61 protein-coding genes, 1 other RNA gene and 1 riboswitch (1 of these 63 only partly in view) are annotated in these 57,671 nt (G+C 35.5%); of the genes, 38 read left to right on the top strand and 24 right to left on the bottom strand.

Features of this window, described 5'->3' with window-relative positions:
* The 6 genes from LD272_RS07605 to eno form a co-directional block, all read left to right on the top strand.
* Positions 1-53 carry the 3' end of a sugar-binding transcriptional regulator gene (locus tag LD272_RS07605; RefSeq protein ID WP_226036005.1) on the top strand. The gene continues 976 nt to the left of window position 1, outside the view, so only the last 53 of its 1,029 coding nucleotides appear in the window; its start codon lies beyond the left edge, outside the window; it ends in the stop codon at positions 51-53.
* Between the two features lie 34 nt (positions 54-87).
* Complete coding sequence (gene gap / locus LD272_RS07600; RefSeq protein ID WP_226036004.1) at positions 88-1,095, top strand: type I glyceraldehyde-3-phosphate dehydrogenase; 1,008 nt, start codon at positions 88-90, stop codon at positions 1,093-1,095.
* 187 nt (positions 1,096-1,282) lie between these two features.
* Positions 1,283-2,464 carry a phosphoglycerate kinase gene (locus LD272_RS07595; protein ID WP_226036003.1) on the top strand — a complete coding sequence of 394 codons (1,182 nt, stop codon included), beginning with the start codon at positions 1,283-1,285 and terminating at the stop codon, positions 2,462-2,464.
* 18 nt (positions 2,465-2,482) lie between these two features.
* Complete coding sequence (gene tpiA, locus LD272_RS07590; RefSeq protein WP_226036002.1) at positions 2,483-3,241, top strand: triose-phosphate isomerase; 759 nt, start codon at positions 2,483-2,485, stop codon at positions 3,239-3,241.
* Entirely contained in the window at positions 3,238-4,800 is a 1,563-nt protein-coding gene (gene gpmI / locus LD272_RS07585; protein WP_226036001.1) for a 2,3-bisphosphoglycerate-independent phosphoglycerate mutase, read from the top strand. Before tpiA ends, gpmI begins: the two co-directional genes overlap by 4 nt.
* Positions 4,801-4,802: 2 nt before the next feature.
* Positions 4,803-6,089, top strand: coding sequence for a phosphopyruvate hydratase (eno, locus tag LD272_RS07580; protein ID WP_226036000.1), 1,287 nt, complete (start codon positions 4,803-4,805; stop codon positions 6,087-6,089).
* 78 nt (positions 6,090-6,167) lie between these two features.
* Here the strand turns inward: eno and LD272_RS07575 are convergent, their stop codons facing one another.
* The 4 genes from LD272_RS07575 to LD272_RS07560 all read right to left on the bottom strand — a co-directional run bounded on the left by LD272_RS07575 (position 6,168) and on the right by LD272_RS07560 (position 10,277).
* On the bottom strand, positions 6,168-6,446 hold the full coding sequence (locus LD272_RS07575) for a hypothetical protein (protein ID WP_226035999.1): 279 nt from the start codon (positions 6,444-6,446) through the stop codon (positions 6,168-6,170).
* Between the two features lie 392 nt (positions 6,447-6,838).
* A complete protein-coding gene (gene ptsP, locus LD272_RS07570) occupies positions 6,839-8,557 on the bottom strand; it encodes a phosphoenolpyruvate--protein phosphotransferase (protein ID WP_226035998.1) in 1,719 nt (572 codons plus the stop codon).
* 6 nt (positions 8,558-8,563) lie between these two features.
* The gene (locus LD272_RS07565; protein WP_226035997.1) at positions 8,564-8,833 is read right to left on the bottom strand and encodes a phosphocarrier protein HPr; all 270 of its coding nucleotides are present in this window, start codon (positions 8,831-8,833) and stop codon (positions 8,564-8,566) included.
* A gap of 517 nt (positions 8,834-9,350) precedes the next feature.
* Positions 9,351-10,277: an alpha/beta hydrolase gene (locus LD272_RS07560; protein ID WP_226035996.1), complete on the bottom strand. Its 927-nt coding sequence runs from the start codon at positions 10,275-10,277 to the stop codon at positions 9,351-9,353.
* A 199-nt stretch (positions 10,278-10,476) separates the two neighbouring features.
* Between LD272_RS07560 and secG the strand changes: the two genes are divergently transcribed.
* The 3 genes from secG (at position 10,477) to rnr (ending at position 14,019) form a co-directional block, all read left to right on the top strand.
* Positions 10,477-10,707: a preprotein translocase subunit SecG gene (gene secG / locus LD272_RS07555; protein ID WP_226035995.1), complete on the top strand. Its 231-nt coding sequence runs from the start codon at positions 10,477-10,479 to the stop codon at positions 10,705-10,707.
* Between the two features lie 181 nt (positions 10,708-10,888).
* Positions 10,889-11,632: an alpha/beta hydrolase gene (locus tag LD272_RS07550; protein ID WP_226035994.1), complete on the top strand. Its 744-nt coding sequence runs from the start codon at positions 10,889-10,891 to the stop codon at positions 11,630-11,632.
* A 104-nt stretch (positions 11,633-11,736) separates the two neighbouring features.
* Positions 11,737-14,019 carry a ribonuclease R gene (rnr, locus tag LD272_RS07545; RefSeq protein WP_226036043.1) on the top strand — a complete coding sequence of 761 codons (2,283 nt, stop codon included), beginning with the start codon at positions 11,737-11,739 and terminating at the stop codon, positions 14,017-14,019.
* Between the two features lie 27 nt (positions 14,020-14,046).
* Here the strand turns inward: rnr and LD272_RS07540 are convergent, their stop codons facing one another.
* Positions 14,047-14,907, bottom strand: a complete 861-nt coding sequence (locus tag LD272_RS07540) for a GNAT family N-acetyltransferase (protein WP_226035993.1) — start codon at positions 14,905-14,907, stop codon at positions 14,047-14,049.
* Between the two features lie 152 nt (positions 14,908-15,059).
* Between LD272_RS07540 and smpB the strand changes: the two genes are divergently transcribed.
* From smpB to LD272_RS07525, 3 genes are all read left to right on the top strand, one after another.
* Positions 15,060-15,524: an SsrA-binding protein SmpB gene (smpB, locus tag LD272_RS07535; protein WP_226035992.1), complete on the top strand. Its 465-nt coding sequence runs from the start codon at positions 15,060-15,062 to the stop codon at positions 15,522-15,524.
* 128 nt (positions 15,525-15,652) lie between these two features.
* Positions 15,653-16,015, top strand: a transfer-messenger RNA (tmRNA) gene (gene ssrA, locus LD272_RS07530).
* A gap of 398 nt (positions 16,016-16,413) precedes the next feature.
* Positions 16,414-17,673 (top strand): C40 family peptidase, encoded by a 1,260-nt coding sequence (locus LD272_RS07525; protein ID WP_226035991.1) that lies wholly within the window; start codon positions 16,414-16,416, stop codon positions 17,671-17,673.
* A 102-nt stretch (positions 17,674-17,775) separates the two neighbouring features.
* Here the strand turns inward: LD272_RS07525 and LD272_RS07520 are convergent, their stop codons facing one another.
* Positions 17,776-19,179, bottom strand: coding sequence for a Na+/H+ antiporter NhaC family protein (locus LD272_RS07520; RefSeq protein ID WP_226035990.1), 1,404 nt, complete (start codon positions 19,177-19,179; stop codon positions 17,776-17,778).
* Positions 19,180-19,378: 199 nt separating this feature from the next.
* Here LD272_RS07520 and LD272_RS07515 point away from each other — a divergent pair, with 199 nt between their 5' ends.
* From LD272_RS07515 to LD272_RS07500, 4 genes are all read left to right on the top strand, one after another.
* A complete protein-coding gene (locus LD272_RS07515; protein ID WP_226035989.1) occupies positions 19,379-20,314 on the top strand; it encodes an alpha/beta hydrolase in 936 nt (311 codons plus the stop codon).
* A gap of 124 nt (positions 20,315-20,438) precedes the next feature.
* Positions 20,439-20,702: a hypothetical protein gene (locus LD272_RS07510; RefSeq protein WP_226035988.1), complete on the top strand. Its 264-nt coding sequence runs from the start codon at positions 20,439-20,441 to the stop codon at positions 20,700-20,702.
* Positions 20,703-20,769: 67 nt separating this feature from the next.
* Positions 20,770-21,006: a YozQ family protein gene (locus LD272_RS07505; RefSeq protein ID WP_226035987.1), complete on the top strand. Its 237-nt coding sequence runs from the start codon at positions 20,770-20,772 to the stop codon at positions 21,004-21,006.
* Between the two features lie 38 nt (positions 21,007-21,044).
* Complete coding sequence (locus LD272_RS07500; protein ID WP_226035986.1) at positions 21,045-21,302, top strand: alpha/beta-type small acid-soluble spore protein; 258 nt, start codon at positions 21,045-21,047, stop codon at positions 21,300-21,302.
* A 46-nt stretch (positions 21,303-21,348) separates the two neighbouring features.
* Here the strand turns inward: LD272_RS07500 and LD272_RS07495 are convergent, their stop codons facing one another.
* The 5 genes from LD272_RS07495 to LD272_RS07475 all read right to left on the bottom strand — a co-directional run bounded on the left by LD272_RS07495 (position 21,349) and on the right by LD272_RS07475 (position 26,954).
* Positions 21,349-21,777 (bottom strand): BrxA/BrxB family bacilliredoxin, encoded by a 429-nt coding sequence (locus tag LD272_RS07495; protein WP_226035985.1) that lies wholly within the window; start codon positions 21,775-21,777, stop codon positions 21,349-21,351.
* A gap of 77 nt (positions 21,778-21,854) precedes the next feature.
* Positions 21,855-23,006 carry a conserved virulence factor C family protein gene (locus LD272_RS07490; protein ID WP_226035984.1) on the bottom strand — a complete coding sequence of 384 codons (1,152 nt, stop codon included), beginning with the start codon at positions 23,004-23,006 and terminating at the stop codon, positions 21,855-21,857.
* 183 nt (positions 23,007-23,189) lie between these two features.
* On the bottom strand, positions 23,190-24,938 hold the full coding sequence (gene pabB / locus LD272_RS07485; RefSeq protein WP_226035983.1) for an aminodeoxychorismate synthase component I: 1,749 nt from the start codon (positions 24,936-24,938) through the stop codon (positions 23,190-23,192).
* 68 nt (positions 24,939-25,006) lie between these two features.
* A complete protein-coding gene (locus LD272_RS07480) occupies positions 25,007-25,621 on the bottom strand; it encodes an anthranilate synthase component II (protein ID WP_226035982.1) in 615 nt (204 codons plus the stop codon).
* Between the two features lie 106 nt (positions 25,622-25,727).
* Positions 25,728-26,954 (bottom strand): molybdopterin-dependent oxidoreductase, encoded by a 1,227-nt coding sequence (locus LD272_RS07475; protein WP_226035981.1) that lies wholly within the window; start codon positions 26,952-26,954, stop codon positions 25,728-25,730.
* Positions 26,955-27,207: 253 nt separating this feature from the next.
* On the opposite strand from LD272_RS07475, the gene LD272_RS07470 reads away from it, so the two are divergent.
* The 5 genes from LD272_RS07470 to LD272_RS07450 all read left to right on the top strand — a co-directional run bounded on the left by LD272_RS07470 (position 27,208) and on the right by LD272_RS07450 (position 31,849).
* The gene (locus tag LD272_RS07470) at positions 27,208-28,158 is read left to right on the top strand and encodes an ABC transporter permease (protein WP_226035980.1); all 951 of its coding nucleotides are present in this window, start codon (positions 27,208-27,210) and stop codon (positions 28,156-28,158) included.
* Complete coding sequence (locus LD272_RS07465; RefSeq protein WP_226035979.1) at positions 28,151-29,098, top strand: iron chelate uptake ABC transporter family permease subunit; 948 nt, start codon at positions 28,151-28,153, stop codon at positions 29,096-29,098. The genes LD272_RS07470 and LD272_RS07465 overlap by 8 nt, the downstream gene beginning before the upstream one ends.
* Entirely contained in the window at positions 29,092-29,850 is a 759-nt protein-coding gene (locus LD272_RS07460; RefSeq protein ID WP_226035978.1) for an iron ABC transporter ATP-binding protein, read from the top strand. Before LD272_RS07465 ends, LD272_RS07460 begins: the two co-directional genes overlap by 7 nt.
* Before the next feature lie 215 nt (positions 29,851-30,065).
* The gene (locus tag LD272_RS07455; protein WP_226035977.1) at positions 30,066-31,052 is read left to right on the top strand and encodes a siderophore ABC transporter substrate-binding protein; all 987 of its coding nucleotides are present in this window, start codon (positions 30,066-30,068) and stop codon (positions 31,050-31,052) included.
* A 311-nt stretch (positions 31,053-31,363) separates the two neighbouring features.
* Positions 31,364-31,849, top strand: coding sequence for a chemotaxis protein CheW (locus LD272_RS07450; protein WP_226035976.1), 486 nt, complete (start codon positions 31,364-31,366; stop codon positions 31,847-31,849).
* Between the two features lie 270 nt (positions 31,850-32,119).
* On the opposite strand, the gene LD272_RS07445 is transcribed toward LD272_RS07450, so the two are convergent.
* Positions 32,120-32,755 carry a YczE/YyaS/YitT family protein gene (locus tag LD272_RS07445; protein WP_226035975.1) on the bottom strand — a complete coding sequence of 212 codons (636 nt, stop codon included), beginning with the start codon at positions 32,753-32,755 and terminating at the stop codon, positions 32,120-32,122.
* A 286-nt stretch (positions 32,756-33,041) separates the two neighbouring features.
* Here LD272_RS07445 and LD272_RS07440 point away from each other — a divergent pair, with 286 nt between their 5' ends.
* Both LD272_RS07440 and LD272_RS07435 read left to right on the top strand, forming a co-directional pair.
* Positions 33,042-34,205, top strand: coding sequence for an acyl-CoA dehydrogenase family protein (locus LD272_RS07440; protein ID WP_226035974.1), 1,164 nt, complete (start codon positions 33,042-33,044; stop codon positions 34,203-34,205).
* A 160-nt stretch (positions 34,206-34,365) separates the two neighbouring features.
* Positions 34,366-35,289, top strand: coding sequence for a M14 family metallopeptidase (locus LD272_RS07435; RefSeq protein WP_226035973.1), 924 nt, complete (start codon positions 34,366-34,368; stop codon positions 35,287-35,289).
* 76 nt (positions 35,290-35,365) lie between these two features.
* Here LD272_RS07435 and LD272_RS07430 read toward each other — a convergent pair whose 3' ends face one another.
* Positions 35,366-35,833 carry a YndM family protein gene (locus LD272_RS07430; protein ID WP_226035972.1) on the bottom strand — a complete coding sequence of 156 codons (468 nt, stop codon included), beginning with the start codon at positions 35,831-35,833 and terminating at the stop codon, positions 35,366-35,368.
* Positions 35,834-36,124: 291 nt separating this feature from the next.
* On the opposite strand from LD272_RS07430, the gene LD272_RS07425 reads away from it, so the two are divergent.
* On the top strand, positions 36,125-37,600 hold the full coding sequence (locus LD272_RS07425) for a SulP family inorganic anion transporter (protein ID WP_226035971.1): 1,476 nt from the start codon (positions 36,125-36,127) through the stop codon (positions 37,598-37,600).
* Between the two features lie 143 nt (positions 37,601-37,743).
* Positions 37,744-38,163 (top strand): universal stress protein, encoded by a 420-nt coding sequence (locus LD272_RS07420; protein WP_226035970.1) that lies wholly within the window; start codon positions 37,744-37,746, stop codon positions 38,161-38,163.
* Between the two features lie 37 nt (positions 38,164-38,200).
* Here the strand turns inward: LD272_RS07420 and LD272_RS07415 are convergent, their stop codons facing one another.
* The 3 genes from LD272_RS07415 to LD272_RS07405 all read right to left on the bottom strand — a co-directional run bounded on the left by LD272_RS07415 (position 38,201) and on the right by LD272_RS07405 (position 39,741).
* Positions 38,201-38,407, bottom strand: a complete 207-nt coding sequence (locus LD272_RS07415) for a DUF1657 domain-containing protein (protein WP_226035969.1) — start codon at positions 38,405-38,407, stop codon at positions 38,201-38,203.
* Between the two features lie 18 nt (positions 38,408-38,425).
* Complete coding sequence (locus tag LD272_RS07410) at positions 38,426-39,145, bottom strand: DUF421 domain-containing protein (protein ID WP_226035968.1); 720 nt, start codon at positions 39,143-39,145, stop codon at positions 38,426-38,428.
* Positions 39,146-39,294: 149 nt separating this feature from the next.
* On the bottom strand, positions 39,295-39,741 hold the full coding sequence (locus tag LD272_RS07405) for a GtrA family protein (RefSeq protein WP_226035967.1): 447 nt from the start codon (positions 39,739-39,741) through the stop codon (positions 39,295-39,297).
* A 148-nt stretch (positions 39,742-39,889) separates the two neighbouring features.
* Between LD272_RS07405 and LD272_RS07400 the strand changes: the two genes are divergently transcribed.
* Complete coding sequence (locus LD272_RS07400; RefSeq protein WP_226035966.1) at positions 39,890-40,693, top strand: VLRF1 family aeRF1-type release factor; 804 nt, start codon at positions 39,890-39,892, stop codon at positions 40,691-40,693.
* A 21-nt stretch (positions 40,694-40,714) separates the two neighbouring features.
* On the opposite strand, the gene crcB is transcribed toward LD272_RS07400, so the two are convergent.
* The 7 genes from crcB to LD272_RS07365 all read right to left on the bottom strand — a co-directional run bounded on the left by crcB (position 40,715) and on the right by LD272_RS07365 (position 44,416).
* Positions 40,715-41,089 (bottom strand): fluoride efflux transporter CrcB, encoded by a 375-nt coding sequence (gene crcB / locus LD272_RS07395; protein WP_226035965.1) that lies wholly within the window; start codon positions 41,087-41,089, stop codon positions 40,715-40,717.
* A gap of 2 nt (positions 41,090-41,091) precedes the next feature.
* Complete coding sequence (locus LD272_RS07390; protein WP_226035964.1) at positions 41,092-41,484, bottom strand: fluoride efflux transporter FluC; 393 nt, start codon at positions 41,482-41,484, stop codon at positions 41,092-41,094.
* Positions 41,475-41,882: a Fur family transcriptional regulator gene (locus tag LD272_RS07385; RefSeq protein ID WP_226035963.1), complete on the bottom strand. Its 408-nt coding sequence runs from the start codon at positions 41,880-41,882 to the stop codon at positions 41,475-41,477. The genes LD272_RS07390 and LD272_RS07385 overlap by 10 nt, the downstream gene beginning before the upstream one ends.
* Complete coding sequence (locus tag LD272_RS07380) at positions 41,879-42,730, bottom strand: metal ABC transporter permease (protein WP_226035962.1); 852 nt, start codon at positions 42,728-42,730, stop codon at positions 41,879-41,881. The genes LD272_RS07385 and LD272_RS07380 overlap by 4 nt, the downstream gene beginning before the upstream one ends.
* Before the next feature lie 14 nt (positions 42,731-42,744).
* On the bottom strand, positions 42,745-43,500 hold the full coding sequence (locus tag LD272_RS07375) for a metal ABC transporter ATP-binding protein (RefSeq protein ID WP_226035961.1): 756 nt from the start codon (positions 43,498-43,500) through the stop codon (positions 42,745-42,747).
* Positions 43,501-43,793: 293 nt separating this feature from the next.
* Positions 43,794-44,123 carry a spore coat protein gene (locus tag LD272_RS07370; protein WP_226035960.1) on the bottom strand — a complete coding sequence of 110 codons (330 nt, stop codon included), beginning with the start codon at positions 44,121-44,123 and terminating at the stop codon, positions 43,794-43,796.
* A gap of 17 nt (positions 44,124-44,140) precedes the next feature.
* Complete coding sequence (locus tag LD272_RS07365; protein WP_439647385.1) at positions 44,141-44,416, bottom strand: hypothetical protein; 276 nt, start codon at positions 44,414-44,416, stop codon at positions 44,141-44,143.
* A 211-nt stretch (positions 44,417-44,627) separates the two neighbouring features.
* Between LD272_RS07365 and LD272_RS07360 the strand changes: the two genes are divergently transcribed.
* From LD272_RS07360 to LD272_RS07325, 8 genes are all read left to right on the top strand, one after another.
* Entirely contained in the window at positions 44,628-45,545 is a 918-nt protein-coding gene (locus LD272_RS07360; RefSeq protein WP_226035959.1) for a proline dehydrogenase family protein, read from the top strand.
* A gap of 173 nt (positions 45,546-45,718) precedes the next feature.
* Positions 45,719-48,118, top strand: coding sequence for a 3-hydroxyacyl-CoA dehydrogenase/enoyl-CoA hydratase family protein (locus LD272_RS07355; protein ID WP_226035958.1), 2,400 nt, complete (start codon positions 45,719-45,721; stop codon positions 48,116-48,118).
* A gap of 27 nt (positions 48,119-48,145) precedes the next feature.
* Positions 48,146-49,321: an acetyl-CoA C-acetyltransferase gene (locus LD272_RS07350; protein WP_226035957.1), complete on the top strand. Its 1,176-nt coding sequence runs from the start codon at positions 48,146-48,148 to the stop codon at positions 49,319-49,321.
* A gap of 21 nt (positions 49,322-49,342) precedes the next feature.
* Entirely contained in the window at positions 49,343-51,127 is a 1,785-nt protein-coding gene (locus LD272_RS07345) for an acyl-CoA dehydrogenase FadE (protein ID WP_226035956.1), read from the top strand.
* Positions 51,128-51,852: 725 nt separating this feature from the next.
* Positions 51,853-52,209 (top strand): arsenate reductase family protein, encoded by a 357-nt coding sequence (locus LD272_RS07340; protein ID WP_226035955.1) that lies wholly within the window; start codon positions 51,853-51,855, stop codon positions 52,207-52,209.
* Between the two features lie 76 nt (positions 52,210-52,285).
* Positions 52,286-52,672 carry a glycine cleavage system protein GcvH gene (gene gcvH, locus LD272_RS07335; RefSeq protein ID WP_226035954.1) on the top strand — a complete coding sequence of 129 codons (387 nt, stop codon included), beginning with the start codon at positions 52,286-52,288 and terminating at the stop codon, positions 52,670-52,672.
* Positions 52,673-52,847: 175 nt separating this feature from the next.
* Complete coding sequence (locus LD272_RS07330; protein WP_226035953.1) at positions 52,848-53,198, top strand: toprim domain-containing protein; 351 nt, start codon at positions 52,848-52,850, stop codon at positions 53,196-53,198.
* Between the two features lie 17 nt (positions 53,199-53,215).
* Positions 53,216-53,533 carry a thioredoxin family protein gene (locus LD272_RS07325; RefSeq protein ID WP_226035952.1) on the top strand — a complete coding sequence of 106 codons (318 nt, stop codon included), beginning with the start codon at positions 53,216-53,218 and terminating at the stop codon, positions 53,531-53,533.
* A gap of 23 nt (positions 53,534-53,556) precedes the next feature.
* Here the strand turns inward: LD272_RS07325 and LD272_RS07320 are convergent, their stop codons facing one another.
* Positions 53,557-53,988, bottom strand: a complete 432-nt coding sequence (locus tag LD272_RS07320) for a TlpA family protein disulfide reductase (RefSeq protein ID WP_226035951.1) — start codon at positions 53,986-53,988, stop codon at positions 53,557-53,559.
* 162 nt (positions 53,989-54,150) lie between these two features.
* Positions 54,151-54,264, top strand: a riboswitch (SAM riboswitch).
* 237 nt (positions 54,265-54,501) lie between these two features.
* Between LD272_RS07320 and LD272_RS07315 the strand changes: the two genes are divergently transcribed.
* The 4 genes from LD272_RS07315 to LD272_RS07300 all read left to right on the top strand — a co-directional run bounded on the left by LD272_RS07315 (position 54,502) and on the right by LD272_RS07300 (position 57,481).
* Positions 54,502-55,527: a methionine ABC transporter ATP-binding protein gene (locus LD272_RS07315; protein WP_226036041.1), complete on the top strand. Its 1,026-nt coding sequence runs from the start codon at positions 54,502-54,504 to the stop codon at positions 55,525-55,527.
* Complete coding sequence (locus LD272_RS07310) at positions 55,520-56,188, top strand: methionine ABC transporter permease (protein WP_226035950.1); 669 nt, start codon at positions 55,520-55,522, stop codon at positions 56,186-56,188. The genes LD272_RS07315 and LD272_RS07310 overlap by 8 nt, the downstream gene beginning before the upstream one ends.
* 26 nt (positions 56,189-56,214) lie before the next feature.
* Positions 56,215-57,102: a MetQ/NlpA family ABC transporter substrate-binding protein gene (locus LD272_RS07305; RefSeq protein ID WP_226035949.1), complete on the top strand. Its 888-nt coding sequence runs from the start codon at positions 56,215-56,217 to the stop codon at positions 57,100-57,102.
* 238 nt (positions 57,103-57,340) lie between these two features.
* Positions 57,341-57,481 carry a YuzK family famiily protein gene (locus tag LD272_RS07300; RefSeq protein WP_226035948.1) on the top strand — a complete coding sequence of 47 codons (141 nt, stop codon included), beginning with the start codon at positions 57,341-57,343 and terminating at the stop codon, positions 57,479-57,481.
* Positions 57,482-57,671: the final 190 nt, after the last annotated feature.

The raw sequence follows: 57,671 nt of genomic DNA, 5'->3' as shown, positions 1-57,671 counted from the left end.
TAATTACCGATGAGGGTGCCGCAAAAGAGTTTTTAAGGGAATTTTCCCTTTAAATATATATTTTAAAAATCAAGGAGGAAAATAATAATGACAGTAAAAGTTGGTATTAATGGTTTTGGTCGTATTGGACGTAACGTATTTCGTCAAGCTTTAAATAATAGTGAGGTAGAAGTGGTAGCAGTTAATGATTTAACTGATGCTAATATGCTTGCACATCTATTGAAATATGACTCCGTTCATGGAAAACTTGCAGAAGAAGTTTCTGTAAATGGATCTAATATTGTTGTAGCTGGAAAAGAAATTAAAGTACTATCAGAACGTGATCCTGCTAATCTTGGCTGGGGTGACCTTGGTGTCGAAGTTGTTATTGAGTCAACTGGTCGCTTTACAAAACGCGAAGATGCTAAAAAGCACATTGATGCTGGTGCAAAAAAAGTAGTTATTTCTGCTCCTGCTAACGATGAGGATCTTACTATTGTAATGGGTGTTAACGAAGATAAATACGATGCTTCAAGCCACCACGTACTTTCAAACGCATCATGTACTACAAACTGTCTTGCACCGTTTGCAAAAGTACTAAACGACACATTTGGTCTTAAGCGTGGAATGATGACGACTATTCACTCTTATACAAACGATCAACAAATTCTTGATCTACCACACAAGGACTACCGTCGTGCACGTGCAGCAGCAGAGAATATTATTCCAACATCTACTGGAGCTGCAAAAGCAGTATCACTAGTTCTTCCTGAACTTGAAGGTAAATTGAATGGTATGGCAATGCGTGTACCTACTCCAGACGGATCATTAGTTGACCTTGTTGCTGAGCTTGATAAAGACGTAACAGCTGAAGATGTAAATGCTGCATTCAAAGAAGCATCTGAAGGTAAAATGAAAGGTATCCTAGGATACAGTGAAGAGCCATTAGTATCTGCTGACTATGTAGGTAATCCTAATTCTTCTACTATCGATGCAATTTCTACAATGGTAATGGAAGGAAATATGGTTAAAGTAGTATCTTGGTATGATAACGAAATGGGTTACTCTGCACGTTGTGTAGACTTAGCTGTATTTCTTAAAAAGCAAGGACTTTAATTAAAACTTGAATAGAAAATAGTAATTTAAGGAAACTTTAAATGGGAGGGGGATCAATCCTCCTCCCATTTGAATTATCTACTCATTTATAAGTTATAATTTAAAATATGTGTAGTTTTCTGTTTAAGGGGACTTACATAGGTGAAAGTAAGTAATAGGGATAATTGCCTGAGGAGGGTTTCTGGAAATGAATAAAAAAACATTGCGTGATTTAGACGTATCAGGTAAAAAAGTATTTTGCCGTGTTGATTTTAATGTTCCAATGAAAAATGGTGAAGTTTCGGATGATACAAGAATTCGAGCGGCGCTACCAACGATTCAGTACCTGGTTGATCAAGGTGCTAAGATCATTCTATCTAGTCACTTAGGTCGTCCAGATGGTCAGGTAGTTGAAGACTTGCGTTTAGATGCTGTAGCCAAACGTCTCAGTGATTTGCTAGGAAAAACAGTAACAAAAACAGATGAGGTATACGGAGAAGAAGTTAATAAGGCTTTAGCCGGACTTGGTGATGGTGAAGTACTTCTTATTGAAAACGTTCGTTTCAACCCAGGCGAAACGAAGAATGATCCAAAACTCGCTAAAGAGTTTGCTAATATGGCTGATTTCTATGTAAACGATGCATTCGGTGCAGCCCACCGTGCACATGCTTCTACAGCAGGTATAGCAGAGTATCTACCGTCTGCTGCTGGACTTCTATTAGAAAAAGAATTAAACGTATTAGGAAAAGCACTTTCAGAGCCAGAACGACCATTTACTGCAATTATTGGTGGCGCGAAAGTAAAAGACAAAATTGGTGTTATCGACCATTTATTAGATAAAGTTGATAACTTAATTATTGGTGGTGGACTTGCCTATACGTTTATCAAAGCGCAAGGACATGAGATTGGAAAATCACTTCTTGAAGAAGACAAAATTGAGTTAGCAAAAGAATTCATGCAAAAAGCAAAAGATAAAGGTGTTAACATGGTACTACCAGTTGATGCTGTCGTTGCTGATGACTTTTCTAATGATGCTAACACGAAAGAAGTAGCAATCGATAATATTCCTGCTGATTGGGAAGCGCTAGATATTGGACCAAAAACCCGTGAAAAATATGCTGCAATTGTAAAAGATTCTAAGCTTGTTATTTGGAACGGACCTATGGGAGTATTTGAAATAGAAGCATTTGCTAATGGTACAAAGGCTGTTGCTGCGGCATTAGCGGAAACAGACGGTTACACAGTGATTGGTGGAGGAGACTCTGCTGCTGCTGTTGAGAAGTTTGATTATGCAGATAAAATGGATCACATTTCGACTGGTGGAGGAGCTTCCTTAGAATTCATGGAAGGTAAAGTGCTTCCAGGTTTGAATGTACTTAGTGATAAATAATAAGAGAGAGGTGTTAACATGCGTAAAAAGGTAATCGCAGGTAATTGGAAGATGAATAAGGTACTTGCAGAGGCGGAACGATTTATAGTAGAAACAAAAGGCAGTGTCCCTACTAGTGACAAAGTTGAGGCTGTTGTTTGTGCTCCGTTTCCATATCTATCTGCACTTGTTGCAAAAGCAGAAGGTTCAGACGTGAAAATTGCAGCTCAAACAATGCATTATGAGGATAATGGTGCTTTTACTGGCGAAGTAAGCCCAGTCATGCTAAAAGATATCGGTGTTACTTATGTAGTTATCGGGCATTCTGAACGTCGTGAATACTTTGCTGAAACAGATGAGACAGTTAATAAAAAAGTTCATGCAGCTTTTAATCATGCTTTAACACCTATCATATGTGTAGGTGAAACGCTTGAACAACGCGAAAAGAACGAAACAATGTCTGTTGTAGAATATCAAGTGAAGAAAGCATTAGAAGGTTTGAGTGAAGCACAAGTAAATGACACAATCATTGCTTACGAACCAATCTGGGCAATTGGAACTGGAAAAACTGCTACATCAGAACAAGCTAATGAAGTATGCACACACATTCGTGGTGTTGTTAACGGATTTGTATCATCTGATGCAGCTGAAGCTGTTCGAATCCAGTATGGTGGAAGTGTAAAACCTGCAAATGTTGATGAGTTACTTTCACAATCTGATATTGATGGTGCATTAGTTGGTGGTGCTAGTCTTGAAGCTGATTCTTTCTTAAAATTAGTGGAGGCTGGTGCAAAATGAGTCAGGATAAATTAGCCGCACTCATTATTTTAGATGGCTATGCCATTCGCGATGAAGTAATGGGAAATGCAGTTAAACAAGCTAATACTCCTAATTTTGATCGTTACTGGAATAAATTTGCTCATAACCAGCTTCAAGCAAGTGGTGAAGCAGTTGGACTTCCAGCAGGACAAATGGGCAACTCAGAAGTAGGACACCTAAACATTGGTGCTGGTAGAGTTGTCTATCAAAGTCTAACTAGAGTTAATCTATCTATTCGTGAAGGGGATTTCTATGAAAATAAGGCTTTACTTAAAGCTGTAAACTATGCCAAAGATAACAATCAAGCCTTGCACATTTTCGGCCTGTTATCTGACGGCGGGGTCCATAGTCATATTGAGCACCTTTATGCATTATTGAAATTAGCTTCAATAAAGAAACTTGATAAAGTTTATGTACACGGATTTCTAGATGGTAGAGATGTTGGCCAAAAGTCTGCTAAACAGTATATTCAAGCAGCTCTAGACGTAATGAAGGAGTATGGAGTAGGTGAGTTTGCTTCCATTTCTGGTCGCTACTACTCTATGGATAGAGACAAACGCTGGGATCGAGTCAAAAAAGCATACGATGCAATGGTTTATGGTGAAGGACCAAAGTACACGGATCCTCTCCAAATCGTTGATGATTCCTATGAAAATGGCATTTTTGATGAGTTTGTTCTTCCATCGGTAATTACTGATGAAAACGGCAAACCAAAGGCAACAATAGAAGATGAAGATTCACTTATTTTCTATAACTTCCGTCCGGACCGTGCCATCCAAATTTCACGTACATTTGCAAATGAAGATTTCCGCGACTTTGATCGTGGGGATAAAGCTCCGAAAAATCTTCATTTTGTTGGATTGACTAACTTTAGTGAAACAGTTGACGGTTTTGTTGCGTATGAACCGGTTAACTTGGATAATACAGTTGGTGAAGTGTTAGCACAAAATAACTTAAACCAATTACGTATTGCAGAAACTGAAAAATATCCGCACGTAACATTTTTCATGAGCGGTGGTAGAGAAAAAGAATTCCCAGGTGAAACGCGAATTTTAATTGATTCACCAAAAGTCGCAACCTATGATCTTCAGCCTGAAATGAGCGCTTATGAGGTTACTAACGCTTTACTGAGGGAATTAGATGAAGGAAATCAAAATGCGATTTTATTAAACTTTGCAAACCCTGATATGGTTGGTCATTCAGGAATGCTTGAGCCTACCATTAAAGCAATAGAGGTTGTCGATGAATGTCTAGGTAAAATTGTAGACAAGATAATTGAAAAAGGTGGGCATGCTATAATAACAGCTGACCATGGTAACTCTGATGAAGTAGTTTCAACTGATGGTAATCCGATGACCGCTCATACGACAAACCCAGTACCAGTAATTGTTACTAAAGAGGGAATTGAGTTGAGAGACGGCGGTATTTTAGGAGACTTATCACCAACGTTGTTAGACTTGTTGGGTGTGGAACTTCCTAAAGAAATGACAGGAAAAACATTAATTAAAAATAAAGTAAATGGTGAAGGAGAGAAATAAATATGCCTTATATTACAGATGTATATGCTCGCGAAGTATTAGATTCACGTGGTAACCCGACAGTAGAGGTAGAAATATTCACAGAAACAGGAGCATTCGGTTCAGCTTTAGTACCTAGTGGTGCTTCAACTGGTGAGCACGAAGCTGTTGAACTTCGTGATGGTGACAAGGAACGTTACCTTGGTAAAGGTGTACTTAAAGCAGTCGAAAATGTAAATGAAATTATTGCACCAGAGTTACTAGGACTTGATGTTACTCGCCAAGTTGTCATTGATGAATTACTGATTGAACTTGATGGAACAGATAACAAAGGTAAACTAGGGGCTAATGCTATCCTTGGTGTATCTATGGCTGTTGCACATGCTGCTGCAGACTTCCTAGGTGTACCACTATATACTTACCTTGGTGGATTCAATGCGAAGACATTACCTACACCAATGATGAATATTGTTAATGGTGGAGAGCACGCTGATAATAACGTAGATATTCAAGAATTTATGATCATGCCAATCGGTGCTCCAACTTTCCGTGAAGCACTTCGTATGGGAGCAGAAATCTTCCATTCCTTGAAGAAAGTATTAGCAGGTAAAGGCTTAAATACTGGTGTTGGTGATGAGGGTGGATTTGCTCCAAACTTAAGTTCAAACGAAGAAGCACTATCAACAATCATTGAGGCAATTGAGGCTGCTGGTTACAAGCCAGGAGAAGAAGTTAAGCTTGCAATGGACGTGGCTTCATCTGAATTTTACGAAGATGGAAAGTACAATCTTAAAGGTGAAGGCGTTGTTCGTAATTCCGAAGAAATGGTTAATTGGTATGAAGAAATGGTTAACAAGTATCCAATCATCTCGATTGAAGATGGCTTAGATGAAAACGACTGGGAAGGTCACAAACTTCTAACAGATCGTCTTGGCGACCGTATTCAACTTGTAGGTGACGATTTATTTGTTACTAACACGAAAAAACTTAAACAAGGTATTGAACAAGGAGTAGGAAACTCTATTCTTGTAAAAGTTAACCAAATTGGTACACTTACAGAAACATTTGATGCAATTGAAATGGCTAAACGTGCTGGTTATACCGCAGTTATCTCTCACCGTTCTGGTGAAACTGAGGATGCAACAATTGCTGATATCGCAGTTGCTACAAATGCTGGACAAATCAAAACTGGTGCACCGTCTCGTACAGACCGTGTAGCTAAGTACAACCAACTTCTTCGTATTGAAGATGAGTTAGTTGGCACTGGCATTTATGCTGGAGCGTCTGCTTTTTATAACTTAAACAAATAATTTAATGATAACAAAAGCTGCTAAGTGAGATGATTCTCACTTAGCAGCTTTTTCTATTTTAAAAATAGCTTATCTTCATTATTCAAATTTTGCAGATGAAACTTCTTGAAATAATTGTTTTTGTTGTTCAAATTCTTGTTTAGCTAAGTCTAAGGCCTGCTTATTATCCGTCACTTTTTCTGCTTGAGAGAGTGATTGCTCTGCCCGATCTAAGGAATGTTTTATTTGGTCAATGATTTGTTTGTTTGGATGACTTTGTGCCTGTGTAATTGAATTTTGTAAATGTAAAATCGATTGTTGAGCTTGAGCAAGCTGATTTTGATCTTGTAAACTGGATATATTATTACCTTTCACCATGTATTCCTCCTTTATTATTCATGTTAATAATGTGCTATTAAAACCGATGAAATATACATTGGTGAAAGTTTATATATTAAGAAAAGCGCAAGCGCCTTGGTCACCCCCGACAAGCTTAAGTCGAGCCTCTATGTGGTGCTTTTGCCACAAAGAGGATTGACTTAAGACCTCGAGGGGGTAGGCGCTGGAGCTAGACATCAAAGCGCAAGCGCCTTGGTCACCCCCGACAAGCTTAAGTCGAGCCTCTATGTGGTGCTTTTGCCACAAAGAGGATGGACATAAGACCTCGAGGGGTAGGCGCTGGAGCTAGACATCAAAGCGCAAAATTTTATACTTTCTTACCTATACAAAAAAACCGATGAATTATTAATAACTCATCGGTTTTACCAGGATTACTGGTTTGTTTTTTCTTTTATAAATTCTTCTACTTCATCAGCAGTACTCATAGATAATAGCTGATCTTTGTAAGAAGCTAATTCTTTTTTAGACAAATCTTTAATCTGAGTACGTGCTGGTAGGATTGATGTAGCACTCATGCTAAATTCATCTAATCCTAAACCAAGAAGGATTGGAATGGCAATCGAGTCGCCTGCCATTTCTCCACACATGCCTGCCCATTTTCCTTCAGCGTGAGCCGCTTCAATTACGTTATTAACTAGGTTTAAGATTGCTGGGTGATAAGGTTGGTAAAGGTAAGATACACGCTCATTCATTCGATCTGCTGCCATTGTATATTGAATCAGGTCATTTGTACCAATACTGAAGAAATCAACTTCTTTAGCAAATTGACGAGCAATTACTGCTGTTGAAGGAATTTCTACCATAATTCCGACTTCAATGTCATCAGAAACGTCTTTACCTTCACTCTTAAGATTTTCTTTTTCTTCTAAAAGAAGTGCCTTCGCTTGACGGAATTCGTCTAAGGTTGCAATCATTGGGAACATGATCTTTAAGTTTCCATAGATACTTGCGCGCAGTAAGGCACGTAACTGAACACGGAAAATGTCATCACGTTCTAAGCATAGACGGATAGCTCTGAAGCCTAAGAATGGGTTCATTTCTTCAGGAAGTTTAAGATAGCTTAATTCCTTGTCCCCACCAATGTCTAATGTTCGAACAACAACAGGCTTGTTATCATCCATTTGTTCCAAAACAGACTTATATGCTTCAAACTGTTCTTCCTCTGTTGGAAGCTCTGTTTTCCCCATATATAGGAATTCAGTGCGATAAAGACCAACACCTTCGCCACCATTATTTAGTACTCCGGTAACATCTTCAGGTGTTCCGATATTAGCTACTAATTCAACATGTTCATTATCTGCTGATATCGTAGGCTCGTCTTTAAGTTTTGCCCAAACTTGTTTTTGTTCTTCAAATTCTTCTTGTTTTTTCTTATAAGTAGCAATTTCCTGTTCAGATGGATTAATAATAATTTGCCCATCAATGCCATCAACAATAATAATATCGTCCTTGTTTGCATCAGAAGTAATTGTTTTTGTACCTACTACTGCTGGAATTTCTAATGAACGAGCCATAATTGCAGAGTGTGAAGTTCGGCCACCTATGTTAGTAGTAAAACCCTTAACAAATTGTTTGTTTAGTTGCGCTGTATCAGATGGTGTTAAATCTTCTGCAACAACGATAACTTCTTCATCAATTAAAGCTGGATTAGGGAATGTAACATTAAGTAAATGAGCCATGATACGTTTCGTTACATCCTGAATATCAGCTGCACGCTCTCTCATATACTCATTATCCATTGCTTTAAACATATCGATAAACATGTTTGCTGTTTCATCTAAAGCAACTTCAGCATTAATATTATCTGACTTTATTTTTTCTTGGATAGGGTTGATCATTTCTGGATCACTTAAAACTAATAAGTGAGCAGAGAAAATTTCAGCATGCTCGTCTCCAAGAGTTTTTCTAGCATTTTCTTTGATTTTTTCTAGTTCTTGCTTTGAAATTTCTAATGCCTGATTCAATCGTTCAACTTCTTTTTCAGGATTATCAATTTGCTTTTTTTCAAAAGATAGGTCAGGAACTGCCAACTTATAAACCTTAGCAATGGCAATTCCACTAGATGCTGCAATTCCTTGAATGTTACTCATTAATGTTTACTCCCCTAATCCTTCTTTTTTAATTGTATCAATAATAGTATCCAATGCTTCTTGCTCATCAGTACCTTCTGCAACGATTTTGATTTCAGAATCTTTAGGGATTCCAAGAGACATAACACCCATAATTGATTTTAAGTTAACAGATTTACCGTTATACTCCATTTTAATATCTGATGTAAACTGACCAGCTTTATTTACTAGTACTGTTGCCGGTCGAGCATGAACTCCTGTTTCATCTGTAATTGTTGCTGTTTTTTCAACTGCCATATTAAAAACCTCCAAATTTTTATTTATATCAGGCATTACCCTCTACACTATCATTTTACTCCTTTTCTAGGTCCTTTTTCAAGAATCCTAACAGAAAAGCACTGACAAGCGTACCTATTAATATTGTGAGCAAATATAGAAGTGGATTTTCTTCCACAAGTCCAGATACAACAATACCACCATGTGGGGTTCTAAGTCCAATGTCAAATACTTATTTCTACCACTGAATCCAATCTAAGTGAAGGAATCACTATAGGAGTTTGAAGCTGCAAATGGATTTGCTCATTCTATTTATTGTTTTGGTTCAAAAATCCTTTAGCAACTGGGACCTGAATTACATGTTTCCTTTAAGTCGTTCTGTTCAATTTTTGTGTATAGTTGGGATAAATCATTCCCAAACTATAGGGGGATAACAATTGCTCCATTAGGTAATTATGAAATTGATTCGGTATAAAATAAATCATACCCACAAGAAGGCTCTAGTATTAGGAAGTATTATTAGTAAATCAATTCGAAACTATTCTCTACGTCTAATCCACTTAACTATGTCTTGGTACACTTCTTCTTTGTTGATTTCATTTAACAATTCGTGTCTACCATCCTTATAGAACAGACTTTCTATTGAACCTATGCCGAGTTTATGATATTGATTAATAACTTTTTTCACACCTATTGTTTGATTTCCAACGGGATCTTTATCTCCGCTGATAAATAAAATGGGTAAATCTTTTCGAACGCCTTTTATTAATTTTTGATCATTAATCATTTTTAATCCATCAAATAAATCGTGAAAAAAGGCAGCAGATGGGGTAAAGCCAGTCAGAGGGTCATCCATATATAATTTTACTTGTTCCTTATCCCTAGTTAACCAATCAAATTTTGTTTCGGCATTTCTAATTTTTTTATTAAAAGCCCCAAAAGCGAGGGCGTTTAAAAGGCTGGAAGGTTCTGTACGACCTACCTTGCGAATTTCACGCTTCGCTATTAGCTTACCAAATTTTATTGTCATAGCCGGGTGGTAGCCTGTTCCAGACAAAATTAATCCATCTAGCGCTTTGCTGTATTTTTGAATATATCTTCTTGCCAAGAATGACCCCATACTATGACCAAATAAAATAACGGGAACATCAGGAAACTCTTGTTTTATTATACTTGTAACATCGTATAAGTCATCAACAGACTTCTCAAATCCTTGCTCATCTGCGAAGTATCCCATTAAACCACTAGTTTCACCGGTTTTTCCGTGACCACGATGGTCATTTCCATATACAAAGATGTCATTTTCAACTAAATAATCTGCAAATGGTTGATAACGTTTAATGTGTTCAACCATGCCATGAGCAATTTGGATTATTGCCTTTGGTTTCTTTGAATTGTTTGTCCACTTTTGTAGATATATTTGCTCTTTGTCAGGAGCTGTCAACCATTCAATCAGTGGTTCCATATTTGTACCCCATTTCAAACTTAGCCTTATAATTAATTAGATAATAATCTATTTCAAGTATAGCAAATTCCTCTTTATATGAAAGCGTATTGTTTTTTTCCTATTCAACCTGTTTGTATTTAAATATAACTTGCCAAAAGCCTAGCATTTATGCTACATTATCACTATGTATTAGTGCGTCTTAGGAGGTGTGCGCAACATGTATGAAGTTGCGATTACGTTATTAATTATTGATGCCATTGCTCTTATTACTTTAGTATTACTACAATCAGGAAAAAGTGCAGGACTTTCTGGCGCGATTTCTGGTGGTGCCGAGCAATTATTTGGTAAACAAAAGGCTCGCGGTTTAGATGCGGTGTTACACCGTGCAACAGTAGTCGCCGGAGTGCTCCTTTTTATTCTTACGTTTATCGTTGGTTACGTTTTATAAGGTAAATTGAATAAAAAAGAAAACAAATCCCTTACTACGCCTGTGGTAAGGGATTATTTGTATTAATGACTAGTAATGATTTGCTTCTAATAAGCCGACGTATGTGAAAGATATGGATAACTTTGATACTATTAATCCATCATAAATATGTACATAGAAAAAAGGGGATGACAAAATCATCATGAAGATAAAACAACCTGAAGCTTTTACGTTTGAAGGAGGAGATCGTGCGGTATTATTACTACATGGTTTTACTGGACATTCAGCAGATGTGCGAATGCTTGGAAGATTTCTAGAAAAGAAAGGATATACATGCCATGCGCCGATATACCGGGGACATGGTGCTCCACCAGAGGAATTAGTTAAGGCTACGCCTGAACAGTGGTGGGAAGATGTTCAAAAGGGAATAAAGCATCTTAAAGATCTAGGATATAAAGAGATAGCTGTCGCTGGATTATCTTTAGGAGGCGTTCTAGGTTTGAAAGTAGCTTACTCGGAACCAATTAAGGGTATTGTATCTATGTGTGCCCCGATGTACTTCGATAATGAGACGGAACTAACAAAGGGTTTTGAGCTATTTGCTCGAGAATACAAACAATTAGAACAAAAGGACGATGAAACGGTTAAAAAAGAGGTCGAACAGCTGCTAGATCATTCAGGTGGATTATTTGATCAACTAGGTGAGCTTATAGTTGACGTCAAGGAGCATATCGACCATATTTATGCACCTACTTTTGTTGTCCAAGCTAGAAATGATCAGATGATTAATCCAGATAGTGCCAATTACATTCATGACAATGTGGAATCTGAAAAAAAAGACATTAAATGGTATGAGAATTCAAGTCATCTTATTACTTTTGATAAAGAAAAAGATCAGTTACATGAGGATATTTATCAGTTTTTAGAATCTTTGGAATGGTCTTAGGTAATAATAAGGGTAAAACTATCTAACAATCTGGAGCTATCTATATTAAAGGAAACATTAACAAATCAATTTAGAAGGAAGGTGAGCGTTTGAATAAAAATGAAATGAAACAGACAATTTTAGAATATTTTAAAGAAAATGCAACAAAACCGTTAGCTGTAAATGAAATTAAAGAAGAGATTCTTGATTTAAATGACTCAGATCAGTATACAGTTTTAATGCAACTATTAAATGAATTAGAAGAAGTAGGAGAGTTAGTTAAAACTAGAAAAAACAGGTATGGAACACCAGAAAGAATGAATTTAATACGCGGGAAAATCCAAATGCATGCAAAGGGGTTTGCCTTTTTAATACCGGATATTGAAAGTCAAGATGATGTTTACATTAATCATGCTGATCTTAAGTCTGCGATGAATAACGATATAGTATTGGTTCGAATTGAAGGTCAAGACGAACAAGGGAAACGGCCAGAAGGGGTTGTTATCCGGATTCTAGAACGTGCAGCAACTGAACTCGTAGGTACTTACGATGATAATGGTAGTTTTGGATTCGTTATTGCTGATGATAAGAGGATACCAAATGATATTTTCATTCCTAAAAATGCATCCAAAGGTGCTGTGAACGGACATAAAGTAATCGTCAAAATTACTAAATACCCAGAAGCTCGAATGAGTGCAGAGGGTGAAGTGGTGCAAATACTTGGGCATAAAAACGATCCAGGTATGGATATTATTTCAATTATTTATAAGCATGGAATTGGCGTTGAATTTCCTGAAGAAGTGCTTAAACATGCAGAAGAGGCACCAGAAAAAATTACTGAAGATGAGATAAAAAATAGACGTGATCTTAGAAATGAAAAAATTGTAACAATTGATGGTGCAGATGCTAAAGATTTAGATGATGCAGTAACAGTTAAACGACTGGACAATGGCAATTATAAATTGGGTGTCTATATTGCGGATGTTACGTATTATGTAGAAGAGAATTCACCAATTGATAATGAAGCAATTGATCGTGCTACAAGTGTTTATTTAGTGGATCGTGTCATACCAATGATTCCACATCGATTATCAAATGGTATCTGCTCACTTAATCCACAAGTGGACCGATTGACATTAGGCTGTGAAATGGAAATTAATACAAATGGTGAAGTTGTTGGACATGAAATATTTCAAAGTGTGATTAAAACAGCAGAACGAATGACTTATAATGATGTCAATAAAATTCTAGTCGACAAAGATGAAAAGACAATCGAACGATATAATGAACTAGTGCCAATGTTTAAGGACATGGAAGATTTAGCTGCGGTATTACGTAAGAAACGCTTCGGTCGAGGTGCAATTGATTTTGATTTTAAAGAAGCGCAAGTGCTAGTTGATAATGAAGGGAAAGCAGTTGATATTGCTTTACGTGAACGTTCGATTGCAGAACGACTAATCGAGGAATTTATGCTTGCAGCCAACGAAACGGTAGCAGAACACTTTCACTGGATGGATGTTCCGTTTATTCACCGGGTTCATGAGGATCCAAGTGAAGATAAATTACAGAAATTCTTCGAGTTTATTGCATCGTTAGGATATGTTGTGAAAGGCACTGCTAATGAGATTCATCCACAAGCGTTGCAGAAGGTATTAGAAGAAGTGTCAGGTACACAAGAGGAAATGATTATTTCTAAACTTATGCTTCGGTCAATGAAGCAGGCAAAGTATGATCCTCAGAGTATTGGACACTTTGGCCTAGCAACAGAATTTTATACTCATTTTACTTCGCCAATAAGAAGGTACCCGGACTTAATTGTACATCGATTAATTCGTACGTATCTAATAAATAAGCAATTAGATGAAAAAACGCAAAGGCATTGGAAAGACAAAATGCCAGAGATTGCTAAACATTCATCTGAAAAAGAACGAGCAGCAGTCGATGCAGAACGTGAAACAGATGACTTGAAAAAAGCTGAATACATGCAAGATAAAATTGGTGATCAGTTCGATGGTGTAATCAGCTCTGTTACTAACTTTGGTTTATTTGTAGAATTGCCAAATACAGTAGAAGGACTTGTCCATGTTAGTTACCTAACAGATGACTATTATCATTTTGATGAACGGTCTTATGCAATGATTGGTGAACGAACTGGTAACATCTTTCGGATTGGTGATGAAATAACTATCAAGGTCACTAATGTTAATCTAGATGAACGTGCAGTAGATTTTGAAGTTGTTGGAATGAAACCGAGAAAAGATAGAGGGTCATCGGATCGTCCTAAAGTAATTAAGGCAAAGCGTCCTGGTTCTAAAGAAGGTAATGGCAAACCTAAAACAAAAGGAAAAGTTAAACCCCCAAAAGGCGCAGGAAAGAAAAATAAACCTAAGAAGAAGAAGAAGAAATAGACGTGGATAAGTCCACGTCTATTTTCTTTAGTTAACCCATTTCCCATATAAAATCCAAGCATCAGTAATTTCAAAAGCGTCTGTTGTTGGAATGTTGTCAAAGCCTTGTTGTGAAAAATCAATCCACGCCTTAATAGCTTCAGGTTCTTGTTCTGTATATGCGAAAACCGTGTTCCAAAATCCTGGTTGTTCAAAATGGTCATTCCAGAAGTATTTAACTTGAGCAAACCACTCGTGCTTTTGGTCATTTTTAATTACCATAAACCGGTCGTTGGAAGAGTTCCTGAAAAAATGTGATTGATTTAAATGCTCATCTGTTAGCAATTCCATAGTTAGTGGAAAGGGGTAGTAACACTCAAATGGATAAACACCTAATGCATTCGCTTCAATTGATCCAATTAGTTCTTTCTTTTCTGCTAGTGTCTCAATCCTTTTCCAAACTTGACCTGTTCGACCACCAATTATATTTTTATTAGTAACCGGTAAGGAATGAAGTTTGGTTACTTTTGTGAGACCAAGATTTTCGATTACACGTCGAGCTGCAATGTTAGCATCATTCGTGTTCGCTCCGATCCAATTTATTGAAGGGTCTCTTTCCAATTCTTTTTTTATATAAGATAATATTTCAGTACCATAACCTTTCAATCGATAGCGCTGATCACTTCTTAATCTTCCGAGCATGGCGTATCCACCTGGAAATATAGTATAACCACCAATAGCAACTAAGTTAGTTTGGTTAAATAACCCATATACTGCATTGGAGTGTGATTGAACAAGTTCCGGAAAGATTCTTAGGATATAATCATCTATTATATTCGTTTCCATCTGCTGGACTAATGCTATGTCATCAACAGTTAATTTTCTCATTTGTAGTATTCCTTGATTCACATGTCATACCCCTTTAACAATAAATTTGAACTAATACTCTCATAAATGAAGCCCGATTGTCTAACCCTTGAGTTCACAGGTACAAGTTAAATTGGAACTTAAGCTTTTTTTCTGTTAAAATATATCTCACGAGCAAGTAGGAGGTAACGGTTATGCCAAAAGGTCAGGGGAAGGTCATAGCACAAAACAGAAAAGCAAATCATGAATTTTTTATTGAAGAAACATTTGAAGCAGGTCTCGTATTAAAAGGGACTGAAATTAAATCGATTCGTGCAGGTCGAGTCAATATGAAGGATAGCTTTGCCCGTATTGAAAGGGGAGAAGCTCTACTTTATAATATGCACGTAGCGACTTATGAGCAAGGGAATCAATTTAACCATGAACCTACACGGACTAGAAAGTTGCTCCTTCATCGTAAAGAAATTGATAAGTTGATCGGGGAAACACAACAGGCAGGTTATGCGTTAGTTCCTTTAAAAATGTATATAAAAAATGGTGTAGCAAAGATTTTAATAGGATTAGGTAAAGGTAAGAAGAAATTCGACAAGCGTGAGGATTTGAAGCAAAAACAAGCAAAACGTGATATCGATCGGGCTATCAAGGACAATATGAGGTAGCTATTACCAGTTAGAAAGACTTGAAAAATACTGCTAGTCTGTTATAATAAATAGTGTCGTAAAGACAATAACAACTTAATATACAAGAATGCTTAATCCTTCTTGTTTCCCGTTGTACCCTTTTATATGGGGACGTTACGGATTCGACAGGGGTAGATTGAGCTCAGGTTGCGCGTCGAGGTTACGTCTCGTAAAACGTTACACGCCAATAATAACTGGCAAAGAACAAAATTACTCTTTAGCAGCTGCGTAAGTAGCACTAAAGGATCCTTCCTACCATCGCCCGTGTGAGTAGATGAAGGGTCTCAAATGAAGCGGGATACGCTATCGTCCACCGTCTGAGGATGGATAGAAGAGATTAATCAGACTAGCTCCTTGGAAGCCTGTTGGCAGGCCAAAAAGCGAGCGAATTACTAATATACCAACTACACTCGTAGATGCCTGAGTGGCGATATCTCTGGACGTGGGTTCGATTCCCACCGTCTCCACCAATACATAATTGGTGGTTTTTTTATTTCCTGTAACCATTGGCTCTGGTTTCTATTAATATAGCTATCATAATCTAGTAATTAGATTTTTTACATAGATCAAAAAGGCTTTTGAAAAGCTAGTAATAAAAAATTAAATAATAGAAATATTATATAAATGTGGAAATGAAGATTTACCAACATAGGTAGATCTTTTTCTTTGTTTAAATAACTAGACTTTCGTTAAAATCTTCTATTATTAATGATTGAAATATAATTGTAATACTTCTATTACATTCCTGTCATTTACAAGTGTTATAATTCGGACTGTGATAATCTTTTTTAAGTTAATAGAATAACAAACTTAATAATATAAAAACGTTTACATAATTGATTGATAAGTTGAAAGCGGGGGAAAGAGATTGCTAAATAAAAAGCTGATTGCTCTGTACACCATGACATTAGTTGTGTTAGGAAGTTTATTTTCAGCAACTGATGTTAAAGCTGAACCTGATTTAGAAAGTATCAAACAAGAAAGATCAGAAGTTCAAGAAGGTATTCAAAAAGCTGATAAGGATATTCAAGCAGTAGAGGCTGAACTTACCGATTTACAAGAAGAAATTGACCGATTTGAAGAATCGATAGAATACAATCAAAACATGTTAGAAGAAACTGAAGATGATATTTTACAATCGGAAGAAGATGTGGCAATTTTAGAAGATGAAATTGCAGTTGTAGAAGAAGAAATAGAGAAAAGATTCGAAGTAATTAAACAACGAGCTGCAGCCTTGCAAAAAAGTGGTGGAAGCTTTAGTTATTTAGAAGTAATCTTTGATTCGAAAAGCTTTGGTGAATTTATTGATCGGGTTGTATTAGTATCTAAAATTGTAGAAGCAGACTCTAATCTTCTATCAGAGCATCAACAAGATGAAGAGATTTTAGAAAAGAAACAAAGTAAAGTAGAAGAAAAACTTACTGAACTTACAGATATGAAAACTGAATTAGAGGGAATGCAGGTTTTAGTAGTAGAGCAAAAAGAGCAAAGTGATTTATTAAAGGAAGAGCTTCAAGATAAAAGGCAATCAAATATTGCTTTGAAATCAGATTTACAGCTAGAAGATAGCAATTTAGCTTCACAAGAATCAGCTATTTTAAATAGAATACAGCAAGCTGAAAGAAGTCAGTCGGAAATACAAACGTTAAGTCAAGAATCATCAAGAAATAATAACTCATCAAGTAATACTAGTAGTTCAGCTTCTAAGCCAACAAGTACTCAATCAGTTGCCACTAGTGGGAATTTAAGCGGAATAATATCCGCAAGCAGTAGATATTTCGGAAATTCTACCTATAGATTAGGAGCGGGTCGATCTTCTTCTGATATTGCCAATGGTTACTTTGATTGTTCTGGATTTGTTAGCTGGGCATTTTCTCAAATTGGCATTAACATAGGTGCTAGTACAAGTGCACTCAGCGGAACAGGACAAAAAGTATCAGTTAGCGAAATGAAACCTGGTGATCTTGTTTTCTTTAATACTTATAAGACAAATGGGCATGTAGGTATCTATGTAGGTGGAAACAAATTTTTAGGTTCACAAAGTTCTACTGGAGTAGCTTATGCAGACATGAATAATAGCTACTGGAAGCAGAGATTTACTGGCCATGTTCGTCGTATAATGAATTAAAAATAAAAATGAATCACGCACCCTAGTGCGTGATTTTTTAGTTGATTTGCTGAATTCGATTCCCTGCTATGCTAATCCGTGTTCGCACGGGATTCTTGGTTATCAAAAAATAAAGGAGACTCCAGTGTATAATACAGTTGTTATCCCAGCTGCGATGAGTGCAGGTTTTAATTTGAACCGGGCATAATCCATTACAGTCAAATCCAATATTTTAGCTAATGTATTCGTGTCATCGCTTAATGGTGATGCAAAGGCACCAAAAGAACCACTAGCAAACACTGCACCGATCATTAGTGGTAACGATATATCTGCGACACTAGCAAGAGACAATCCTAGTGGCATTAAAATACCCCAAGTTCCCCAAGCTGAACCGATAAAATACGATACAGTTGAGCCGAAAACAAATAACATAGGCGTGATAAACATGATTGGTATCCAGTCAGTATGGGCTGTTACAAATCCTGAAAAACCTAAATCATCAGTGACAGAAGAAAGTCCCCAAACAACGGATAATAAGACGATTACTGACATTAACTCATTTCCACCTATAATAAAACTAGAAATTAATTTATTTAGTTTAAATCGTTGAATAATGTAAAAGAATATCGAGATAACCAATGTAATTAGTAATGCGACTACCATAGCTTCTAATACATCTGCCTTAATAAAGGCTTGGAAAAATGAATAACCCTCCGTATGGCCGTCCCACCAGGTCAAAAAGAGTGTAAGCGAAATAACCAGAATTATCGGTACTAACAGGTTCAAAGGTTTTGTTGGAAGATCTTTTGAAACGGCTGGGTGACAGTCATGCCAATCATCATCTTCCTCCTCGTCATCCATTTGCGTTGGTGCATCTGTATGTGAGGGATGAAAGAAACTTAAATATATTCCGAGTAGTATGATCACAAAGGCGAAAAAATTAAATGGAATGCTCTGTATGAACAAAGAATATGGATCTGTTGTTACACCCATTGTTTGAGTCGAAACTTGGATAACTGAGACCATATAACCGACAAAGGCTGTTGCTACAGGTATTAATACAATAATTGGTGTTGCGGTTGTTTCAATGACAAAACCTAATTCCATTGTTGACATTTTGACCTTTTTTAATAGTGCTTTCATTATTGGAGCGATCGTTACAAACCGAAATGTGGGAGCGCTAAAGGTTCCAACTGTTGAAGCGTAAGTGAGTAGCAATGCTTGTCTCTTGGTAGTTATTCGTTCTGCTGCTTTCTCTACAAATCCTTTCACCCCTCCAGTCATCTTAATCATCCCGATGAGTCCAGAGAATACATATAGGAACACAATCACTTTAATATTATTTTCATCAATTAATGCTTGGACGACATAACCAAGCATTGTTTCCATCCCGCCAATTAGAGAAGGAGAAATTAGATAGGATCCAACTAATAAACCCAAAATTAATCCCGGTAAAACTTGTTTTGTAATCATTGCAATTGGTATAACAATTAGAAATGGAATGATAGAAAGCCAACTTTGCTCCATGATTCTCACCTATTTTCAGTTAATTGCTTCAGCTTATCCTGTGGTTGTTCTACTAAATTATGTATAACTAACACTGGATTTTCTGGAAAAATTCTAAATGAACCCCTTAAACTTGTGTATTTAGTCTATAATGTCTGTAGGATAATAGCCCGAGTGATTAGGATCCCCGAGGTGATATAAATTGAAGAGGCGGATTTATTTGATAATTAGTTTAGTTTTTATATTATTTACTTCTGGACTACTGATAGCTGGAAATTATTTTTATAGCCAAAGTGTTAAACGCGGTGAAGAAATAGAATTATATAGTGGTACAGAAGCGGTTGAAGTATTTTCAAATCAACAGAATCAGGTAATTATAGAAAAAGCGCAGGGTTGGTATGATAATCAGAAATTTGAAGTTATCGAACAAGTTTCCTATGATGGATTACTTTTAAAAGCAAAGTATCTAAGAAATAGTCAAAAGACTAAAAAAGCGGTTATCCTAGCACACGGTTATAGGGGATTTAATGATCAAATGGGTGATTTAGTTAAATTTTATTATGATCTAGGATTTGATATATTGATGCCTGATGCAAGAGGACATGGTGAAAGTCAGGGTGATTATATCGGATATGGCTGGCACGATCGTTTAGATTATCTATCCTGGATAGATGAATTAACTGATAAGAGACAAGCTGATACTATTTTCTTGCACGGGAACTCAATGGGAGCATCCCTAGTTTTAATGACAAGTGGGGAGGATTTACCAACTGAGGTTAAGGGGATTATTGCCGATAGTGGTTATACTTCTGTCAAAGATGAATTAGTTTATCAGTTAAAACACCTTTACAACTTACCACCTTTTCCACTTATGCAGATAACCAGCGTGATTACTGATATAAGAGCTGGCTACAATTTTAAAGAAGCTTCTGCAATTAAACAAGTAAAAAAGAATACACGACCATTATTCATCATTCATGGTGATAAAGATGAACTTGTACCAACTGAAATGGCACATGAAATTTTTGCTGCTGCTACCAGTGAGAAGGAATTTTGGATTGTTCCAGATGCAGGTCATACCAAGGCATATGAAGTAGCAACTTCAGAATATCAAAAACGATTAGAAGATTTTATTGACCGTACATTATCAAGGTGAAGATTAGCAAAGTCCATTCAATTATTGAATGGATTTTTCAGTTAGAAGATACTACTTTAGATTTACATAATTAACAAAAACAATGAAATACTACCATTACTATAAAAGAAAGAAGTGGTGCTATTTGGCCGGATTTGAGGGCAGTATTTTTAGTGGGAATTATTCAAATGATGATCATTCGTTCTATTTAAAGAAGGTTAAACAATTAGACACAGAATCAACCTTGTCAATCAAACAAATAGGTGTGTTAAAAGATTATTTATCAAGACAAAGTGAATTGGGGGATTCATGTACAATTACCGTAAATGACCAAATACCTTTACTCTTAAAGGAGGAAGAGGTAGATGTGTTATTAAAAGAACTTAATACTATTTCAGAAAATCTCTAGATAAACAAAGTAATAATTTCAAACGATTAAACAAAACATATATATGTAAGAAAAAGGAGGATTAATAATGGCAAAAAATAATAAAAAGGTAAGCCAACAAGATGCAAATAAAGTAGCTGAAAAGACGTATGATCCTTCTGATTACCAAAGTACTGATCAGTTGTCACAAGGTACCGCGATTACTCATGAGCAGGCTTCTGATGGTTATACAGAAGGTTCGATTGATGGCAAAATAGATTCTGTTGGTAAAGATGGCAAGTTAAATGGTAAGAAGGGCGAAGATATTCCTAGAGAAGGTTATTAATTGAAGTTTCACCTTAGCGAAGAGAAGAGGTTTGCCAGATGGCACGAAGAAATAAAATACTAGTACCTGGGGCACGACAGGCATTAGATGAATTAAAAGCGAGAGTTACTGATACAAATGATCCACAAGATGCTAAGTATGAGGCTGCGGGAGACCAAGGAATACAACTTAATAAGGGCTATAATGGAAACATTAAAGCAAAAGATGCTGGTAAGATTGGTGGAAATATAGGTGGGAATATGGTCAAAGAAATGGTGAGAATGGCTCAGGAGCAGATGAAGAAAAATAATCCTTAATAAAAGAAGGGATATTGCATTAAAGCAATATCCCTTCATCAAACCATTATAGATATTTATCATATGCATTTGTAAGGTTATCAACTATTTCTTCGATTTGATGATCTTCAATTTCTTCACGAGGGATAAAGTGAAGTACTTTTCCATTTTCCATCAAAGCCATTGATGGTGATGAAGGTTCAATCCCTTCAAGATATTCCCTCATTTTTGCAGTTGCTTCACGATCTTGTCCGGCAAATACAGTAAATAACTTCTCAGGTTTTTTTGAATGATTTAAGGAAGCTTTTGCTGCTGGTCTTGCAAGGCCTGCTGCACATCCACAAACTGAGTTTACAACAACAAGTGCTTTTCCTTCAGTAGTAGAAGCAAATTGATCAACATCTTCAGTAGTTGTTAGCTCTTGGAATCCTGCTTCGATTAATTCATCTCTCATTGGTTGTGATACTTCTTTCATATATTGTTCATATGGATTCATAAAAATCCTCCTAAATTAATTTGTTTCTTCTAATTTACCACGTTGGTAAACTGTCTGTAAAACTTTGGGAGCTTTGCTTATTTTTGTTTTGTAGCTTGAGTCATTTGGTGCCAGACGGAACCCTTGGCTTCTTCTCCACCTTCAATTCGTTCAAGTGCCATTTGTATTTGCATACGAACTTCAAATTCTGGCTCGTCTTTAGCATTTTTTAGAGCCGAAATGGCTGACTCGTCACCAACCTCATATAAAAACATAGCAGCTCTCCACCGTACTAATCGGTTTGAATCAGTAAGGGAAGCAATCATTTCTGGCATTGCTTCTTTAAAGCCTAAATCAGAGATACAATCGCCGGCTGTCCTGCGTACGGTTACTGTTTTATCCTTTAATGCTTGATAAAGATATGGCAATACTTCTGGTTCTTCTATCATCCCAAGGTATGCAGTAGCTAAACGTCTAATCGAAGCCTTTTCATCATTTAAAGCTTTTTCAAGCACGGGTAGATCTAAATATGTGGATTTAATTAATCGATCTAGTGCAGCATAGCGAACTTTCCAATCAGTATTATTAAACATATCGACTGTAACTTTTTCATTTTGTTTAAGTGGTACTGTTTTTTCTTCGTTTGAATTGTTGAGTGCTAGTTCAACTAAATGATTCAGGCGCTCTAGATCATAACTGGCAGACAGTTCCTCAGCAACTTCTTCACCAACCTGGTCCATAGTTCCATACCTGACGTTTTGTTCTACCCATTTTCGTTCCATGACAAAATTTGTTGATGCTTCGGATGCTTTCATTACTGCTTCTGTAAATATAGTGGGAAGACCATATCTTTTTTCTTCTGATCCATCCTCTAATTTTATTTGCATGGGTATATCTCTAAACATTTGGATGAGTACTTTTATCTCACCGAAGGAGTTGTCATTATTGCTGATATAACTCTGTACGTTATCTTCAGTAGAAGTTGGTTCAACGGTACCGAGTTTTTCTCGTACTTTTGGCAGAATGGATTCCCATGTATGTTTGGGATTTCGTTCTAATGCTATAAAATCCACTACATGGTAAATTCCTTTAACACCGTCAATAGAGAGCACTTGTTTTACATAGTCAGGGGCACCACTAAGGTCGTCTTGCAATTTAAAGTTTAACGTTTTCCCATCCGTTAATGTTTCATCTAAGTTGATTTTCATCGAATGTGGACTTGGTGTTGGTTCTATTGAGACGATTTTCACGTTATCCCTCCGTTCTCTTTCTTAACAGTGATTTTATCAGAGATTATGAGGATTATCCATTTTGTAGTTTTGCCGACTTAACTTTATGTAAAAGTAAATGTACATTAGCATTTATAGCTGTATGAAGGGGAGCAGCATGAGGGGGTAACATAAATAAAAAAGAAGAGTTATAGACCTTTAAGTCTACAACTCTTCTTTAGTAATCAAATTGACTTTCAGCCAACCTCGAACGCTGTTAATAAACCATATTTCGTCGAACTTGTTCATCTCTGACTTAAGTAATATTCTTTCTTCGACAATCCCTTTGTCTAATAACTTTTGGCGAAAGGTACCTGCAAGCAGTCCGGATGTAATAGGAGGTGTATAGTAGTTACCATTGATTTTAACTACAAGATTTCCAATAGTAAACTCAGTTAACTCATCATATTTATTCCAGAGTAATGTTGAAAATGTCGTGGAGTCTTGTTGCTGGAAACTGTTATATTGATTGCGAACTGTTGTCTTATGATATAAGAATGGGTCCAACTCATTAATCGGTGATTTTGCTAATTCACAACTAACCGGTTCGTTGATCGGGTTAGCACTATCTCCTTTTATAGTTATGCTTCCGGTCTTATCGATTAAAAGTCGCACCTTGTATGTACCCTCTGAGTTATTCTTAGCATAGTTTTGCAACCTCATTTTAACATTATCTACATCAATCAGAAATTGAAAATAATTAGCAGAGTCCTCTAATCGGTTTAAATGATAGGAGAGAAGTGGGAACACTCCGTTTTCTAATTTTAAAGATTCAAGTAATTGAAATTCTTGTCTACGCTCTGTTAATAACTTTGCCTTCGTTAATAATTCATTATATTCGCCTTCAACAGTGGAGTCCCAAGTAACCCCGCCACCAACACCATAAGTCGCTAGTTCATTTTCTGAGTCAATAATAACTGTTCGAATTGGCACATTGAAAATAGCCTTTCGTTCAGGTGTAATATAACCAATTGCTCCACAATAAACTTCTCTTGGAGATTGCTCTAGACTAGCGATATAATCCATCGTACTAATCTTTGGCGCGCCCGTTATCGAACCACATGGGAATAAGGCTTTAAACCAATCGAAGACAGTTGTACTTGGTTCTAACTCGGCTGTAATGGTAGAGGTCATCTGGTGAACAGTAGGATAAGTCTCCACATCGAACAATCTTGGCACACGAATAGTACCTGTTTTAGAGATTCTACCAATATCATTTCTTAGCAAATCAACGATCATTAGGTTCTCTGCTTGTTCTTTTTCAGATGCTTTTAAGTTAGAAATTAGAACTTCATCCTCACTAGTTGTCCGTCCGCGTTTCGCTGTTCCTTTCATTGGCTTTGTAGTTATTTCATTAGTATTCAAGCGAAAAAAAAGCTCAGGTGAAGCTGAAAGAATTCGGTACCTGCCAAGGTTTAAATATGCACTATAGGAGGCTTGTTGATTTCGTGTAAGTTGCTGATAAAAGGCTTGGTCATCTCCTCGGAAATTTGCATGTAATCTAGCTGTATAATTTACTTGATACGTGTGTCCGTTCAAAATAGCCTTTTTAATCGTGTTAATTCCTGCTTGATATTCACTATAATCGGACGTTAATTGCCAATTACCTACCTCGTAATTTTGTTCGGTGTGAGGTGGAATTTCATTTGTTGGTTTATCAAAAATAGCAAACCATACAAGCGGCAGAGTGGTTTTTTCGTGCGTTTTATATTTGTCATCAAAAGCAGGCGCAGCTTCGTATGATAGATAACCAGCAACGTAATATCCGTTATCAAGGGCATTTTCAATTTTCTTGAAAATGGTAGACACTTCACTTAAGTTATCTGTTTCTATTATTTCAATTGGACCTGTAAACAACGTAGGGTGTTTTGCTCCAGTTTCATCTGCAAATTCAAAGAGAAGAAAAGGATTCATTACAATCTCTCCTTTTTTTATAGTCAGGATATTATAAAATGGAATGCTGTGGATAATTAATTGCTAAGTTAGTCACGTCCAGCTCCAGCGCCGTTGTTATAGACGGGGTTCCAGGCTAAGGCTTGCTTATAACTATTTTCTATCATGGTAAAACCATAGTCAGTTAAAATTGATTCAGGATGAAACTGAATGCCTTCGACAGGATACTTGTGATGACGGACACCCATAATTACTCCATCCAAAGTATGAGATGTCACATCTAGGCTAGTAGGTATATGTTTGATATCAGCTATTAGGGAATGGTAGCGAGTTACCTTTAATGGAGAGGTGATCGACTCAAAAACGCCTTGATTCGTATGATGAATAAGGGATAGTTTACCGTGCATTGGTTGATTACTTTTAACAATTTGACCACCGAAGAAGTCTACAATTAGTTGATAACCAAGACAAACACCTAAAATAGGAGTATTTTTGTGAAACGTTGATAAAATATCTCGACAAACACCTGTGTCATCAGGTGTTCCTGGTCCAGGAGAAAAAACAATTAAATCTGGATTTAGTTGTTGTAGTTGTTGAGATGTTAGTTGATCATTTCGAAAGACATGGACGATGCTATCAAGTTCTTTATAGTACTGGACAAGGTTATATGTGAATGAATCATAGTTATCGATGATGACAATCATGTTTGCACCTCTTTTATTAGCTATTTCGACTTTTTTTATTATAACGTGACTAATGTAATATACAAATAAGAAAAGCACTGGTTCATGTTTTATTTATTCTAAGAATCTAGCTTTTTCCTTTTACCCATGCATTTTGGGGATATCCTCTTTTTTCCCAATAACCAATATGCTCTTCTTCGATAACCTCGATTCTCGTCAGCCATTTAACAGACTTGTAGGCATATAGTCTAGGTGCGATTAGTCGGACAGGTCCACCATTTTGTTGGGTGATTAATTCACCATCAATTAAGACGGCAACCATAACATCATCCATCATTGCTTCAGATAGTGTTAGTGTATCTGTGTAAACACCGTCACCAGAGTAGAACTTTACATAGCTTGCATTTTGATCAATGCCAGCCTTGTTTAGTAAACCTTTTAATGGAATACCTTCCCAAACAACATTATAAACACTCCAACCAGTAACACAATGGAAGTTAGATAGTTGTGCTTCGCGCTTTAGTTTAACGAAATCTTCCCATCTGAAAACAAGCTCCCTGTTAACTAGACCATCTACCGTAAAAGACCAATTTTGATTGGAAAATGAAGGCATTTCGGTAATTGTGTAATAACGGAATTCTCCTTTCCTTTTACTTGATGTGAGGGCGGACTGTGGCGTTGGTATAGGGTTCATAGTATTAGCACTTTTTTGTTTCACTTGACTGCTCCCAATAATGAAAGGTTTCAGCCAGCTTCCGAATAACGGAATTGTCACTAAAGCGATTGTAGCACCAACTAACATCTGCAAAAATGATCGCCGCCGCAGGAGTGGGTTATTTCTATCTATAATTGTAGGCTCTTCATTCTGTAATTGATGACTCGTTTTAGCGTGAGTATAATTTTTAACCCAGTTGCTTCTCGTTACACTATGGAAAATTACGTATGGTAAACCAATCCATGTGGCTATATCGTGTATAAAAAGTGCAAATGAGTTGATTTTAGGTGGGATTTGTTGCTGAAAGGTAAGTATTATTCCGGAAATAATTAAAGAGATAAGGATGGCTAAGATGAAGTAAACATTGATTCGGTGTGTTTTTCTTTTCCTCAGTGTTAATAAATGTTTTTGTATTTTAGGTAAATAAAAAACGATAGGCAGAATACTTAAGAATCCGGTCCAAATGTGGATATCTTTAATTAGGACTCGCGTGCTAGGGAAATAAGTTCTGAAGTAACCGGAAATTAGAATTAAACCTGATACACTTAATACATAAAATAACAAAGCATTGGAATGATGGAGTCTAATTAGTTTTTTTCCAAAATTCAAATTTTTCATAAAGAACAAGCACCATTTCACCCGAAATCCTCCTCATATTAAAATAGATTTAGTAATTATTATCTTAACAGGTTGTAAGGTTTTTGATAGATAAATGACTTTGAGGTCAGTAGTGTTTTTAAATTTAATTTCTAAAATAGCCGTTGACAGATTATTATAACATGATACTATTATAGTAATCTAATTGATAATGAATATCATTATTGGTTGTTTTGTTTATTATTAATCTACATAATAATTTTCGTTGTAGTTGGGAAGGCAAAGGAATTCGTTTATGAAATTGCGTAATTTAATTATCTTACTAGTCCTATTATCATTTGTTTCCCTTTTTATCGGTGTTATTGATCTAAACCCGAAAGATCTTTTAAACTTATCAGAAGATCAATTGCAAATCTTATTGATTAGTAGATTACCAAGACTGATTAGTATTTTAATTGCAGGTATGAGTATGAGTATCTGTGGTCTTATTATGCAGCAATTGAGCAGAAATAAGTTTGTTTCACCAACAACAGCAGGGACAATGGATTCAGCTAGGTTTGGTATTCTTGTGTCACTGATGCTTTTCGGATCAGCTAGTCCGATGCAGAAAATGCTAGTAGCATTTGCATTTGCTTTAATTGGGACATTTATCTTTATGAAAATTCTAGAAAAAGTTAAATTTAAGGACCCAATTTTTATACCGCTAGTTGGATTAATGTTTGGAAATATAATAAGTTCTGTCACAACTTTCTTTGCCTATCAAAATGATTTGATCCAAAACATGTCATCCTGGTTACAGGGGAACTTTGCGCTAATTCTTCAAGGTAGATATGAAATATTATATATTAGTGTGCCTTTAGTCATTATTGCTTATTTGTTTGCAAATCGATTTACAATTGCAGGAATGGGAGAAGATTTTTCAACTAATCTAGGAATGAATCACAAACGAGTCGTTAATATTGGTTTAGTTATCGTTGCACTCATGACTACAGTGGTGATTCTTACTGTTGGAATGATTCCGTTTTTAGGCTTAATAATTCCGAATATTGTAACTATATATAAAGGGGATAATCTGAAAAATAGTTTACCTCATACCGCAGTATTAGGTGCGGTATTTGTATTGGCATGTGACATCATTGGAAGAATTATCATTTATCCATATGAAATTGCAATTGGTGTGACTGTAGGGGTAATTGGAAGTGGTATTTTTCTTTACCTAGTTATGAGGAGAAAGTCATATGAATAATAAAGTCAAAATAAGTCTTCTTGCAGCTATCGCGGTCATTTTAGTATGTATTTATTTATTCCTAGGTATAAGTAGTAATTGGGATTATATTCTTCCAAGGAGAGCTAGCAGAGTACTAGCGATTGTTATTACAGGTGCGGTTATAGCTATTTCAACAATGATTTTTCAAACGATTACCAATAACAGAATTTTAACACCCAGTGTTATTGGTTTAGATTCTCTTTACTTGTTAGTCCAAACTTTTATTATTTTTGTATTTGGTTCTACCAGTATTACAGTATTAAATCAGAACTTTAATTTTATTATCTGTGTAAGTTTAATGGTTGTTTTTGCACTACTTCTTTTTAAAGTCTTATTTCGAAAGGGTCAGAACATCTACTTTCTTTTGTTGGTAGGCTTAATATTTGGTACTTTCTTTGGAAGTCTTTCATCCTTTATGCAGGTGTTAATTGATCCGAATGAATTTTTTGTCATCCAAAATAGTATGTTCGCCAGTTTTAATAATGTAAATACAGATATATTATATCTTTCAATAGGAATTATAGTTGTTGTGCTACTTTACTTTGTACGTTTTTATAAATATTTAGATGTACTTTCTTTAGGAAAGGAACAAGCAATTAATCTAGGTGTTGATTATGATTTTGTTGTAAAAAGATTATTAATCATTGTAGCTATTCTAGTTTCTGTAGCGACGGCACTAGTCGGTCCAATCTTGTTCTTAGGATTATTGGTTGCAAATGTTACACACGAATTTCTAAGGACATATAGGCATGGTCAACTAATCATAGGTTCTGTGTTCATAAGTATCATAGCTTTAGTAGGTGGTCAGTTAATTGTTGATCGTGTATTTACTTTTTCGACGACATTAAGCGTGATTATTAATTTTGTCGGTGGTGCGTACTTCCTATATCTAATTTTAAAGGAGAATAAATCATGGTAGAAGTAAAAGAAATATCCAAAAGTTATGGAAATCAGGCAGTTTTAGATAATGTTTCTTTAACGATACCAAAAGGAAAAATCACTTCATTCATTGGACCTAATGGCGCAGGCAAGAGTACATTGCTTTCGATTGTCAGCCGCCTAATAGCTAAAGATTATGGTGAGGTTATTATTGATGATCAGGAAATTACCAAAACCAGAAGTAGTGAACTTGCCAAAAAGATTTCTATTTTAAAACAAGCAAATCATATTAACGTGAGGTTGACAGTAAAGGAACTAGTCAATTTTGGTCGTTTCCCTTATTCACAAGGTAGATTAACAAAAGAAGACAAGAAATTTGTGGATGAGGCCATTGCTTATATGGAACTTGAAGACATACAAGATAAATTCATTGATCAATTAAGTGGTGGTCAACAACAGCGAGCTCACATTGCTATGGTTATCGCTCAAGATACCGATTATATCTTACTTGATGAGCCACTTAATAATTTAGATATGAAGCATTCTGTACAAATAATGAAGGTTTTACGTAGACTTGCTGATGAACTTGGAAAAACAGTGGTAATTGTTATCCATGATGTTAATTTCGCTTCCGTTTACTCTGATTATATCGTAGCACTAAAAAATGGAGAAATTGTGCAAAAAGGAACGACCAATGAAATTATTAATAAAAAAGTCTTAAAAGAAGTTTATGATATGGATATCAAAATTCAAGATATTGATCAATGTAGAATTTGCCTATACTTTTCATAGTTTTTTTAAACCTTGATTTAAACCTTGATTTAAAATTTGATAGTAAATAGATAACGAAAAAGTGTTCTATTTTAGCACTATATGATTGGTGGCTGGGCCCTAGAAATAAGCTACCCGAAAGTAGTGCTTCTTTATTGAAGTTCACTGAGAATTGTTATCAATCTGCTATCAGTTTAAATAATAAAATACCAAATAAAATTTAGGAGTGATTTCGTATGAAAAAGTTAGCATTGCTAATGTCTTTAATAGTGTTAATTGTTTTTGCAACAGCTTGTGGTACGAACGAAGAGCAAGCAGCGTCTGCTTCAGATAGCGACAAAGAAAATGAGGTAGAACAATCTACAGATTCAGAGGATGCAGAAGAACCAACGGAAATTGAAATTGAGCACGAATTAGGCAAGACTTCAGTACCTGTAAATCCAGAAAAAGTAGTAGTGTTTGATTATGGTACATTAGATTCCCTAGACAAGTTAGGTGTAGAGGTAACAGCAGTCCCGCAAGATAGCTTACCATCTTATTTAGAAAAGTATGAGGATTCAACCTACGAAAATGCTGGTGGAATAAAAGAACCAGATTTTGAAAAAATAGCAGAAATTGATCCTGATTTAATTATCATTTCAGGAAGACAGTCTGCAGTATATGAAGATTTAAACGAACTTGCGCCAACCATTTATATGGGGGTTGACACTTCAAGATATATTGATTCATTTACTGAAAATGTTGAGCTTCTAGGTCAAATTTTTGACAAAGAAAAAGAAGTAGAAAAAGAGCTTTCTTCAATAAATGATGCAATTTCACAGTTAAATGAAGAAGTTATAGCAAATGGTGACAACGGACTAATTATCTTGACTAATGATGGTAGTATCAGTGCCTATGGACCGGGTTCAAGATTTGGACTTATTCATGACATCTTTGGCTTTACTCCAGTAGATGATTCGCTAGAAGTTTCCACACATGGTCAAAATGTAAGCTTTGAATACATCGCGGAGAAAGACCCACAATACTTATTTGTTATTGATAGAAACAAAGTGGTTGGTGGGGAAGCATCTGCTGAGAAAACACTTGAAAATGAACTAGTCAAGAAAACTGAGGCATATAAAAATGAAAATATTGTGTACCTAAGTCCTGACTATTGGTACCTTTCTGGTGGTGGATTAGTTTCCGTTACTGAAATGATAAATGAAATTAGTGAAAAGTACTAATTAAAAATCAAAGCATCCAACATATAAATTCTATGTGTTGGGTGCTTTTTTATTAATTTTAGAAGTAAATACCAAATAAAGAAAATATTGTTGATTTGTGTCGAGTGTAATATTAAGATATAAATAATACAGTAGTCGTGATGTACTAAATTATTAGTTAGAAACAGATCATTCTAAGTAACGGAATCTATTGTTGGATGACTAAGATTGCCTAATACCCAAACAAGAATACCATCTATTGTGTAATAGAACTTGGTTATTCTAATCTAAATAAATTCGTTTCATTTAATTCCAAAAAAGGAGTAACTAATATGGCAGATTTCGCTAAAATCATCATTTTTCAATTAAATAATCAAGAATACGGTACGGAAATTAATCAAGTTCGATCGATTGAGCGATTTCAAAATCTTATCGAGCTACCACAGTCACCTGATTTTATAAAAGGAATAATCAACCTGCGCGGAGAAATTATACCAATCATTGATTTGAAAAAGAGATTAAATATAAAAAATACCGAGCCAACAGACCAAACAAGAGTGCTTATCACAGCTGTAAACGAAGTTCAAGTAGGTATAATAGTCGATGCTGCCACAGATGTAATAGATATAGACCCCAATGTCATAGAACCTACACCAAAATTTATTGGTGGAAGTGATCAAGCTAAATTTATTAAAGCTGTTGCGAAGTTAAATGATAGATTAATACTATTATCAGATTTTAATTATTCATTAGATTTAGAAACATTAAATGAAATCCTAGATGTAATAGATGATAATAGCATGGGAGTAAAAGAATAGTAGGGAATGTATCATGACATTGTTCATCAAGTTGGTAGATTGGATCTGGAAGTATTTTTTAAATAATCAACTAATCGTTAACCTACAATGTATTGGATCAGGTGATTTTGGTATGAACGTATCTTCTTTATAGCAAAAGTTACAAGGAAAGATTTTATAAATATAAAAGGTTTGCAGAAAACTGAAATAGATAAATATCTAACTTTAATTTAAATCAAAAAAGCAGTCAGTATATTATGCTGACTGCTTTTTATAATAGGTTGGCTTCAATTAACATGCTAATTTTTCTTTTCGTTTGATTGCTTTATTTCTAAAAGATACTATATATGGCATAAAGAAATTAATTAGTACACCTGTTATTAATGCGTTAATTAATGTACCCACACCAATAGCACCATCAAAAAAGAAGGCAATAATAACGAGCACTATACTTATTAACGCTCGAGAATAAGCCATTTTCAAACCTGTTAGATTAGATACTACAAGCATTGATCTATCTAATGGATTTGGTGCAAACTTCGATTGTAGATAAGTTGCCACACCTATACCCGTGAAAACTATCCCTAGACCAAGTGCAAATGATTGACCTAGCATTGTTAAAGGATTAATCCAATTACTTAATACAAACAACCAAAAGTCAATTCCGATACCTGTGATTAATGAGGTTAATAGTGCGTAGAATTCTGGTTTGCTTTTTTGGGCGAGGGCGTTACATAGTATCATCGTTAATCCAACTACAATTTCCCAGCTTCCAACTGTTAACCCAAAGGTTCTGTGTAGACCAACAAGAAGTGCATCAAACGGAGAAGCACCTAATTTAGACAGAATGGTAAGGGCTATTCCAAATGTTAAAATCAAAATTCCAGCAACATAGAAGTGAAATCCATCACGATTAAGTCGCTTCATACATAATCACTTCCTTAAAAACTAATATAGACATCTTAACACTATAACAAAGGGGTGAAAGAAATGATACCATATATACTATATGTGGAAAATTTTTTATGAAAAGTTAGTCATTTTCTTAATACTGATAATTCGCAATTTATTCGTGGTTAGAAGTTAATTCATAAAGATAATTATGAATTTGTTTCCGGTTAATCATTTTATTTAATTGGCTTAAGTATAAAAAATTCTGTAACATAATATATATGTAACTTTTGTCTGAAATTTGTAACTTAGGAGTGGAATTATGGCAGACTTATTTGAATCTTTTATAAAAAATGATCGACAAAGGGATCTAATCAGGATGGCGGAACGATTGGCAATCCGTGTTAAACAGAGGGTACCCGAAACGGAAGAAAATGCTTCTTTTTCATTAGAAAATTTAAACGATTTGAAGTCTGAAGGATATGTCACGTTGCCTCTTCCATTAGAATATGGAGGACAACAAATCAACCTTTATGAACTATTGCTTTTACAAGAAAGGTTAGCAGTCGGTGATGGTTCAGTTGCATTATCAATTGGATGGCACATGGGAATTATGATGGAATTAAGCGAACAAAAAATGTGGACACCGGAAAAATTTACTATGCTAGCTAGGGAAGTCGGAGAAAACAAAAAAGTTGTTAATCGTGCTGCTTCAGAACCTGCAACAGGGAGTCCGACTCGAGGAGGTATTCCCGAAACAAAAGCAGTATGGGACGGAACATACTATATTTTAAATGGAAGAAAAACCTTCACAACAATGGCTAGTGTTCTCGATTATTATCTGGTTACTGCTTATGTTGAGGATAAGCAATCGGTAGGAAGTTTTTTGATTGAAAAAGGACATCCAGGTATTAGCATTGAACATACTTGGGATACAGTAGGCATGAGAGGAACGGGTAGCGATGATCTTGTTCTTAAGAATGTAAAGCTTAATCAAGATTCATTAGTAGAGATAAATACAAAATCTGCTAAGCCAACTCCAAAAGGTTGGTTGTTGCATATCCCGGCTTGTTATTTGGGTATTGCAATAGCTGCTCGTAATGACGCGATTGAGTTCGCTAAAAGTTATCAGCCAAATAGTCTCAATACGACAATATCAGAGGTACCCCATATTAAACAAAAAATAGGTGAAATGGACTTGAAGCTTCTACAAGCAAGATATCTAATGTATGCTGTTGCAGAAAAATGGGATAACAATGTTGCAGATAGAGACAATCTAGGGCCAGAGCTTGCGGCTGTTAAAACCGTAGCTACTAATATTGCCAATGAAGTTGTCGATTTGTCTATGCGGATTGTAGGAGGAAGAGGTCTCTCGAAAAAATTGCAATTCGAGCAATACTATCGTGATGTAAGAGCAGGACTCCATAATCCACCGATGGATGATATGGTCATACAAATGCTAGGAAATCGTGCTCTAACTGAATAAGAATAAAGATATACGCTTATTTAAAAGCGTATATCTTTAGTGGGACATGTAACAATCTTCACCCTTCATCTAGTTAATTAATAATATAAATGTAAGCAAGACGAAGCCGTCTACTTTCCATTTTAAAATCCATTTTGGAAATGATGAAGGGGGTTCCTAGGTGTTAAGTATAGTTAATCCAAAGCAAATATATAGCTATCAACAAATGGAAGAAGACATAAAGAAACTAAAGTATGCTTATCCGAAATTAGTCAGATCAAAGGTAATTGGTAAATCAGTAGATGATAGAAAACTTTACGGTATTGCCATAGGATTTGGAGAAACAGAAATATTCATTAATGGTGCACATCATGCAAGGGAATGGTTAACGACAGCGTTATTAATGAATATGCTTGAAGCTTACTGCAAAGCTTATATAAATGAAAGTAAGATTGGAAGCTACTTCGTGAAAGATATCCTAAACAAAATTAGAATCTGGTTTGTACCTATGGTAAATCCTGATGGTGTTTCACTGGTTCAGCAAGGAGAAAAGAGTGCAAAAAATCCAGTGGAATTAGTAAATTTAAATAATGGAAGAAAAGATTTTTCTGCTTGGAAGGCTAATATTCGTGGGGTTGATTTGAATCGCCAATACCCAGCCGATTGGAACTCGATCCAAGATAATACTGGGAAACCGGCTCCTATGATGTATAAAGGCCCACATCCACTTAGTGAACCAGAAGCAGAAGCAATTTACAATTTTACATTAGACCATGAATTTAAAATAGCAGTAGCATATCATTCATCAGGGGAAGAAATATATTGGAAGTATAACTGTAAAGGTGAATTATTAGTAATTTCAAATAGAATCGCCCAGAGATTTAGTTCTATAACAGGTTACAAGTTGCTTGAATCCGGAGCGAGTCCTGGTGGAGGAGGTTTTACGGATTGGTTTATAAGCGATCTGAAAAAACCTGCTTTTACTCCTGAGATATCCCCACTCGTAGGTCCAAGACCAGTCCCATTAAATATGTATGATAAAATCTGGAATGATAATAAAGAAGTAGGCCTGTTGCTTGCTGAAGAAGCACTTGATTTACACTAACAAGCAAGCACTAAGATGAAAATAATAGATAAAATTAGCTTGGCTTGTCCGGTATCAATCGACAAGCCAAGCTTTTCTATTTGTTGTCATCCTTATCTTTTTCTGAATCAATAAAGTCATGATCGATGTACTCTTCTGAAAACTCAGTTTGTAACGTGCTATTTATATTTCGACGATTTACAATTATTTCTTCATCCTTATGGAACACTTGATAGTGCATGTACATATGGAAGACTGCTTCACTACAAGCTATTAACAATGCAGAAAAGAGTGAAGCATAAAATATTCCGTATTCTACTTGGAAGAAAAATGTTGCGAGTGCCCAAACGAAAAGAAAAACTAACCCGAAATCTGCTATAGAAGCAACTAAGTTACCATAACGACGTAAGATAAATAAATCTCCTAGTAAATAAGAAACACCGGTAACTAGTACGCTTATGATAAAAATAGTAGTTATGGAGGCGTTATTAAAAATCCCCAATATCGAATAAAGGACAATACTTATAATAATGAACTTTATCGCAAGTGCTTTGATATGATCCATATATGACCTCCTCTCAAGCGAGATATACTATATTATTTGTTAAAGTCGATAGAAATAAAGCTAATAACGAAAGGTAATTATTAGAAAGTAATTAGTGTTTTACTATCACTTTTTTGAAAATAAGATTATACAAGAGAAATCGAAAGATAAATGAAGAAAAAAAGATATGATTAACGCTTACATTGCATTTCTGAAATTATATTATGTATGTTAAAATTCATTTGTTCATAACGGTTCCAACATTATGAGAGTTGGTTAACGTCGTATAATAAAATAGGAAGAGGTGCTTAATTGGATATATCTACTATAAAACAAAATTGGTTTGGTAATGTCAAAGGTGATATCCTAGCCGGAACAGTAGTAGCACTTGCCTTAATACCTGAAGCAATTGCTTTCTCTATTATCGCTGGTGTTGATCCGATGGTTGGGTTGTATGCATCTTTTTGTATAGCAGTTGTTATTGCCTTTGTTGGTGGTAGACCGGGAATGATTTCAGCCGCAACAGGTGCAATGGCATTGTTGATGATTACCTTGGTAGCAGATCACGGGTTGCAATACTTACTCGCAGCAACAATTTTAACAGGTGTTATTCAAATTGTAATGGGTGTATTTAAGCTCGCTCGCTTTATGAAATTCATACCAAGATCGGTAATGATTGGTTTTGTTAACGCGCTAGCTATTCTAATTTTCACTTCACAATTACCTCACTTTGTGGGTGAATCATGGCCGATGTACGCAATGGTTATCGGTGCATTAGCAATTATATATATTTTACCTAGGTTCACAAAAGTAGTACCTGCACCATTAGTGGCTATTGTTGTTATTACGATAATTGCAATCTATGCTGGAAGTGGGGTTCGTACTGTAGGTGATATGGGCGAACTAACACAAGCTTTGCCAGTTTTCTTATTACCTAGTATTCCATTAAATTTTGAAACATTAGCAATTATTTTTCCATATGCATTAGCATTGTCTATTGTTGGTTTGTTGGAATCTTTCCTTACCGCACAAATTGTTGATGACATGACAGACACAGAAAGTAATAAAAATAAAGAAGCAAAAGGACAAGGAATAGCAAATATTGTTTCTGGTTTCTTTGGTGGAATGGCTGGCTGTGCAATGATAGGTCAGTCGGTAATTAATGTTAAGTCAGGTGGTAGTGGTCGATTATCAGCCTTGACTGCTGGGGTATTTTTAATGGTGCTTATTATGGTATTCAATGATTTACTTGTTCAGATTCCGATGGCTGCTTTAGTTGGTGTTATGATCATGGTCTCGATAGGGACTTTTGATTGGAATTCTTTAAAAACTCTTCATCTAATGCCAAGAACAGACGCTATTGTTCTAATTGTTACAGTCGGTACTGTTGTTTATACACATGACTTATCAAAAGGTGTACTAGCTGGTGTCGTCCTTAGTGCAATCTTCTTCGCTGCAAAGATTTCCAAAGTGCATGTGAAAGCTATAATGGTTGAAGGAAGCAAGAAGAAAAAAGTCTATAAAGTAACTGGACAGCTTTTCTTTGCATCAGTAACTGATTTTGTTGCTAGCTTCGATTTTAAAGAAGATGTTGATTATGTCGAATTGGATTTTAGTCAAGCACACTTATGGGATGATTCTGCTGTTGGAGCAATTGATAAAATTGTTTTAAAATATAAAGAAAATAAAACAGACGTTGCTGTTATTGGCTTGGATCAAGAAAGCTCAGATTTAATAGAAAAGCGGGCTGTCTATAATAAATCAGATGCTAAACTAGCCAATCACTAATTATCCAAGGATCACATATTTATGTGATCCTTTCTTCTTTAAGAAGAAATATTTAATATTTTGTGTATCGCACTGAACAAATGTTTTTATATATGGCGTTGTTTGCTATAATGAAAAAAAGAAATGTGTTAGGAGATATTGATATGTTTAATAATATATTATTAGCATCAGACGGTTCCGATCACGCCATACGCGCAGCTGAGAAAGCTTTATCATTAGCGAATGGTAATCCTAAAGCTGAAATTAAAGTTGTATATGTAGTTGATGGTACAAAATCAAAAGCGGATGTATTACACAATTGGAATTCGATTGATGTAGACAGAAGTAGAAAAGAGAAACTGACCTTAACAGAGCAAAAATTAAAGCATGCAAATATTAATTATGAAATAAAGATTCTACACGGTGAACCTGGACCGAGCATCGTTAAATATGCCAATGAAAATAATATGGATGTTTGTGTTATTGGTAGCCGCGGGTTAAATTCTTTACAAGAAATGGTTTTAGGAAGCGTAAGTCATAAGGTGGCTAAGCGCGCAAAGTGTCCAGTTATGATAGTGAAGTAATGGTTCGGGGTGGCGATGTTTGCCACCCCTTTTTGTTTTATTGATTTTTATATTGTGGTTCTTGCGTTTCAATATATTGTAGACGAGCTTTTAGGTTATCAAGGACTTGTTGTTGCTGGTTTCCTAGGTTTTGGAACATCTGCTTTGCAGTTTGGTCCTGCGTTTCTAGGGAAAAGCTATGCAAGCTTGCCAATACGCTCTCACAGCTAGAAATTGCTTGTTGCATTTGTGTTCCTACTGTCATGTTTCTCACCTCCTTAGATTAATTACGACCAGGTTTATAACCATTAGGACCCTCGTTTTGTTTTTTGCTAGTTATATCTACGTCAACAAATCCTTGTTGATTATAGGTAGCTAAGGTTATTTCCGATAGATTTCCCTCATTTAAGTTATAAGCCATCAACTGATTCCACAGCCATCGATAATCCAAATGTAGAAAATTTAAATTGTGGTCAATAATCTCACCATCAATAACGAGTGGTATTTCAACAAAAGTTGGGGAGGGTGTTACTTGAAGATCATTCGCTTGTAATGGCCGTTTGTCAGATTTAGGAATAATACTTATCTTTCCAGTCGATTCAATCGTCATCATTTCAATATCTTCTACATTTGTATAACCTTTTACTCGTAATGAGGATATAATTTCTGAGACTGTCATTCTCTCCTTTTTTAATGCATGTTCAATAATTTCACCGCTACGAATTAGAACTGTTGAGCTTGGAGTCATAATTGGACGTATTTTGTTAATTAATTTTAGTCGAGCAAAAACAATATAAATGATTGCTATTGCTAGGGAGTAGTAAGTTGCTAGTCCAAGTTGATTCGAAGTAATCGGCGTAGTAATAATGTTTCCAACAACTAATACAGCTAACAAATCGAACATAGTCATTTCAGTTACTGCTTTTTTACCCATTAGTCTTAATAATGTGTAACCAACTATAAAGACAATAATAGGTGATAATATGTAATCATATAAACTCAAAATGCACCACCTCAGTAGAAAGGTTACCCTTTAAGTGATTTTTTTATTAACGTCAGAAATAAAAAAACGGAAGAATCATATAGATTCTTCCGGGCCTTAACTTGACTCTGAGCTAAACAGTGCCATATCTTCTTTTTAAGAATTACTGTTCATTTGCCAACTTCTTTTTTAGGTCGAAATACAAAGAATTTCATCATAACAAAACTAGCGGTAGACGACAAAACCATCGCAGATACTTTTGCAATGTTTTGTTCAATAAATGCAGATAAATTGCCTATCATATTCATCTCTAACAATTGAAAGAAGGAGATGAATATGATGTTACTAATAGCTAATGCGATGACTGCTTGTAAAATAAATAACATTATTTCCTTCGAATTCGTCGTCGCACGATGTTTAAACGTGTACCTGGTATTCCAAATATAACTATTTAACATAACTAATATATAAGCAATGGTGTTAAACACTAACAAAATAAAGGAATCTTTTGTAGGCCATAACAATAAAAGTACATTTAATGAAACAATATCAACAATTGCATTGCTCATCCCGATAAATCCAAATTGAATTAATTGACCTTTAATTTTTTGTGCCATTTCACCAACACTCTCTTAGACGTTTATCACTCTTCTTAATGAAGTTACTTTATTATTAATGTCTTATCGTATGTTTTAATAATCTAAATTTAGGATACACATTAGTATAAAATATTTCAAATCCATCAAAGGAGAGTGGAGATTAATAATGAAACTTGAAAAAAAATTGAAGGATTTGCAAAGTGTACAATTAAACAAACCTAATCGCGTGTTAACCATGTACTTAAATACAGATCCATCCGATCCAGATCAACAAGGTGGAGAATGGAAAATTCAACTTAAAAACGGATTAAACAGTTTTGAGAATTATTTAGAGGAAAGTGGAGATAAAGAAGAACTAAAATATTTCAAAAATGTTCGTACAAAAGTAGAAGATTTTGTTTATGAAAATAAGTTGGATTTACAGAAAAGTATTGTGTTATTTGCTTCACCCGATGAATCAGTCTGGTTCGCAGAGAAATTGCAAATGAATGTTAAGACAGAATTTCATTGGCAAGATTCCCCTGTTACTGACCAGTTGTACCAAATGCACACTAACTTTCCAAAAACAGGGATAATACTCGTTCAGCAAAGCCAGGTAAAAATAATTGAAGCAGAACTTGGTGCAGTTCTGGAAACGAAACATTATCAATTAGACTTAGATACAGAAGATTGGAGACAATTTGCTGGACCAGATAAGGCTGGAGCAACAATGGGTAAAGGCGGAAAAAATTTACAACAGGATCATTTTGATAACAGGTTCAGAGCGAATCAAAAACGTTGGTACAAGAATTTAGCTCCTAACCTAGACAAGCTTGCTAAAGATCATCAATGGGAGCGTATTTATATTGTAGGCGAAAAAGAAGAGGCTAGAGATATTGAACAACATATGAACAAAGATGTTTATGAAATACAAGGAATGAATATTCTTGATCGTGAAGAATCGAAAGTGATTGAAAAGGTAGTTGCTTAGTAAAAAACACCCTCAATCTAATTAGTTTAGGTTGAGGGTGTTTCCTATTAATATAATGATAATAATTATAAATAGGCTAACAACTAGTGATGATAAAATATAAAAAAGTGCCTTTTTATACTTTTTGGCTAAAAGCATTGATAACGCTTCTGTCCCAAAAGTAGAAAATGTAGTATAAGCACCACAGAATCCTGCTCCTAGTATTAGCCAAATCCAATTGCTTATTAAGTTATGTTCTAGTAACACAAAGATAATGCCTAATAGCATAGAACCACTCACGTTTGCAATCCATGTGCCATAAGGTTTATAAGTTTCTAGATTGTTCCACTTGATGCCGACTGTAAAACGAGCTATCGATCCAAAAAATCCACCAATAGCCACTAAAACTAGTCCCATTTTTACACCTTCATTCTTTTAACAGCAACTAAATATCCAGCAAAGCAAAGGAATATTCCACCAATGATATTGCTAGAAACATAGAGGATGGCAAGTAGGTTATTTGTGTTCCATAAAATGACGGTCTCTAAGGTGAAGGCAGAAAATGTAGTGAGTGAACCAATAAAACCTGAACCAATTGCCGTTAGTATTTTTGCAGGCAAAAGGCTTTTCAAACTAGCACTACTTGAAAGATAAGCCAAAATAAAACAACCGAGCAAATTAACGATAAGTGTTGCAAATGGGAATCCATTTGTAAAGGGTAATAAGGAAATTCCATATCGGAAGGAAGCTCCCAAGGATCCTCCAATTCCAACTAGAATTAATATTTGCCAATCAGTCTTTTTTATTGACATGCTGGACAGCGTCCGTAAATTTCAAACTTATGATCATCAATTGCGAAATTATTAAGTTCTCCTTTAATATCATCCATTGGACAGGAATGAATTTCTTTAGTAATCCCACAATCATTACAAATAAAATGATGATGGTGGTGATGATCGCACTTCATTCGGAAATGCTTTTCACCATTTAATTCAGTAGATTCTAAAATTCCCACTTGATGAAATAGATGAAGATTTCTGTAGATAGTGTCAAAGCTAATCCCTTCATAATTAGGCTCCATATAGCTCAGTAAGTCTTTGGCTGTGCGATATCTGTCTTCTTTAGAAAAGTAAGTTATGATATCTTCTCGTTTACCTGTGTACTTATAGCCTTTTTCTTTTAGTATATTTAACCCTTCTTGTACATTCATTGTATCGCCTTCTTTCTAGACAATATAAACCATATTTTCTTAATAGAAATCGATAATAATAATATAATAATCGAAGTAACAACAATGGTGCCACCTGGTGGTATTTCAAAGTAATAACCAGAAATTAATCCTATAATAACAGATGTTTCGCCAAAAATAATAGAAAATAGTATGGTTTGTTTAAATCCTTTTGCAATCCGAATTGCAGCTGCAACTGGTAACGTCATTAATGCTGAAACGAGTAAAACTCCCACAATTCGTATAGAAGCTGCAATAACAAGTGCGGTTAACACGATGAAGATGAAATGAATTCTCTTGGCATGAATCCCTGATACAACAGCATGTTCTTCATCGAATGATAACATGAACAGTTCTTTATAAAATAGGAATAGGGTAGTTAAAACAATGATTGAGATTGCAATGATCATCCATAAATCACTACGACTCACTGCAGAGACAGAACCGAATAAATAATTATATAAGTCAGTGTTAAATCCATTCGCTAAAGAGATAAATATAACACTAAGTCCAACACCTCCGGAGAGTATTATTGGGATAGCAAGCTCCTGGTAGGCTTTATATACTCGCCGTAGCTGTTCGACAAAGACAGAGCCAATAACAGAAAAGGCCATTCCTGTATAAAAGGGCGTGATACCTATCGCGAATTTTTTTTCTATTAATAAGCCAAAAGCGATACCTGCCAAGGTTACATGGGAGAGTGCATCTGCAATAAGAGACAACCGTCTTACGACAATAAAAGTCCCAAGTAGTGGTGCGATTAATCCAATTAAAAGTCCTGTGTAAAAAGTGTTTTGTAAAAATTCATATTCAAAAAAGCTTTCTAGCATGATGTTTCCCCCGATTAATGATTATGTGTGACTACATTTAATGGATGTCCGTAAAACTGGGACAAATCCTTTTCTGAGAGATTAGAGAACTCAAGTGGATTTCCATGAAAATGTAACGTCTTATTTAAGCATACGATATCTGTAGCGTGGTGTGTCATCGTTCCAGTATCATGTGTTATCAGTAACAAAGTGATATTTTTCTTTTCATTTAAGCTGTGTAACAAGTCATAAAATTTTTGAACATTTTCTGTATCAACACCAACCGTAGGTTCATCTAAAATAAGTAGTTCAGGATCGCTAACTAACGATCGTGCAATAAATATACGCTGTTGCTGCCCACCAGATAGATCACCGATGTTTTCGTGTAGGTACTCTGACATCCCAACTTGTTCGACTGCATGTGCAATTTTTTGTTTGTGTTCTTTAGTGAACAATTTAAAATAACCTACTTTTGCTGTTAATCCCATGGATACAACTTCATTGACAGTAGCTGGGAATCCGCGATTAAAAGAATTTGCTTTTTGTGATACAAATCCAATTTTATTCCAATCTTTAAATTTATCAATCGGTGTGCCAAACAAATCAATAGAACCCTGGTGGGACTTGAGAATTCCAAGTATTAATTTGATTAAGGTAGTCTTACCACCGCCGTTTGGTCCAACAAGTCCCATGAATGAGCCTTTTGGGACTTCAAAATTTATATTTTTTAATGCATGTTTATTTTCATAAGCATAATTTACCTGTTTCATTGAAACAATTTTTTGGGTCATACTGATTCTCCGTTCCATTTTCTAACTGAATATTTTCTGCTCATATTCTCTTGATAGTATAGTCTAATAATAAACATTAAATTACATTTTAGAATGTAAGGTTGAATTCATTCTATCGTAATCGTTCTGATTTGTAAATGAGAATGATTACGTTTTGAAGGGTTACTTTCAATATCCGGTTCTGTTAAAAATTAAAAGAAGTCCCCAATCGTATGACAAGGGACTGTTAACTACTATTTGAATTATTAGAAGAGTTTAGATAGACAAAAACTTATAACCCATTTTTTTTTTAGTTAATGTTGCGGTAATTGATTCGTGTATCCGGTGAATTGTTGATAGGATTGTTGCATTTTTTGTTGATCACAAGCCTCAACGCTATACCAACCGTTTTTAAACATTAAATTATATAAATTTCTTTGACAATCCTGAGTCTCATTAAATATGGTTGCTAAATCGTGATATATTGCTTGATTGCTGGCTTCATTAAGTACGGTACTATAGGATGCTGTCATATATTTTTCAGTTGTCAATAGATCATTAACGAAGTCTCGGTCATTCATTTGTGGTGTACTTGGAACTTGAACCTCAGGGTTTTGGACCTTTTGGTTTTGTTGTTGATTCATCAAGTAGGCTCCTTTCTTTAATTCATAGGTTGTTGATTTTTGTTAAGGTGCAAAAGAATCTTGTTATAATGCGTTTCGTGCATTTGGCAAACTCGCTCCAATTCAGACTTTATTTCAGGAATTGTACATTGAGCTGCAAAAAAATGAGCTTTTTTTGATGCATTTAAATTCCAAGAAAGCATATCAGTAAGATACAGTAAATCCTTGGAGCTAACAATGTTTGGCGGTTGCTGCATTATTTGTGCTTGATTTTGCCCCATTGATTGACCTATTGGTTGATTTTGTTGTTGCACTCTTTAAAACCTCCTTAATTTTTCCTCCTTACATTTCCCAAGCTTTTTAAAACTATACAAATCATATGGAGTGAATTTTTTATACAGTCTATATGATGGCTAAAATCCAGAAGAAAACCTTTACATTTTCTTGCTAAAAGATGATAGAATAATATATAAATAGACTATTATATTTGTAAGATAGACAAACATAGGTATAGGGGGATTTCTTATGGAACAATTGTTGCGGAACTTTTTCTTATTCTTATCTAAAAACAAATTCTTCACAAAATTAGCAAAAAGGTATGGCTTTCGGTTTGGTGCAGGCACTGTAGTTGCTGGAGAGAATATTGAGCATGCTGCTGAAATTATTGAAAAATTAAATAACAAAGGCTTAGTAGTAACCATTGACCATCTTGGTGAATTTATTGATAGTGAGGAAGAAGCACGTCAAGGTGCAGATGAATGTATAAAGGCTATTGAAGTTATTGCAGAAAAGAACTTGGATTCTCAATTATCATTAAAAATGACCTCAATGGGCCTAGATATTTCTCATCAATTAGTAATGGAAAATATGAGAAGAATCTTAGATGCAGGAAAGAAACATAATGTTTTTGTAACTATCGATATGGAAGATTTTGATCGGTGCCAAAAAACACTTGATATCTTCAAAGAATTAAAGAGTGAATACGAGGGTGTAGGAACGGTAATTCAATCTTACCTTTACCGAACTGTTGAAGATATAGAGGATTTAAATGAATTCAGTCCCAATTTACGCCTTGTTAAGGGTGCATATAAAGAATCACCGAAAGTAGCTTTTCCAGAAAAAAAGGATGTAGATGATAATTATAAAAAAATTATAAAGTTGCATTTATTGAATGGGAATTATACTGCTGTAGCTTCACATGATGATGCAATGATCGAATATACCAAAAAGGTTGAAAAAGATTATGATATTTCAAGAGAACAGTTTGAATTTCAAATGCTTTATGGATTTCGAAACGAACGCCAGCAGGAATTAGTTGACGAAGGTTATAAAATGCGTGTGTACGTTCCGTATGGCAATGATTGGTATGGTTATTTTATGAGAAGATTAGCTGAGCGACCTGCTAATATTGTATTTGCCATTAAAGGTATTTTTAGTAAATAACCTGTCATTAATTAAAGGCTTTAGTCCTTTAAAGCCTTTAATTTTAAAAAAATGATTGCGAAATATCAGAAAATATTTTATAGTTGAGATATAAGAAGATAATTTGAATCTTCATTTTTTATGAGTATTAATGAATGAACGTTCATTCAAATTAATCGTGAGGGGGAGAAAATATGGTTATGAGAATTAAGCGTGCAGCTGTAATTGGTTCTGGCATAATGGGTTCTGGAATAGCGGCACACCTTGCAAATGTTGGAATCGAGGTATTAATGCTAGATGTTGTTCCAAATAAATTAACAGATCAAGAAGAGACTAAAAATTTATCATTAAGTGATAAAGCTGTTCGTAATCGTATAAGTACATTAAGTAAAAAGGCACTATCCAAACATAAGCCATCACCAATTACCAGTATAAAAAGTTTGGATTTAATTGAAGTTGGTAATTTAGATGATGACATCAGTAAATTATCCGAAGTAGATTGGATTATTGAAGTTGTTGTAGAAAACCTGGAAGTGAAAAAGAAAGTATTAAAAGTGGTTGATGAAAACAGGAAAAAAGGAAGCGTTGTCAGTTCTAACACCTCGGGTATATCCATTGAACAAATGGTTGAAGATTGTTCGACGGATTTAAAAGAGCATTTTTTAGGGACACACTTTTTTAACCCTCCACGCTATTTGAAATTACTAGAGGTAATACCGACAAAATGGACGAATAACGAAGTGATTGATTTCATGAAGAGTTATGGAGAAGACATACTTGGTAAGGGTGTAGTTGAAGCGAAAGACACACCTAACTTTATAGCCAATCGTATTGGAACTTACGGGTTACTTATTACAGTTAAATTAATGAAAGAAAAAGGTTTGAGTATTGGTGAAGTGGATTCTGTTACTGGACCTTTAATAGGTAGACCTAAAAGTGCCACTTTCAGAACACTAGATGTAGTAGGTTTAGATACTTTTGCCCATGTTGCGGGTAATGTTTACGGTCAGGTCACTGGAAAAGAAAAAGAGGTCTTTGAAATTCCTAAGTTCATGCAGTCAATGCTAGATAATAAATGGCTAGGTGCAAAGTCAGGCCAAGGATTTTATCTGAAGAAAAAGGGGCCTAATGGTAGTGATATTTATGAGCTTGACTATGATTCTCTAGATTACCAAGAAAGGAAATCATTAAAAACGAAGGCAACAGAATTGGCCAAACAAGAAAAAGGTGTTAAAAGAAAAATGAAAGCGCTTGTATCAATGCCGGGTGATAGAGCAAGTGATTTTGTCTGGGAAGTCATCAAGCCAGTTCTTCTTTATTCAGCTGAATTGGTAGGGGAAATAGCAGATGATATTAATGCAATTGACCAGGCGATGCGCTGGGGATTCGGATGGCAATTAGGTCCCTTTGAAATGTGGGACGCAATTGGCTTCAATGAGTCGGTTGAAAGAATGATTAATGAAGGGGAAACGGTCCCTGATTGGATTACAACTATGATTGATAATGGTCATAAATCTTTTTACAAGAAGGAAGAAGGGTCGGTTCTTTATTATTTTAATGGAGATTACAAAAAACATAACTTCAATGTTAAGGACATTAATCTTCATCTGACTAAAGAAAAACAAGGCGTTATAAAGAAAAACACAGGTGCAAGTTTAATAGATATAGGGGATGGGGTTGCATGTTTAGAATTTAACTCTAAAAGTAACGCAATTGGTATGGATATTCTCCAAATGATCAATCAATCGATTGAAGAGGTAAATAAAAATTACGAAGGCCTTGTCATTGGTAACCAAGGAAAGAATTTTTGTGTCGGAGCTAACGTTGCAATGATGTTAATGGAGGCACAGGATGGCAATTTCTTTGAACTTGATATGGTTATTAGACATTTTCAAAATGCAATGATGAATATAAAATATGCCGAAAAACCTGTCGTTACTGCACCGTTTGGAATGACATTAGGTGGTGGAGCAGAGGTGTGCTTACCTTCAAGCTCAATTCAAGCTGCACAAGAAACATATATTGGCTTGGTTGAATTCGGCGTAGGTTTAATCCCTGGTGGTGGTGGAAATAAGGAACTTTATTTGAAGCAAATTAGAAATTTACCTCCGGGTGTAGATTTAGATCTTCATAAAGTAACGAATGCAGTATTTGAACGAATAGCAATGGCGAAAGTATCTACTTCCGCACAAGAAGCGATTGAAAATGGGTACTTAAATAAACAAGATGGTATTAGTGTCAACCAAGATCACTTATTATTCGATGCTAAGCAGAAAGTTCTTAGTCTACAAAAAGCGGGTTATCAACCACCTAAACGTGAAAGAATCCCTGTTGTTGGTGAGCCGGGTTATGCAACAATGCTGCTTGGAACTAAATCATTGGCACTTAGTGGTTATGCATCGGAACATGATGTCAAAATCGCAGAGAAACTAGCCTTCGTTTTAGCTGGAGGTCGGATTAAGGAAGGATCTCTTGTTGAGGAACAATACTTATTAGATATTGAACGTGAAGCATTTTTAAGTTTAATTGGAGAACGAAAAACACAAGAGCGGATGCAACACATGTTAGTAAAAGGAAAAGCATTACGAAATTAACTTATTTTTTATAGAGGGGGAAAAATTGTGAAGGAAGCTGTTATTGTCGCGGGTGCAAGAACACCAGTGGGAAAAGCCAATAAAGGTTCTTTAGCTCACATGCGATCAGATGATCTTGCTGCATTAACAATTAAAGAAACAATAAAGCGTGCTGGAAACTATCAAGGGAATATTGATGATGTCATTATTGGCTGCGCGATGCCAGAGGCTGAACAAGGAATGAATATGGCAAGGAATATTGCTGGTTTAGCAGGACTCCCAAAAACTGTGCCAGGGATTACTATAAATCGATACTGTTCCTCTGGATTACAAAGTATTGCTTATGCCGCTGAACGAATTATGCTAGGAAGCAGTGATACGATTATTGCTGGTGGAGCAGAGTCAATGAGTATGATCCCTATGGGAGGACATGTCATTAAACCAAATATAGAGCTTGTAGAAAATGCACCAGGTTACTATATGACAATGGGACACACAGCTGAAGAAGTTGCGAATCGTTTTGGAATTTCAAGACAAGATCAAGATTCATTTGCAGCAAGAAGTCATGCCAGAGCTGCACAAGCATTAAAAGATGGAAAATTTAATGATGAAATTGTACCAATTGAAATTACTGATCGACAAATAGGAATTGACAATAAGATTAAGGAATCGAAACGTTTATTTAGCTCAGATGAAGGTGTTAGAGCTGAAACAACTACAGATGTACTCTCAAAATTGCGACCCGCCTTTTCAAGAACTGGCTCTGTAACAGCGGGTAATTCATCGCAAATGAGTGACGGTGCCGCATCGGTGCTTGTCATGGAGCGAGAAAAGGCCAAAGCAGAAGGTCTAACCCCACTAGTGAAATTTGTATCTTTTGCAGTAGCTGGTGTTGAACCTGAGATAATGGGGGTTGGTCCAGTTAAGGCAATACCCAAAGCGTTAGAGTTAGCGGGACTTTCTTTATCGGATATTGGTTTGTTTGAATTGAATGAAGCATTTGCGTCACAGTCAATCCGAGTTATTCGAGAGTTAAAACTTGATGAAGATAAAGTGAATGTTAACGGTGGTGCAATTGCGCTTGGACATCCATTAGGCTGTACGGGAACTAAGCTATCTTTGAGTTTAATTTATGAAATGAAGAGACGAAATGAACAGTTTGGAGTAGTTACGATGTGTATTGGTGGCGGCATGGGAGCTGCTGGTGTATTCGAATTATTATAAGATAAGAAGGGGAGCGTTATTATGGGAGAAACTAAAGAAAAAGTTTTTAAGGGTGGAGCATTCATTACTGAAGATTTAGCACCAGAAGATATTATAACACCAGAGGACTTTACAGAAGAACATCGTATGATTGCAAAAACAACAGAGGATTTTGTTATAGGAGAGGTAATTCCAAAAGTTGATTTATTAGAGGATCATCAATTTGAGCACTCTGTTGAGTTATTAAAAAAAGCAGGAGAATTGGGACTTCTAGGTGTTGATATCCCTGAAGAGTATGGTGGACTAGGTTTAGACAAAATTAGTTCTTCATTAATTACTGAAAAATTTGCTCGATCTGGTGGATTTTCAGTCACTCATGGGGCACATGTAGGAATTGGAACATTGCCTATTGTGTTCTTTGGCACAGAGGAGCAAAAACAAAAATACTTGCCTGATTTAGCAACAGGAGAGAAACTAGCGGCTTATGCATTAACTGAACCGGGATCGGGTTCAGATGCTTTAGGAGCGAAAACAAGTGCTAAGTTAAATGAGGAAGGAACGCACTATATTTTAAATGGTGAAAAACAATGGATAACGAACTCTGCATTCGCAGATGTATTTATTGTCTATGCTCAAATTGATGGTGATAAATTTACTGCATTTATCGTTGAACGGGACTTTCCTGGAGTATCAACTGGTCCTGAAGAAAAGAAAATGGGAATTAAAAGCTCTTCTACACGGACAGTTGTTTTAGATGAAGCGAAAGTACCAGTAGAAAATGTATTAGGAGAAATTGGGAGAGGACACGTGATTGCTTTTAATATATTAAATGTTGGTCGCTATAAACTAGCTGTTGGTGGAATTGGTGGAGCAAAAAGAGGTATAGAGCTTTCTGCCAAGTATGCGAATCAACGGAAACAATTTAATACACAGATTTCAAAATTTGCTCTTATTCAAGAAAAGTTAGCAACGATGGCTACCAATACGTATGTAAATGAGAGTGCTGTTTATAGAACTGTTGGTCTGTTTGAACAACGAATGGGGAAACTGACTGAGGATGAGCTAAGAGACGGAAAAGAGATTGCAAAAGCAATCGCAGAGTACCAAATTGAGTGTTCATTAAACAAAGTATTTGGAACCGAACTGATGGACTTTGTTGTGGATGAAGCGGTTCAAATACACGGTGGTTATGGCTTTATGCAAGAGTATGAAGTGGAACGGATGTATCGTGATTCTAGAATACAACGAATATTTGAAGGAACAAATGAAATTAATCGATTGTTAATTCCCGGAACTTTAATGAAGAAGGCCATCAAAGGAGAACTTCCGTTATTGCAAAGGGCACAAGCTTTACAAGAAGAACTAATGATGCTAATGCCTGAAGATGTTGGAACGGATACATTAGAAAAGGAAAAGTATTTACTGAAAAATGCTAAAAAAATCGGTTTGCTATCTGCAGGGATAGCTGCTCAAAAATTCGGTCAAAAATTAGAACAAGAGCAAGAAATATTAGCCAACATTGCAGATATTGTTTCTGAGGTCTATAACATGGAATCTGCCATTCTAAGAACGGAAAAAGCTATATTGAGAAATGGAGAAGAAAAGAACCACCAAAAGATTCTCTACACAGAAGTTTATGTTCAAGAGGCTTTTAACCGAATTGAAGCACACGCAAAAGAAACAATTATCGCCAGTGAATCGGGTGATACATTAAGAGTTACACTCTCAGCAATGCGTAAGCTAACTAGACATGATCCAACAAATGTTATTGCGAAAAAACGAGAAGTTGCTAAAGCGATTATTAGTGAAGAAAAATACGTAGTCTAGAAAAGTAACTAAATAGATTTCTTTTCCCCTGTTGAAATTTAATGGGGGATTTTTTTATTATCATTATCTCAAGTATGATTAAAATTTATCTATTGTAATACAATTGTCGAATATTTTGATCTTTCTTATGTAAGTGTTGTTGTAAATCTTCGGAGTTGATAGAAATTGCGACGTAACTGCAATGTAGTTTTCCTTTTATATTCTTTATAAGATGAGTGCTATGTCAGCGCTGCGGAAATACTCTTCGCTTTCCGCGGGTGGCTGCTGAGCCTCCTCGTGCTGCGCACTGCGGGGTCTCATCTATGCCTTTCCTCCCGCAGGAGTCTTCGAGTATTTCCTCCGCTTAGAATAGCTTTCTGTTCAAATGGGAAATAACACGGAACGTTGATTTCAAGGCATATAGCCACTCATTAACCAGAACACGATTACCCAGCGTAGGCAGAATACGAAGACTCCAGTGGGAACAGCACGAGCCGAAGACCCCGGAAGAATCGTTCTTTGATTCTGAGGAGGCTAAGGCCGTGCCCACGGAAAGCGAAGTATTCTGCTGAAGCGACCGTATGGCAGTCAATTCAATTAGAGTGAAAGATAGCAAGTTCATGCAAAAGTTACGTCGCATTTTATAGTTATTGTGTCAAAAACAATAATCTTTTGGAAAACAGCGTGAATTTTTATTATACAAATAAGGAATATGATAAAATGTTTTTATAAAAGGAGGTTTTTGAATGACTGTAACTTTTTATTGGTATCCGAAGTGTGGAACATGTCAAAAAGCGAAAAAATGGCTTGAAGCTAATGACGTTGAGTTTAGGACGGTACATATGGTTGAGGACACTCCGACGAAAGAAGAATTACAAGAAATTATAAATGTTAGTAATTATCCTATAAAGAAATTTTTCAATACTAGTGGAAAAAAATATCGAGATTTAGGATTGAAGGATAAACTAAAGGATGCTACTGATAGTGAGATGTTGGACTGGCTTGTTTCAGATGGTATGTTGATAAAGAGACCAATAATAACTGATGGACATAATGTTTCACTAGGTTTTAAAGAAGAGTTTTTTGAGCAAACTTGGAAATAGGTGTGCGAAATATTGGAAATAAAAGCGACTAGCTTTTATATTTATAAATGGACTTTATTTTAATGGAGGTTATAACATGAGTTTACCAAATGAATTACGCTACTCAGAAGAACATGAATGGGTGAAAGTTGAAGGAGATAAAGTACGAATTGGGATTACAGATCATGCGCAGGCCGAACTAGGAGATATCGTGTTTGTTGAACTACCAGAAGAGGGTGATGTGTTAGAAGAGGATGAGCCCTTTGGTAGTGTTGAGTCAGTAAAGACTGTATCAGAACTCTATGCCCCAATAAGTGGTAAGGTTGTCGAGGTAAACGCGGAACTAGATTCCAGTCCAGAGTTTGTTAATGAGTCGCCTTATGATAAAGCATGGATGATTGTTGTTGAACCAAATGACTTATCAGAAATTGATAATCTAATGACTGCTGAAGAATACGAACAAATGATTAAAGAAGAGGATTAAGTCAAAATTAAATCATTTTGTATTATGTTCATAAAAATGTAAAATGATAATACAATGTATTAGAAGCAATAGAGAAAATCCCTTGTTACTAGTCTGTAACAGGGGATTATTATTAAATTGTCTTTTTTCCTTATACTATAGCTATGATATCTATACGATAAGTAGGTGGTAAGCTATGACGGATATAGAAAAAGTAATAATTGTAGAGGGCCGGACAGATAAAATGCAAATTGAAAAAATAATCAATGAAGAAGTCAAAATTATTTGCACGAATGGAACGTTGGGAATTGAACGGTTAGAGGAATTGTTAATTAACTTTGATCTTGATAACAAGGATGTCTTTATCTTGGTTGACGAAGATAACGCTGGGCAAAAGTTGCGTAAGCAGTTATCATTTGAATTGCCACATGCAGAACATATTTATATTGATAAAACTTATCGAGAGGTAGCTGCAACTCCAGAATCGGAGTTAGCAACTGCCCTACTAGGCAGTAGATTTGCTATCGATCCAATTTTTTTAACTTAGAAGGCTGTTGATAAGAAATGAAATTAGCTGATACGGATACAATTACTAATGTAATTAATGATAATGAATACACGTTTATTTTCATTCAGACGCCACTCTGTGGTACTTGTAAGGTAGCCAGAAGGATGCTTGAGACAATTGAGCATCTATTTGAAGATGATTTTTTCTATGATATGAACGCTTCCTTATTTCCAGAATTTATGATACATAATCAAATCAGAAGTGTCCCATGTCTATTGGTAATGAGAAATGGGAAGATGGCAGATAGTATCTATGCTTTTGAATCTGTCACAAACATTTATAACTATGTACTAAAGTTTTTTGATCAGAAATGAGATGTTTCTGATCTTTTTATTATTCAAAACTTTTTATCCTTATCGATTAGCTTTCCCATTGATTCCACTATTGATAAGAAGTTTGTTTTGTCATCAAATTGTTCGTGAATTTCTCCGTTAACATCAATGATGATTGTTGTTGGCACCCCTGAACATTGATACAAATCATAGACTTCACGCCCCAAGTCCATAAGATTGGTTTGTGTTAAATATTTTTCTGCATATCTTCTAGGAGAATCATAATTCCGTTCTCTACCTGAGACATTAATGGTTAGCATTTTAACCTTACTACTTTTTAGGGAATTAAAAAATTTTTCCTTCATTGGTAAATCAACTCCACAATCAGCACACCACGAGGTCCAAAAGGTAATCAGAACTATATTGCCTAAATCGTCAGATAAAGTATAGTTTTCATCCTTGTTAATATAAGGTAATTTAAATAATGGTGCTTTCATTTTTTTCACTCCAAACTTATTTCATTCAAAACAATCATAACGATTATTAGTGTGTAGATAAAGTATTTAATGTATTTGTAAGAATAATTTATTGACACCCGTAATTCACCCATGCTAGAATTTTGTTTAGCGTTATAAACCATTCAAAAAAATATAAGTAATCTCTTATCAAGAGAGGTGGAGGGGCTGGCCCGATGAAACCCGGCAACCGTTAAACAGTAACTGTTTAAAATGGTGCCAATTCCTGCGAAGTGTGAAAGCTTTGGCAGATGAGAGAACTGAAAGTACTTGACTCTGCGTCTTTCTGTTCTCTGAACAGGAGGCGTTTTTTAATTTGTCTAGAAATTAAAATGGACTGGTGTGGATAATTAATTACTAAGTTAGCCACAGCAAGATCTGGTGTACGCAGGGCGCCTGCGCTTTTGTTCTTGTTTAATAATTTTTGGAATGGTTAGGATAAGAGAAATCTATGTTTCCTTATTGAACGTATGCCGAATGTTAGGAGGAAAAACCCTGATTAAAATAAATGGTTTAAAAAAAGTATTTACAACAAATTCTAATACGATTCAAGCGGTTGATGACCTAAACCTTGAAATAAAAAAAGGTGAAATATTTGGAGTGATCGGATATAGTGGCGCTGGTAAAAGTACTTTCATTAGACTTATTAACCGGTTAGAGGACCCAACAGATGGCCAAATCATCATTGATGGACAAGATATCACGTCTTTAAACCAGAAAGATCTTCGGATATCTAGGCAAGAAATTGGCATGATTTTTCAACATTTTAACTTGTTATGGTCTAGAACGATCAAAGAAAATATTGCCTTCCCATTAGAGATAGCGGGTGTTCCTAGAACGGAGAGGTTAGAGAGGGTAGATGAACTAATTAAATTGGTTGGTTTATCTGGTAGAGAAGATTCATATCCGTCTGAGTTAAGTGGTGGCCAAAAACAGCGAGTTGGTATTGCCAGGGCATTGGCTAATAATCCTAAAGTATTGCTTTGTGATGAAGCAACTTCTGCCTTAGACCCTGAAACAACTGATTCGATCCTAAGGCTTTTAACTGATATTAATCAGAAATTAGGACTAACTATTATATTAATTACTCACGAGATGCACGTGATTCGGAAAATTTGTCACCGAGTAGCTGTTATGGAAAATGGACAAATAGTTGAGCATGGAGAAGTACTTGATGTGTTTTTACATCCTAATCGACCAGTAACAAGAAAATTTGTAGAACAGGTAATGGGCGATAAGGAACAAGATGAGGCATATGAATTTTTAACAAAGGAATATACAACAGGCACAGTTATTAGATTGCATTTTGTTGGTGAAACAACGAATCGAGCTTTAATAAGTAGAGTCGCTAAAGACTTTGATATAGATGTTAATATCTTGCAAGGTAAGATTACTCAAACGCAAAAAGGTGCTTATGGAACATTAGTTGTCCATATTGATGGAAACGATAAGGAAATAAATAGAGCAATGGAATTTATTACATCTACTTCAGTTGAAGTGGAGGTGGCACCAAATGCTTAATGAACTTTTTCCTAATGTTAAGTTAGCGGACTTATGGGAAGCCACTGGTGAAACCTTTTATATGACTTTGATTTCCTTAGTTGGGACGTTTATCTTCGGTATCTTATTAGGACTCTTACTTTACTTAACTGCCCGAGGGGGCCTTTGGCAAAATAAACTATTAAACTTTGTTGTTGCCACAGTTGTTAATGTGTTCAGAGCAATTCCGTTTATTATCTTAATTTTACTACTATTTCCATTCACGGATTTTGTTGTCGGAACAATCAGAGGTCCAAACGCAGCCTTACCAGCACTTATTATTGGATCTGCACCATTTTACGGAAGGCTGGTTGAAATTGGCTTAAGGGAAGTTGATAAAGGGGTAATTGAAGCTGCGAAGTCGATGGGTGCAAAAACAAGAACAATTATTTTTAAAGTTCTATTACCTGAATCAATGCCTGCACTTGTATCAGGAATTACTGTAACAGCTATTGCTTTAATTGGATACACAGCAGTAGCAGGTATTATTGGTGCGGGTGGCCTTGGTGATTTTGCCTATTTCTATGGATTCCAACGTCGTTCTTTCGATGTGGTCTTTGTTTGTACAGTACTGATTGTTATCATTGTGTTTATTTTTCAATTTATTGGTGACTTCTTTACGAACAAATTAGATAAAAGATAAATAAAAAGAAAAAGGGGAGAATTAAGATGAAAAAGTATTTAACGCTATTTTTGACAGCATTGTTTATTATTGTACTAGCGGCATGTGGAACTTCTGAGGAAGATGAGAGTTCAAATGAAGCGAATGAAGCAACTGATAATGAATCGGAAACTGCTGGAAATGAAACAGGTGAACCTACAGAAATTACAGTTGGTGCTTCAAGTACGCCTCACGCAGAAATTTTAGAGCAAGCGAAACCACTTCTTGAAGAAGAAGGTGTTTCAATAGTAATTGAACAATATCAAGATTATATTTTTCCTAATGAGGACCTAGATAATGGAACGTTAGACGCTAACTATTTTCAACATACACCATACTTAGAATCACAAATTGCTGAATTTGGCTATGATTTTGTGAATATTGGTGGAATTCATATTGAGCCAATGGGTGTCTATTCTAAAAATATTAATAGTGTAGATGAAATTCCGAAAGGGACAGAGGTGATCATTAGCCGTTCTGTTCCAGATCATGGTCGCATCCTTGCTTTATTTGAATCACAAGGTCTAATTCAGCTTGCTGAAGGTGTAAACAAAGCAAGTGCTACTATTGAAGACATTGTTAAAAATCCACTGGACTTAGTTTTTTCTCCAGATGTAGATGCAGCAGTCTTACCAGAAATTTATGACAGAGACGAAGATGCTTTAGTAGCCATTAATACAAACTATGCAATCGAAGCAGGACTTTCACCTTTGGATGATTCTTTATTCATTGAAGGTGCCGATTCGCCTTATGTCAATGTTATTGCTGCTCGCGCTGAAGACGAAAAAAGTGAAGCTCTTAATAAGTTAGTAGAAGTACTACAGACAGAAGAAATCCAAAGCTTTATTACAGAAACATATGATGGAGCAGTTGTACCTGTAGGCGGAGCTAACTAATAGGCTTTTGTAAGAAATACTTACAATAGTAAAAGAAATAGATTGTATTTTAGATATGTGAGAACTATATTTCTGACATCAGGCAATCTAAAGATATATCCTTTCTGAGTCGAACAAATCAATATTGTCAGATTATTTAACCAAGTGTAAACTTGTTATTGTTAAGATTCAGAAAGGATGATTCATTATTATAGGCAATGAGTTAAATTTAACTTATACTGCTGAAATGGAAAAAGCTATGCAGCAATCTCATGGTATGGGTTTTGCTGAATATGGTAGAAAGTTATCTCAATTACTAAAAGTTGAACAAAAGAGAGAAGCTAGCTATCGAAAAAGCTTAGAGACATCTAAAGAAATGGAACGCCAAATGCATAGATAGTATAATTGACCCCTTATCCGATTTCGGTGAAGGGGTTTTGTTTTGGGCTAGGAAATTGTAAAATGGAGAGCCAGTTGATAAAAAGACTTGGATTGAAACTTCATATTCAACTAATAAATGGGCAAAATAATTCAACTATAATAGAAGTATTTAAATGGTTAGAAAGAGCTCAGGTTATTTGTTAAAATAG

The sequence above is a fragment of the Aquibacillus saliphilus genome, assembly GCF_020404745.1.
GTDB classification, from domain to species: Bacteria; Bacillota; Bacilli; order Bacillales; family Amphibacillaceae; genus Aquibacillus; species Aquibacillus saliphilus.
The sequence above is the reverse complement of the archived record's forward strand: the minus strand, read 5'-3'. Positions and strand labels throughout refer to the sequence as shown.

Coding starts and splice junctions, on each gene's coding strand:
- LD272_RS07345 (WP_226035956.1), top strand. CDS start 49,343: ATGGGAGAAACTAAAGAAAAAGTTTTTAAGGGTGGAGCATTCATTACT.
- LD272_RS07415 (WP_226035969.1), bottom strand. CDS start 38,407: ATGACAGTAGGAACACAAATGCAACAAGCAATTTCTAGCTGTGAGAGC.
- LD272_RS07550 (WP_226035994.1), top strand. CDS start 10,889: ATGAAGATAAAACAACCTGAAGCTTTTACGTTTGAAGGAGGAGATCGT.
- LD272_RS07400 (WP_226035966.1), top strand. CDS start 39,890: ATGAAACTTGAAAAAAAATTGAAGGATTTGCAAAGTGTACAATTAAAC.
- LD272_RS07440 (WP_226035974.1), top strand. CDS start 33,042: ATGGCAGACTTATTTGAATCTTTTATAAAAAATGATCGACAAAGGGAT.
- tpiA (WP_226036002.1), top strand. CDS start 2,483: ATGCGTAAAAAGGTAATCGCAGGTAATTGGAAGATGAATAAGGTACTT.
- LD272_RS07360 (WP_226035959.1), top strand. CDS start 44,628: ATGGAACAATTGTTGCGGAACTTTTTCTTATTCTTATCTAAAAACAAA.
- LD272_RS07405 (WP_226035967.1), bottom strand. CDS start 39,741: ATGGCACAAAAAATTAAAGGTCAATTAATTCAATTTGGATTTATCGGG.
- LD272_RS07505 (WP_226035987.1), top strand. CDS start 20,770: ATGGCAAAAAATAATAAAAAGGTAAGCCAACAAGATGCAAATAAAGTA.
- gap (WP_226036004.1), top strand. CDS start 88: ATGACAGTAAAAGTTGGTATTAATGGTTTTGGTCGTATTGGACGTAAC.
- LD272_RS07565 (WP_226035997.1), bottom strand. CDS start 8,833: ATGGCAGTTGAAAAAACAGCAACAATTACAGATGAAACAGGAGTTCAT.
- LD272_RS07300 (WP_226035948.1), top strand. CDS start 57,341: ATGCAGCAATCTCATGGTATGGGTTTTGCTGAATATGGTAGAAAGTTA.
- LD272_RS07465 (WP_226035979.1), top strand. CDS start 28,151: ATGAATAATAAAGTCAAAATAAGTCTTCTTGCAGCTATCGCGGTCATT.
- LD272_RS07480 (WP_226035982.1), bottom strand. CDS start 25,621: ATGATTGTCATCATCGATAACTATGATTCATTCACATATAACCTTGTC.
- LD272_RS07325 (WP_226035952.1), top strand. CDS start 53,216: ATGAAATTAGCTGATACGGATACAATTACTAATGTAATTAATGATAAT.
- LD272_RS07575 (WP_226035999.1), bottom strand. CDS start 6,446: ATGGTGAAAGGTAATAATATATCCAGTTTACAAGATCAAAATCAGCTT.
- LD272_RS07355 (WP_226035958.1), top strand. CDS start 45,719: ATGGTTATGAGAATTAAGCGTGCAGCTGTAATTGGTTCTGGCATAATG.
- pabB (WP_226035983.1), bottom strand. CDS start 24,938: ATGAATCCTTTTCTTCTCTTTGAATTTGCAGATGAAACTGGAGCAAAA.
- LD272_RS07380 (WP_226035962.1), bottom strand. CDS start 42,730: ATGCTAGAAAGCTTTTTTGAATATGAATTTTTACAAAACACTTTTTAC.
- LD272_RS07310 (WP_226035950.1), top strand. CDS start 55,520: ATGCTTAATGAACTTTTTCCTAATGTTAAGTTAGCGGACTTATGGGAA.
- LD272_RS07340 (WP_226035955.1), top strand. CDS start 51,853: ATGACTGTAACTTTTTATTGGTATCCGAAGTGTGGAACATGTCAAAAA.
- LD272_RS07385 (WP_226035963.1), bottom strand. CDS start 41,882: ATGAATGTACAAGAAGGGTTAAATATACTAAAAGAAAAAGGCTATAAG.
- LD272_RS07495 (WP_226035985.1), bottom strand. CDS start 21,777: ATGAATCCATATGAACAATATATGAAAGAAGTATCACAACCAATGAGA.
- ptsP (WP_226035998.1), bottom strand. CDS start 8,557: ATGAGTAACATTCAAGGAATTGCAGCATCTAGTGGAATTGCCATTGCT.
- smpB (WP_226035992.1), top strand. CDS start 15,060: ATGCCAAAAGGTCAGGGGAAGGTCATAGCACAAAACAGAAAAGCAAAT.
- LD272_RS07305 (WP_226035949.1), top strand. CDS start 56,215: ATGAAAAAGTATTTAACGCTATTTTTGACAGCATTGTTTATTATTGTA.
- crcB (WP_226035965.1), bottom strand. CDS start 41,089: ATGGGACTAGTTTTAGTGGCTATTGGTGGATTTTTTGGATCGATAGCT.
- LD272_RS07500 (WP_226035986.1), top strand. CDS start 21,045: ATGGCACGAAGAAATAAAATACTAGTACCTGGGGCACGACAGGCATTA.
- LD272_RS07445 (WP_226035975.1), bottom strand. CDS start 32,755: ATGAAGCGACTTAATCGTGATGGATTTCACTTCTATGTTGCTGGAATT.
- rnr (WP_226036043.1), top strand. CDS start 11,737: ATGAAACAGACAATTTTAGAATATTTTAAAGAAAATGCAACAAAACCG.
- LD272_RS07460 (WP_226035978.1), top strand. CDS start 29,092: ATGGTAGAAGTAAAAGAAATATCCAAAAGTTATGGAAATCAGGCAGTT.
- LD272_RS07320 (WP_226035951.1), bottom strand. CDS start 53,988: ATGAAAGCACCATTATTTAAATTACCTTATATTAACAAGGATGAAAAC.
- secG (WP_226035995.1), top strand. CDS start 10,477: ATGTATGAAGTTGCGATTACGTTATTAATTATTGATGCCATTGCTCTT.
- LD272_RS07390 (WP_226035964.1), bottom strand. CDS start 41,484: ATGTCAATAAAAAAGACTGATTGGCAAATATTAATTCTAGTTGGAATT.
- LD272_RS07450 (WP_226035976.1), top strand. CDS start 31,364: ATGGCAGATTTCGCTAAAATCATCATTTTTCAATTAAATAATCAAGAA.
- LD272_RS07430 (WP_226035972.1), bottom strand. CDS start 35,833: ATGGATCATATCAAAGCACTTGCGATAAAGTTCATTATTATAAGTATT.
- gpmI (WP_226036001.1), top strand. CDS start 3,238: ATGAGTCAGGATAAATTAGCCGCACTCATTATTTTAGATGGCTATGCC.
- LD272_RS07520 (WP_226035990.1), bottom strand. CDS start 19,179: ATGGAGCAAAGTTGGCTTTCTATCATTCCATTTCTAATTGTTATACCA.
- LD272_RS07420 (WP_226035970.1), top strand. CDS start 37,744: ATGTTTAATAATATATTATTAGCATCAGACGGTTCCGATCACGCCATA.
- LD272_RS07470 (WP_226035980.1), top strand. CDS start 27,208: ATGAAATTGCGTAATTTAATTATCTTACTAGTCCTATTATCATTTGTT.
- LD272_RS07375 (WP_226035961.1), bottom strand. CDS start 43,500: ATGACCCAAAAAATTGTTTCAATGAAACAGGTAAATTATGCTTATGAA.
- LD272_RS07370 (WP_226035960.1), bottom strand. CDS start 44,123: ATGAATCAACAACAAAACCAAAAGGTCCAAAACCCTGAGGTTCAAGTT.
- eno (WP_226036000.1), top strand. CDS start 4,803: ATGCCTTATATTACAGATGTATATGCTCGCGAAGTATTAGATTCACGT.
- LD272_RS07560 (WP_226035996.1), bottom strand. CDS start 10,277: ATGGAACCACTGATTGAATGGTTGACAGCTCCTGACAAAGAGCAAATA.
- LD272_RS07330 (WP_226035953.1), top strand. CDS start 52,848: ATGACGGATATAGAAAAAGTAATAATTGTAGAGGGCCGGACAGATAAA.
- gcvH (WP_226035954.1), top strand. CDS start 52,286: ATGAGTTTACCAAATGAATTACGCTACTCAGAAGAACATGAATGGGTG.
- LD272_RS07455 (WP_226035977.1), top strand. CDS start 30,066: ATGAAAAAGTTAGCATTGCTAATGTCTTTAATAGTGTTAATTGTTTTT.
- LD272_RS07595 (WP_226036003.1), top strand. CDS start 1,283: ATGAATAAAAAAACATTGCGTGATTTAGACGTATCAGGTAAAAAAGTA.